The sequence below is a fragment of the Mesorhizobium sp. CA6 genome, from assembly GCF_020165035.1.
Classification (GTDB): domain Bacteria; phylum Pseudomonadota; class Alphaproteobacteria; order Rhizobiales; family Rhizobiaceae; genus Mesorhizobium.
This window is the reverse complement of sequence record NZ_JAIUHI010000013.1, coordinates 1-57671: the sequence shown is the minus strand read 5'-3', so window position 1 is coordinate 57671 and position 57671 is coordinate 1. Positions and strand designations below refer to the sequence as shown.

Below are 57671 nucleotides of genomic sequence, written 5' to 3'. Positions count from 1 at the left end.
TTTCGCGGGATTGAGCGGCAGCGCGCGAGCAAGCTTCATGAACGGCTTCATCCACCACGCCTGTGCGATCGTATAGTCGATGGCGAAGACTGGTTCCTCGTCGGTCAGGGTCAGCGCCAGCGGGCCGTCGAGGAAGCTGACATGGTTGAGCGCCAAGATCGGCGCCTTGCCGGCCGCCTTGAGGTTTTCGATGCCCTCGATCTCCAGGCGCAGGAAGGCGCGGAAGAGGATAGAGACGAAGTCGCGGAAGGGGTTGGTCGGCAGATATTTCAGCATCAGCCAGGCGGCGACGGCGTTGGCCGCGACGAGGCCGAACAGGATGCCGGCGATCGAGACGCCCGCAGCCTGGATGGCCGCGACGAGAATGCCGCCGACGGTCATGAAGCCCGCATTGACGATGCTGACGGCGGCGACGACGCGGGCGCGGCGCGCTTCCGGCGACCAGGCCTGCACGGCGGCGAAGGTCGGCACCACCAGGAAGGCGGCGGCAATGGCCATGCCGGCGAGGTCGATGGCGACGCGGATGGTATTCGGGCCGGCGAAGAAGGCGGCAAGCGTCTCGGCCTTGGGCGAAGGCTGCATGCTGCCGATGGTCCAGGCAAGATGCAGGCCGAACAGCGCCAGCAGCGCGGTGCCGACCGGCGCCGGCAGCAGCACCATTCGTCCTTGCGACATCCAGGCGGCGATGGCCGAGCCGATGGCGATCGAGACGGCGAACACGGCGAGATAGGCGGTGACGGCGATCTCGTCGCCGCCGAGCGAATCCTTGATCAGCGTCGGCAGGATCGAAAGCACGATGGCGCCGACCAGCCAGAACCAGGAGGTCATCAGGCCGGCACGCCAGATGCGCGTGTCGGTGCGCAAGTCGGCGACCTGCCGCCAGGTCGAGCGGAAGATGTTCTTGTCGATGGCAAGGTTGGGCGCGGCCGAACCGGTGGACGGTATATAGTGGCTGACGAACCAGCAGCCGACGGCCAGCGCCATCATGATCGGTCCGAACACCCAAACGCCGATGCCGTCGGCGGAGACGACGCCGCCGGCGATAGTGCCGCCGAGGATCGCTGCGAAGGTGGCCGACTCGATCCAGGCATTGGCCTTGGGCAGTTCCTTGCGCTCGAGATGATCCGGCAGGATGCCGTATTTGATCGGCCCGAACAGCGCCGAGATGGTGCCGAACATCAACAGCGCCGTCATCAGCACCGGGATCGACGACAGCGCGATGCCGGCGACGGCGACGGCGGCCGCGGCGATCTCGGTGAACTTCAGCCGCCGCGCGATCAGCGCCTTGTCGAAGCGGTCGGCGATCTCGCCGCCAAGCGCCGACAGCAGCAGGAAGGGCGCCATGAAGACAGCCCCCGCCAGCGTCACCAGCGACGCGGCCTGGTCCTTGGCAAGCGTGAACAGAATGAGGAACACCAGCGTGTTCTTCAGGAAATTGTCGTTGAAGGCTGAGAGGAATTGTGTCCAGAAGAGAGGCGCGAAGCGCCGCGACATCATCAGATGGGTGTTCATGGCAATTTCCATTGGGCAAGGCCGGCTGGCAATCCGATTGGACTGAGCGGACAGTTGCGCGGTTTGAGCCTTGTTTATCGGGAAGCCGTTAAACTTCGTTACTGCGATTCAATCCAATCCATTTGTTTCTTGTTCTTGGCGCCTGGAATCTGTCGTCCACGATCGGCCTCCAGGCCTTCCAGGCGCTTGACTGTTTGCGGGCTTGGCTGTCGGCGAGCATCGATATGATCCTTTCGTTTCAGCGTTAAGCCGGATGGGCGCCGGTCTGTTTCAGGCCGGATACATTGCCTTGAACGCTGTTCACGGATGCACTATAGCACATCGTGAACGACGTTCAAGAGCAAAATGAACAATGTTCACAAATGACCTGACCGGCACTGTCAGGAGGAACGTTAGAGAGGTTCTCAAATTTTACGGCGGCTGGAGCTACACCGGCGCGCCGCAAACGGCTATCAATCGTTGCGACGTCATTGCTCGGGGTGGTGAGAGGCGCGCGGCTTGCAGCTGGATTTGAAGACAATCGAGGCATTGGCCCCCGATCAGGCTTCGCTTGGCGCCGCGGCCAAGCTGACCAAGCGGTCGAACTGGCCGAGGCTTGAAGCACATGAGCAGCTTCCGCTCATCTGGGGCGAATGCCAGGGCTCGGGATCCAACCCGTACCGGGTCGCATTCGATACCTCCGATCACGGCTATAAATGCACGTGTCCGTCGCGAAAATTTCCGTGCAAGCACATACTGGCGTTGGCGTGGATCGATGCCACGGCACCCGACAGCTTCGCGCGTGTCGACCAGACGCCCGACTGGGTGAACGACTGGCTCGGCCGGCGCCGCAAGCCAGGACAGCCGCCGGCGCAAGCGCCCGCGCGCGCGGAAGGCAAAAGCATTGACGAGGCATCGCGGCCGGAAGAGATCGCTCCTGTTGAGGACGCTGCTGCCGCCGAACGCCGCGAGGCCGCGCAGCGCAAGCGGGCCGAGGACACGCGCAGCGCGGTTTCTGCGGCGCTCGATGAGCTCGACCAATGGATCGCCGACCAGCTTCGGCTCGGTCTCGCCGGTTTTGTCGGTGCCAGCAGCGAACGCTGCCGCCGCATCGCGGCCGTCTTGTCGATCTGAAGGCGACGACGCTCGCCGGGCGCATCGACGAGTTGCCGGCGCGGCTGATGGCGCTGCGCGGCGAGGAGCGCCCGGACGCCGCGATCCGCGAGCTCGGCAAGCTGGTGCTGCTCGGCAAGGCCTGGCGTGCCGCGCCCGACGATGCCGAATTGAAGCGCCTGGTCTCGACGTCGGAGACGCGCGACCAGATCCTCGCCAACCCCGATGCCGTCCGGGTCGAGAGCGACTGGGAGGTGCTTGGCGAAAAGATCGAGACGCGGCGCGACGGCCTTGTGAGCCACGCCACCTGGTTGCTCGATCTCAGGAGTCCAACTCCACGATTTGCACTCCTGCTCGATTTCTTCCCGGCATCAGCGGGGCGGCGCTCCGGCGCTTTTGCCCCCGGGGACCGCTTCAAGGCGAGGCTGGTGTTCTACCCATCCCGCAATCCGCTCAGGGCGCTGGTCGCGGAGCGGCTGGGCGACGCGTCGCCTGGCGCATGGCCGGCGTTCGCCGGCGGCGCCGAGACCGATCCGCTCGCCGCTTATTCCGTATTCCAGGACAAAACGCCTTGGCTGTCCGATTGCCCGCTCATCCTGCCGGCCGGCGCGATCGCGCTGGACGAAAGGGACGGCGCCTGGTGGCAGGCGGCGAACGATCCGCATGGCATCGCCTTGCCTGTCGCGGGTTCGGTTAATCAAACCTTGCTCGGTCTCAACCTCGCGGTGACGGCCGCGCTCTGGAATGGCGCTAGGCTCGAGCTTCTGGCTTCGCAAAGCAGCATGGGGAGGCTCGACCTGTCGTGAACGAGCTCGATCAGGCAGCGCTGGCGAGGCTGCGCGACGGCTGGATTTCCGGCGGCGCTGCTTTCGAATTTGCTCCCGTCGAATGGAAGGAAGTCGCGGCGGCGGCCAATCCGGACGAGCAGGAGCGGCGGCTGCTGGCCATTGCCGCGCAGGCGCTGGATGTCGCGCTTCGCCCGGCGGCGCCGAAAACCTTGAAACGCCGTCCGCCACTGCCATTGCTGGCCTTGCCGATGCTTCCCGAACGGCTGCGGCCATCGCTGCGTGCCGCACTGAAATATGCAGCCGATGCGAGGCTCAAGACCCGCGTGGCCACGCTCGTCGCCAGCCGAGGCTTCGTGCTGCATCCGATGGACTGGATGCCCGCTGCGACGGATCAGGACAGTCCGGAAGTCTATGCGCCTTGGATCGACTGGCAGGCAGGCGCCGAAGGCGAAAAACGGTCCGGCCGCGAGCAACTGACGGCGGAAACCTGGGACGACTTCTATCCAGCCGCGCGCCGTATTGCCTTGATCGATTTACGGCGCACCAGGCCTGCCTTGGCGCGGACTCTCATCGAGACCAAAGGGACAAGCGAACCGGCGGAGGTCAGGCTTCCACTTGTCGAACTCATGCGTTTCGGCCTTGGTACCGATGACGTTCCGTTTCTGAAGAGCTTGTCCGCCGATCGCTCCGGCAAAGTGCGCGAAATGGCCGGCCGGCTCCTGGCAAGGTTGGGCGAACCTGGCAATCCAACTGATGGCGGACCGGAGAATCCGATAGCCGAGCTCGCCGCTTTCATCGAGGAAGGCAAATCCGGCTTCATCCGGCGCCGCACCACCTATGCGCCGATAAAAATCAAGTCGCCCGCGCAACAGGCACGTCGCGCCGACTTGTTCGCGTCCTGTTATTTCGGCGATCTCGTCGCTCACTGCGGCAAGACGGAGTCCGATTTCATCGGGGCATGGCAGTTTGGCGTCGATGATAATGCCGACCTCTTTCTCGTTCGAATGGTCTCGGCGTCCGGCGGCGATGCGGCGGTGGCTTGTTTGGCGGACCTGCTCGTCGCCGCCGGCGGCAGGTTGGCGCTTCTCGTCCTCCAGCTCATGTTGCGTTTGGACGGCGGCAGAAAACGTCTCCTGATCAGGCAGATCCTGAATGACGCTCAAAATCTGGCCGCGCTCACCCTGGTTGAAGGCGCGGAAGCAGGCTGGCTGGAATGGGGCGACCTCACAAGCGGCAAGGCGCTTTCGGCGCTGCGTGCCGCCGTCTCGGGTGACAACGACATCATGAAACGAAGCGCCGAGCAGTATCTCGAAACCATGGGTTTTCTCGCCACGGCGGCGACGGCGGAAAAATTGATCGGCGAGGTCGTTGCCGCAGGCTTGCCGCCCGCATCGCCATCGCTCGGTCTGCTGCGGCTCAACGCGGCGCTTGCCCAGAACCAATCCCACAGATGATCAAACTGGAGACGATCGCATGAACGCAGCCATCCGCCTTCCGGTCGAAGAAATCTATGCGTCGGAACTGCAGGCGCTGGCGCGCGGCGACGACCGTCAGAAGCCTGCCGGCTGGAGCCTGTCGCCCAAAGCAGTGCTCACCTATCTGATGGGCGGCAAGGCCAGCGACGGCACGGTGATTTCGCCGAAATATGTCGGCCGCCGGCAATTGATGGAAACGGCGGTCGCCACTTTGGCTACCGACCGGGCGCTGCTTCTGCTCGGCGTTCCCGGGACAGCGAAATCCTGGGTGTCGGAACATCTCGCCGGCGCCATCATGGGAAACTCGACGCTGGTCGTGCAATGCACCGCCGGCACCGACGAAAACCAGATCCGCTATGGCTGGAACTATGCCCAGCTGTTGGCCAAGGGCCCGAGCCAGGAGGCGCTGGTGCCGACCCCGCTCTACCGCGCCATGCAGGACGGCAAGCTCTGTCGCCTGGAAGAATTGACGCGCATGGGCTCCGACGTCCAGGACACGCTGATCACCGTGCTCTCGGAAAAGATGATGCCGGTGCCGGAATTGAACACTTCGATCTATGCGCAGCGCGGCTTCAACATCATCGCCACGGCCAACAACCGCGACAAGGGCGTCAACGAGCTCTCCTCGGCGCTGAAGCGTCGCCTCAATGTCGTGGTGCTGCCCTTGCCTGAGGACATGAACGAGGAAGTCTCCATCGTCTCCCGGCGCGTCGGCGAGATGGCCGGTGGGCTTGACCTGCCGGTGCCGAAGAATGTCGGCGAGGAGATCGCCCGCGTGCTCACCATCTTCCGTGAGCTGCGCTCGGGCGCCACCGCCGACGGCAAGGTGACGCTGAAGACGCCGTCGGGCTCGCTGTCCACCGCCGAGGCGATCGCCACGATGGTCGGCGGCCTCAGTCAGGCGGCCTGGTTCGACGACGGCAAGCTTCACGCCGCGGGCCTTGCCTCGAGCCTTGTCGGCGCCATCGTCAAGGATCCGGTGCAGGACAAGGTGGTGCTGGAGGAATATCTGGAGACGGTGCTCAAGAAGCGGCCGGACTATGCCGGCTATTACGCGGCGCTCAACGCGGCCATCTGAGCGATGATTGAGGGCGGCATCAGCTATTTCGGCATTCGCCATCACGGGCCGGGCTCCGCCGAGAGCCTGGTCAAGGCGTTGCAGGAATTGCGGCCCGTCGCCGTGCTGATCGAGGGGCCGGTGGATGCCACGCCGCTGCTGCCGCTGCTCGCCAGCCCCGACATGAAGCCGCCGGTGGCGCTGCTCTGCTATCCCGAGGATGATCCCGCGGCAACGAGGTTCTGGCCTTTCGCCGAATTCTCGCCCGAGTACCAGGCGGCGCTGTGGGCCGTAGCCAACAAAGCGGCGCTTCGCTTCATCGACCTGCCGTCGGCGGCGCGGTTGGCCGAGAAGACGACTGAAAGTGCGACGGACGCCGATGGGGCCGAAGCGGAGGCGACGGAAGAGCAGGGCGAGGAGGCCGAACGCATCCGAGATCCGATCGGCACCCTGGCGCGCGCCGCCGGCTACGAGGACGGCGAGAGCTGGTGGTCGGATATCATCGAGCAGAATCCTGCACCCGGCCCGATCTTCGCGGCCATTGCCGACGCGATGACGACGCTGCGCGACGGCGAGGGCGCGATCGGCAACTTCGAGGCGATGCGCGAGGCGCATATGCGTCTCGAGATCGCCGCCGCGCGAAAGGAATTCGACGGACCGTTGGCCGTCGTCTGCGGCGCGTGGCACGTGCCGGCCCTTCGGGCGGCGCACACGCAAAAGAGCGACCAGGCGCTGCTCAAGGGCATCGGCCGACGCAAGACCACGATGACCTTCGCGCCATGGACCGGACCGCGCCTGGCGCTGGGCTATGGCTATGGCGCCGGCGTCGTCGCTCCCGGCTGGTGCAAGCATCTGTGGGCGACGCGCGGGCGCGATGATGCCTCGGTCCTTTGGCTGGCGCGGATCGCCGCGGTGCTCAGGGGTAAGGGGCATATGGTTTCCACGGCCTCTCTGATCGAGGCAGAGCGCTTGGCTCGCGCGCTCGCCGCCATCCGCGACAGGCCGAAGCCCGGCTTCGAGGAACTGCGCGACGCCTCGGTCTCGGCGCTCTTCAACGGCGAGGCTTTGCTGTGGAAGATGGTCGAGGCCGAGCTGCTGCTCGGCGCCGATGTCGGCGAGATTCCGCCAGACACGCCGCTTGCCCCACTGATCGATGATCTGCAGCGCAACCAGAAGGCGGCCCGGCTGAAGCCCGAGGCCCTTGAGCGGGAACTTTCCGTAGACCTGCGCAGCGAGAGCGGGCTCTTCCGCTCGACATTGCTGCACCGGCTGAATGTGCTTGGCGTCAACTGGGGCAGGCTGACGGATGTCGGCCGCAGTCGCGGCACGTTCCGCGAGCGCTGGATGTTAGCCTGGCAACCGGAATATGCGGTTCGCCTGGTCGAGAACCTGGTCTATGGACCGACCATCGAGAAGGCCGCCAATGGCCGCCTGATCCAGATGATCGGCGCGGCCGCGACACTGGATACGCTTGCCACACTGGTGCAAAACGCGATCACGGCGGGGCTGAGCGAGGCGTCCGCCGCCGGGCTGGCGGCGCTGGAGGAAAAGGCGGCGCACAGCAGCGAGTGCCTGGAGCTGCTGGCCTCGGTGCCGCCGCTGGCCGACATCATCCGCTACGGCGAGGCGCGCAAAACCGAGAACGAACGCCTCGCCGGCCTCTTGGAACGGTTGATCATCGAAGGATCGATCGCGCTGCCTTATGCGGCGCGCGACCTCGACGCGCAGGCCGCCGCGGCATTGATGGCCGCGTTGCGCAAGGCCGACGAGGCGATCAGGCTGGTCGAACCGGACGAGCATGTCCTGGAGGCCTGGCGCAACGGTCTGGCTGCCGTGCTCGATTCATCGCGCTCGACGGCGCTCGTCGCCGGCTGCGCCGCGCATCTGCTCTACGAGCACGGCCGGCTCTCCGCCGAGGCGACCGCTAATCTGCTCGCAAAGCGTCTGTCGCCGGGGACGCCCGTTGCCGATGCCGCGGCATTCTTCGAAGGCTTTTTCAGCGGCGCCGGCCAGAGGCTGATCTACGACGAGGGCCTGCGCGGCGCCGTCGATACCTGGTTGGCCTCGCTGGAAGAGGAAGCTTTCGTGGCGCATCTGCCGCTGCTGCGCCGCGTCTTTTCCAACCTCGACAGCATGGAGCGCCGGCGCCTGATCGAGGCCGTGCTTGGCAAGAGAGCGAGCCTGCCCACCGGGCTGACGCCGGCGCCGGACGGCGGCGAGGCCTGGCGCAGGCATTTTGCCCTTCTTGGAAAGCTGCTCGCAGGGGAGCCCCGCCATGGCTGACGAAGCGACTGGGCCGGAGCTCGATCAGACGCTGGACAATCGGGAGCGTCGCTGGCGGCTGGCGATCGGCGCCGACGAGGAGACATCGTCGGCGCTCTCGGCCGAGGATCGGCGGCTGTCTGCGGCGCTCGACGCGCTCTATGGCGACGGCAGCGGCGACACCGCCGGCGATCCGCGTAAGCGGCGTGGCGGGCTTGGCCGCTCGGCGCCGCGCGTCGCTCAATGGATGGGCGACATCCGCTCCTTCTTCCCCGAGCAGGTCGTGCAAGTCGTGCAGAAGGATGCCTTCGAGCGGTTGAACCTGAAGCAGATGCTGATGGAGCCGGAATTCCTCAAGGCGATCGAGGCCGACGTCAATCTCGTCGCCGACCTGATCTCGCTGCGCTCGGCAATGCCGGACAAGACCAAGGACATCGCGCGCTCGATCATTACCGATATTGTCGCGAAGCTGATGCAGCGTCTGGAGCAGAAGACCGCGGAGGCGATCCGTGGCGCGCTCGATAAGTCGCGGCGCACCAACCGCCCGCGCCAGCGCGACATCGACTGGCCGCGCACTATTACGGCGAACCTTCGCCACTACCAGCCGGACCACAAGACCGTCGTGCCGGAAAAGCTGGTCGGCTTCATGCGCCGCCAGCGGCGGCTGGTCGATCTCGACGAGGTAACGCTCTGCGTCGACCAGTCCGGCTCGATGGCAAGCTCGGTCATCTACGCCTCGATTTTTGCCGCCGTGATGGCGTCACTGCCAGTCGTGCGCACCAAACTCGTATGTTTCGACACCGCCATCGTCGATCTGACGGAAGAGCTCAGCGATCCGGTCGAGGTGCTGTTCGGCGTCCAGCTCGGCGGCGGCACCGATATCAACCAGGCCGTCGCCTATTGCGCCGAGCGCATCGAGCGGCCGACCAAGGCGCATTTCATCTTGATCACCGATCTCTACGAGGGCGGCAACGGCAAGGAGCTTCTGCGAAGGCTGGCGACGCTGGTGCGGTCGGGCGTCAACGTGGTCGTGCTGCTCGCGCTTACCGACCAAGGCCGCCCCGGCTACGACCCTTCCATGGCCGGCTCGGTCGCGGCGCTGGGCATTCCGGTCTTTGCCTGCACGCCGGATCACTTCCCCGACATGATGGCGGCGGCGCTGCGCCGCGAGGACATCGGCGCCTGGGCGGCAGGGGCCGACATCAAGCTCGTTCGCGCCGACGCGGAAGAGCCAAAAACGGATGCGTGAGGCACGCGCCTGGCTTTAGACTCTATTTGTTCGTGCGCATTTTTTGCCGCGGATTGATGCCGCCGCTGGCCGTTGTGTCGTTCTCGACGTCGCCTTCGGTCGTGTTCTCGCCGAGCTCGAGATCATCGCCTTCCTTGATGCTGCCCTTTGACGTTCCGATGCCTGGATTGTTTTCCAGATCGGCGTCGCTCGGTTTGCGCGATTTGAGATGCTTGGTGCTCATGGCAGGCTCCTTCCAAGATTTGCTGGATGAGGAACTGATTGGCCGAAGCGAATGTTCCGAGCCCAATTGGCCGCCGCCCCGTTCCGAGACTCCGACTTCGTCAAAGTCCGAACGGATAGGTTTCGGGTACACCGGTCCTGGCATGCTCCGGCCCAAGCGGCGTCACCGCTTTCGTCTTGTCGAACCAGACGAAGGCGTCGAACTGTCTCGGCAGCGAGGCATCGGCATAGTGGCTGCGCAGTTCGGTTTCCGGTCTGTAGATCACGCCGATGAAGCGCTCCAGCCGCCGCTCCAGCAGGCGATGTCTCAGCGCGGCGTCGCGGTCCATATCGAGCAGGAACCGCAACACCCCGCTGTCGTGGCAGAGCCGTTCGTAGCTGTCCGCATGCGAAGGGCGCACCCGCATGACCTGCATCGGATCGTCCCAATCGGAAGCCGCGGCCACCGTTCCGGAATGGGTGCCGAAGCCGATCAGCGCCACTTGGTCGCCGAAGCGCTCGCGGCAGAGCTGGCCGATGTTCAACTCCTGCCTGATCGTTCCCATCTCGGTGAAGCGGGCATCGCCGATATGCGAGTTGTGGGCCCAGACGACGGCCTTTGAGTCCGAGCCGCGCGCCTCGAGTAGATGCTCTAGCGTCTCGAACATGTGCGTGTCGCGGAGATTCCAGGATTCCGCCCCGCCGTAATACATGATGCGATAGTAGCGTTCAGCGGCTGCGATCAGCCTTGCGTTCTGCGTGGCATCGAGAAAGTCGGCGCCGTCTTGTCGAGCGTAGTCGAGCTGTCTTGCAAGCAGCTCCTGACATTGCTCCAGCACGGCTTGTTCGCATTTGCGATAGCCGGCGGTGAGCACGGCGCGCCCGTATGTGGAAGGCTCTTTCTGCCACGGCGTCAGGCAGCCATAGCGTTGCCGCGCAGCGGCGGCGGCATCCGGATCGACCTGATCGAGATAGCGCAGGACGGCCGCAATCGACGCGCTCATATTGTAGATGTCGAGACCGTAAAAGCCGGCCCGGCGGTTTACATCGTCGAGGCCTCCATTGTGATCCCGCATCCAGCCGACGAATGCGTCGACATCGGTGTTGCGCCACATCCATGTGGGAAAGCGCTGGAATGGCGGCTCTGTGGCCGCGCGCGGCGGCCGATGGCGGACATGGCGGTCAATGGCCGCAGCATCCGGCCAGTCCGCCTCAACCGCGACGATGCTGAAGCCATGCTTTTCGATGAGCCGACGCGTGATCGCGCCGCGCGCCTTGTAGAATTCGGAGGTGCCGTGACTGGCCTCGCCGAGAAGGACAACACGCCGGTCCGCGAAGCGGTCGAACAGATCGCCGAAGACCGGGCCTTCGAAATCCGGCAGCGGCTCGGCGGCGGCCGCGATCATCTCCGGCAGGCTTCTTTCGCGCGGCTGCGGCGTGACCACAGCCGGTCGATCGGCTCCATATCGAGGCCGTTCCGCCCAGCCTTGTTCGCCGATGAGCGGAACGAACTGCACGCCACCGAGGTCTTCTTCCTCGTAGGTCGTTGCGCCGGTTCGGGTGACCTTCAGCAGCCGCTGGTCGTCGACCTCCTTGCCGACGGGGATCACCAGACGGCCACCGACATCGAGCTGTTCCTGAAGCGCCAGCGGCGCGCCGGGACCGGCTGCGGCCACCAATATGGCATCGAACGGAGCGGCGTCGCTCCATCCCTTGGTGCCGTCGCCGGCGCGAACCTCGATATTGTCGTAACCGAGGCGTTCGAACCGCTGCCGGGCGATTTCGGCGAGCATCGCATGGCGCTCTATCGTGTAGACGCGGGCTGCAACACGACTCATCACTGCCGCCGCGTAGCCCGAACCTGTGCCGACCTCGAGAACGCGGTCGCCAGGATCGATCTCGGCGGCTTCGATCATGTAGGCGACCATGAAGGGTTGCGAGATCGTCTGACCCTTGCCGATCGGCAGAGGGGTGTCCTCATAGGCGAATTCCTCGAAATCGGGGTCGACAAAGACCTCGCGTGGAACCTCCCGCATGGCCTCCAGAACCCGGCGGTCATGAATTCCACGCTGGGCGATCTGGACATCGACCATCCGGCCGCGCGTCAGAGAAAGTTCGGCCATCAATGCCTACCGATCATGGACAAGTACCATCTTGCCCAGAACCATCTGCGGGCGGGAAAGTTTCATGTCCGGGACGATTTCAAGCATCCTCCGTTACGACACTAGAACGGCTTCTCGCTGATCACCTCGAAGCGCTCGACCGCGCAATGCTCGCCGACAAGCGTCAGCACGTCGGTCGAAGGTGGAATAGCGTCGGGCTGCTTCCACAGAATGTTGAAGGAATAAACAAAGCGCTCACGGTCTGCGTCATGCTCCATGCCGACGAAGCGGGCACTGTAGCCAAGCGGCCGCACCATTTCCTGGAGGTCGGGCGGCGCGTTTTTCGGCCAGGAGACCGAAAGGATTGCCTTGTGATCGCGCCGGATCTTGAGGTCGACCCATTTCAGCGCCTGCAGTGTCACCAGCGTCAGCACGGTTGCGATCGCGCCGAGGCCGTACTGACCGCCGCCGAAGGCAAGGCCGATCATGGTCATGATCCACATCGTGGCGGCGGTGGTGACGCCGGTGACCAGATCGCCGCGTCGCAAGATAGCGCCGCCGCCGATGAAGCCGACACCGGTGAGCACGCCGAGGGCAAGACGCATCACATCCATGCGCACGAAGGAGTCCGGTCCTTTGCCCGAGACACCGAGCAGCATGTTGGCCTGGACCATTGCGACGCAGGCCGCAAGGCCGACCAGGATGGTCGTCCGCAACCCGGCGGAATGACCGCGGGCCTCGCGGTTCAGGCCAATGAGGAAGCCTGCAAGCACCGTGACCAGCAGCCGCGCGACGAGGTCCGGCCATGTCGGATGAAGCGGCATGTCGCAGCAAAGCGGCGTGAGCATGGTCCGTCGGGGCAGCCTAAGCGCGCCCTCCGTTGCGTCTGGAATGCTCAACTAGGCTTGGCCGCCGATGGTTCCCTGGCCGCTACTCTATCATGCGCGAATCGCCTCACCGGACGGCAATGCTCAGCACCAGCGCCAGCACGACGATGCCGACCAGCCCGGCGATGAAGATGATGCGACGGGTGCGCGTGCGCAGGATGATTTCGCCCTGTCGCGCGCCCTGCCCCGAAAACACCGGACCTTCGCTGTCGCGGTCCTTGCTCATGGTTGTCTCCTTCCCTGTGAGCGGGCACGGGAGGCGTCAGAGCAGGAACCGTTTTGGCCGGCATGAAGTTCCGCCACGCGGATGCTGAGGCGAGGCAGGGCCGGCTACCGCGACCGGCCGAAAACCGGCCGCGGGAAAGTTGGCTCAGCCGAATTTCGGGTCGAGGCTGCCCGATTTGTAGCGCTTGGCCATGTCGGCCAGCGGGATCGGCTTGATCTTCGAGGCGTTGCCGGCGGTGCCGAACTGCTCGAAGCGCTCCTTGCAGAGCTTCTTCATCGCGGCCATGGCCGGCGTCAGATATTTGCGCGGATCGAACTCCGATGGGTTCTCGGTCAGCACTTTTCGGATCGCGCCGGTCAGCGCCATGCGGTTGTCGGTGTCGATGTTGATCTTGCGCACGCCATGCTTGATGCCGCGCTGGATCTCCTCCACCGGCACGCCCCAGGTCGGCTTCATCTGGCCGCCATATTTGTTGATGATCTCCTGCAGTTCCTCCGGCACCGACGACGAGCCGTGCATGACCAGATGCATGTTGGGCAGGCGGCGATGGATCTCCTCGATCACGTTCATCGCCAGCACCGCGCCGTCCGGCTTGCGCGAGAATTTATAGGCGCCGTGGCTGGTGCCCATGGCGACGGCCAGCGCGTCGACATGCGTGTCGCGCACGAACTGCTCGGCCTGCACCGGATCGGTCAGCAACTGGTCGTGGCTGATCGCGCCCTCGACGCCGTGGCCGTCTTCCTGCTCGCCGCCGCCGCTCTCCAGCGAACCCAGCACGCCGATCTCGCCTTCCACCGAGACGCCGCCCCAATGCGCCATGTCGACGACGCGCCGCGTGATGCCGGAATTATAGGCGTAGTCGGCCGGCGACTTGCCGTCCTCCTTCAGGGAGCCGTCCATCATCACCGAGGTGAAACCATACTGGATCGCGGTGACGCAGGTCGCTTCGTTGTTGCCGTGGTCGAGATGCATGCAGACCGGGATGTCGGGATGGATCTCGACCAGCGCGTCGATCAGCTTGGCCAGCACCACGTCATTGGCATAGGCGCGCGCGCCGCGGCTGGCCTGCAGGATGACCGGCGACTTGGTCTCCTCCGCCGCCTCCATGATAGCGAGGCCCTGTTCCATATTGTTCATGTTGAAGGCAGGCACGCCATAGCCATGTTCGGCAGCATGGTCGAGCAATTGTCTCAGTGTGATGCGAGCCAACGAATAGTCTCCCGTATCTGGTTCGAGCCCGTGTTTGAAAAGGTCGCCCGGGCGTCGGGCGGCCCCGTTGCTTCTGGCCGGATTTCGGAGCTACCGCAACCTTTCGGAGCCTTTTCGGTCGCAATTCTTGTTGCAGGGCTGAAATCCGGCGCTTCGGACTTAGGCGGCGATCTTTGCGCGGGCGGCGAGGATCTCGACGCAGGCTTTCGCCGCTTCCTTGCCCTTCACGGTGAAATGCTCGTGGAAGAAGCGGTGATGCTCGGCGCTGTCATGGTAGTTGTGAGGCGTCAGCACCGCCGACAATACCGGCACGCCGGTCACGAGCTGCACATTCATCATGCCGTCGATGACGGCGCTCGCCACGAAGTCGTGCCGGTAGATGCCGCCATTGACGACGAAGGCGGTGCCGAGGATCACGGCGTAACGGCCGGTCTCGGCAAGGGTCTTGGCGTGCAGCGGGATCTCATAGGCGCCCGGCACGTCGAAGACCTCGACGGCAAAGCCGCCGAGCGCGGCAAGCTCCGCCTCGAAGGCCTGCACGCATTGGTCGACGATATCGGCATGCCAGCGCGCCCGGACGACGGCGACACGATGGGCAGTATGGTCTTTGGGGAAATGCTGATTCATGGGTCCTTCCTTCCGTTTCGAACCAGAATCAGGACGCACGACGCAAAAACGCGGCCCGCGCGAGCGGAGCCGTCTCCTGCGATCGTTCTCTTCCATCCGGACTGTAACCGTCGGCTCCGGAATCGCACCGGATCTGCTGACCCTTCCGATAGGTTGGAAGGCGCTCGCGGGCTTGAGCGATCGAAAATCGCCCTTACCGCCGGTGGGGACTTTCACCCCGCCCTGAGAACATTAACGCAGGTTTTATGGGAGGGCAGGGCAATAGTGTCAACTGGCGATGACATCGCGGTCGTCATCCTAGGGCGGAGCAAGGAGCGAAGCGACGCGCGCAGACCCTAGGATCCATGCCGTGGCGCTAAGGCATTGCAACGGTTACAGAATTCTGCACCGTTGCGCTCGATGACGGAGGTCACGGCATGGATTCTCGGGTCAAGCCCGAGAATGACGACGTGCTGGGGAGATCAGCTAATTACCCACGCTCCGGAAACATTGCCTTCAGCCCCTCGCGCGAGGCCTTCGCCACGCCGCGCTCTGTAATGAGCCCGGTGACCAGCCGCGCCGGCGTCACGTCGAATGCCGGATTGGCCGCCGGTGTCGCATCCGGTGAGACCCGCACCTGCGCGACCTTTCCGTCGGCCGTCTTGCCCCACACCAGCGAAACCTCGTCGCCGGAGCGCTCCTCGATCGGGATTTCCTTCAGCCCGTCGGCCACGGTCCAGTCGATGGTGGGCGAGGGGAGCGCGACATAGAAGGGCACGTCATTGTCGGCGGCCGCGAGTGCCTTGAGATAGGTGCCGATCTTGTTGCAGACATCGCCATCGGCCGTGGTGCGGTCGGTGCCGACGATCACCATGTCGATGTCGCCGCGCTGCATCAGGTGGCCGCCGGCATTGTCGACGATCAGCGTGTGCGGTACGCCGTGTCCCGCCATTTCCCAGGCGGTGAGCTGGGCGCCCTGGTTGCGCGGCCTCGTCTCGTCGACATAGACATGCACCGGAATGCCGGCCTCGGTCGCCAGGTAGATCGGCGCGGTGGCGGTGCCGTAATCGACCGTCGCCAGCCAGCCCGCATTGCAATGGGTGAGGATGTTGACGCTCTCGCCCGGCTTCTTCTTCGCCGCGATCTGCCTGATAATCGCAAGCCCGTTTTCGCCGATGGCGCGGTTCAGCCCGACATCCTCATCGGCGATCTCGGCGGCCCGTCTGTAGGCCGCTTCGGCACGCTCTGCAGGCGCGAGCGGCTTGAGGTGCTGGCGCATCTCGTCCAACGCCCAGCGCAGATTGATCGCCGTCGGCCGTGTCCTATGCAGCGTCTCCCACACCGCGTCGAGCGCTTCGTCCGATGGGTCGTCCATCATCTGGATGGCAACGCCATAGGCCGCGGTGACGCCGATCAGCGGCGCGCCGCGCACCCACATGTCGCGGATCGCGGTGGCGATGCCGGTGACGCTTCCGATCTTCTCGATGCGGAATTCATGCGGCAGCCAGCGCTGGTCGATGATCTCGACCGAGCGCTTGTCGTCGCTGAGCCAGATGGTGCGATAGTGGCGTTCGCCGACGTTCAAAGGCTCTTCTCCTGTTCGATCAGCGCGGCCAGCTTGTTGACCTCGTCGATGCTGTGGATCTGGCGCCGGTTGACGGCGATATGGCGGCCGAAGCGCAAAGCCTTGGCTTCACATCTGGCGCGCAGGTCTTGATCGGCAATGGTCTCGAAATCGGCATTGTGGGCGAGACCCAGGATGCGCCGGTGCACCTCGATGCCGGCAAAGCCGAGCAGGTCGGTCCAGATGGAGTGCAGCATATGGTCGAGCGCCTGCTCGGAGCCGAGCAGATCGCCCTGATCCTCGAACAGGCTCTTCTGGTAGAGGATACCGCTGCGCTCGGTCCGCCACAGATGCGAGAACTCGGCGCGGAAGGTCGCCCAGGTCTCAGCCGTGACGCCGAGCAGATAGGCGCGCATGGAGTCGCGGCCGCCTTTCTCCTCGTGGCCGCGTTGCGAGAAGAAGGCCATCCAGAAATTGGCGAGCAGCATGCCGACGTCGAAGGCGATCGGGCCGTAGAAGGCGAATTCCGGATCGATCATCCGGGTCTCGCTGTCGGTCACCATGATCGAGCCGGAATGCAGGTCGCCATGCAGCAGCGTCTCGGCATTGGCGGCGAACAGATGCTTCAGCCGCTGCGCCTCGACCTTGAGGTCGCGGTCGGCGCGCAGCTCGGCGACCAGGCCGTCGAGCTGCGGCGAGGTATGCCGGTTCATCTTGGCATCGAAATAGGGGTCGGAGAACACCAGGTTCTCGGTGATGTCGCACAGCTCGACATTGTCGGCGAACAGCGCAAGATCGGCCTTGCGCTCTTTCGTCACCATCGACAGGTCGGAGCCGCGGAACAGTGTGCGCGCCATGAACAGGCCGATGTCGCGTGCGATGTTCGGTAGTTCGCGGCCGTCGATCAGCGCCCGCCTGAGGATGATGTGCGGCGGCGCCAGATACTCCATGACGATCAGCGCCTGGCTCTCGTCGAAATGGTAGATCGCCGGTACCGAGCCGGGCGCACGGCGCTCCTGCCTGGTCAGCGCATGATATTCGAAGAACGAGCGTTTGAGCGGCAGCGGCCAGCTGTCGCCGACCAGCCGCACATAGGGCAGCGCCTGCTTGACCACCGCGGCACCCTTGTCGCCTTCGACGATGAAAACGAGGTTGAGATTGCCGTCGCCGACCTCCTGTACCTTCCAGCGGCTAGTGTCCTTGCCGATGCGCTCCGTGAGGGCCGCAGTCTCGCCAAGGCGCTCCGGCAGCGTTTCCACCGACAATGCTTCGAACTTCCCGGTCATGCTCTCCCTCCTGCGCGTGGTTTCCGACGATAGCGGAGCCACAGCGGCGGGGCCAAGCTAGGAAGCGCTCTGGCAAATGTCAATCGTGTTGACAATTGCCGAATGAGCCCATAGCGTCACGATCCGGGAGGAATGGATGGGCGCAGATGCCGTGTTCCATGTGGAGGGCCTGAGGAAATCCTTCGGCCAGAACGAGGTGCTTGGCGGCATCTCGCTCGACCTCTTTGCGGGCGAGGTGACCGTGCTCATGGGCGCCAACGGCGCCGGCAAATCCACCCTGGTCAAGATCATCAGCGGCGTCTACGAACACGGCGCAGGCTCGATGCGGCTTGCCGGCAAGGCCTTCGACCCGCAGACACCCGCCGAAGCCATTCGCGCCGGTGTCGTCACCGTGCACCAGAACATCAATGACGGCGTCGTCGCCGACCTCGACGTCGCCACCAATCTGACGCTCGACCGGCTAAGCGGCAAAGGCGCGTCGTTGCTTTTCAAGCCTGCCGATGTCCGCGCCGAGGCGAGAGCCGTCGCCGACCGCATGGGACTTGCCATCGACCTCAAGGCGCGCGTCAGCGACTTGTCGTTGGCGGATCGGCAGATGGTGGCCATCGCCCGCGCCATGGCGCATCGGCCTAAGGTCCTGATCCTCGACGAGCCGACCTCTTCGCTATCGAGCGCCGAGGCCGATCGGTTGTTTTCGCTCATTGATCGGCTGCGCGGCCAGGGCGTCGCCATCCTCTATATCTCGCACCGGATGTCCGACATCAGGCGACTGGCCGACCGCATCGTGTCGATGCGCGACGGCGTGGTCTCCGGCATTTTCGACCGGAAGCCGCTCGACTATGAGGGCGCGGTCAACGCCATGCTCGGCCGCAAGATCCATCTCGACAGGGTGGTTGCCAGAAGCTCGGCCCGAGCCGTCTTCTCCGCCGAAGGGTTGCGGCTGGCGCAAGGATCGAGACCGATCTCGATGACGCTCGGCGCCGGCGAGGTGGTGGCGATCACCGGCCTGGTCGGCGTCGGCAAGACGGCGCTGGCGGAAACGCTGTTCGGCGTGCGCCGGCCGCTCGCCGGCACCATGCATATGGACGGCAAGCCCCACGCGCCGGGCTCGGCGCGCGAGGCGATCGCCGCCGGCGTCTTCCTGGTCGCCAAGGACCGCGCCGCGAGCGGCATCGTCGGCGGCTTCAACATCGAACGCAACATCAGCCTGCCGTTCCTCAAGCGCATGTCGGACCTCGGCGTCATGAAGAAGCGCGCCGAGCGCGCCGCCGCTCGCCGCCAGATCGACGAGCTCGGCATCGTCTGCCGCTCGGAGAAGGACGAGCTTTCGGCGCTCTCCGGCGGCAACCAGCAGAAGGTGATGGTGGCGCGCTGGATGTCGCAGGCCTCGCGCCTGTTTATCCTCGACGAGCCTTTCCAAGGTGTCGACATTTCGGCGCGTCGCGACATTGCCGCCAAGCTGAGGGCAAGCGCCGACGGCCGCGCGACGCTGATCTTCGTTACCGAGCTCGACGAGGCGCTGGAGACCGCCGACCGCATCCTGGTGATGTCGGAACACACGATCGTCGGCGAGCACCGCAACGATGACATCGATCTCGACCGGCTGCTGGCGGAAGTGGCCGGCGGACCGCTTCACAGCGCGGCGTGAGATCGCAGGATGACGAGACTCGGGAGTGCAGGCATGAGTTCCAGTTTGGCGGGCAAGGCAACGGCGCGGGAGCGTTCGATGACATTGCGCGATTACGCCATCCGCTACGGCTTCATCGTCCTGCTGGTCGGGCTGATCGCCTATTTCGCGGTCGCCGCCGATGGCTTCGCTTCGCCGCAAAGCGCTGTGTTCATCTTCCAGTCGGTGGCCATCACCGGCGTGCTGGCGCTCGGCGTCACCGCGACGCTCGTCGTCGGCGGCTTCGATCTGTCGATCGGCTCGGTCGCCACCAGCGCCATGATGGCGGCCTCCTACGCCATGGTCGTGCTGGAGCAGAACGCGATCGTCGCCGTCATCGCCTGCCTTGTCATCGGCGTCATCGTTGGCCTGATCAATGGCTGGCTGATCGTCTATATGCGCGTGCCCGATCTTCTGGCCACGCTCGGCATGATGTTCCTGCTGCTCGGCCTGCAGCGCATTCCGACGGAAGGCCGCTCGATCGCCACCGGCATGACCATGCCCGACGGCTCGGTCGCCAACGGCAAGTTCTCGGAGGCTTTCCTGGCGCTCGGCCGTCACCGCATCGACTTCTTCATCCCGAACCTGATCCCGGTCTCGGTGGTGGTCCTGGTCGCGCTCGCGGCGCTGATCTGGTTCTTCCTCGAATACACCCGCTTCGGCCGCATGATGTATGCCGTTGGCAGCAATGAGAGGGCGGCTGAGCTCGCCGGCGCGCCTGTCAAGGCATACAAAATCTGGGCTTATGTGATTTCGGGAGTTTTCGCCTCAATCGGCGGGATTTTGCTTGCCGCCCGGCTTGGACGCGGCGACATCGCCTCGGGTAATAATCTGTTGCTCGACGCAGTCGCGGCGGCGCTCATCGGCTACGCTGTGCTTGGCGCCGCCAAGCCAAACGCCTTCGGCACCGCCGTCGGCGCGGTGTTCGTCGGCGTCCTGCTGCAAGGCCTGACGATGATGAACGCGCCTTACTATACGCAGGATTTCGTCAAGGGCGCGGTACTTGTCGTCGCCCTTGTCTTCACCTTCGCCCTTTCCGGCAGGGGCAAGAGATAGTTTCGACCGGGGCATAACAAATGGAGGAAAACGAAGTGAACATCACAAGAAGACTTTTGGGGAAGGCGGCACTCGGCCTCGCCGGCGCGGCGCTGCTGATGCAGGGCACGGCATTGGCGGCGGACCGCCCGGCGCCGTTCGACAAGCCCGGCGTCAAGATCGCGCTGGTGCGCTATCTGTCGACAGGCGACTTCTTCCAGGCCTATCTCTCCGGCGTCGAGGCGCAGGCCAAGGCGCTCGGCGTCGACCTGCGCGTGCTGGACAGCCGCCAGGACGCAGCGCTCCAGGCCGACATGGTCGACCAGGCGATCGCGCTTGGCGTGCAGGGCATCATCATCCAGCACGGCCTGACGGAATCGATGAAGGACGCCGCCCAGCGCGCGGTCGATGCCGGCATCAAGGTCGTCGCCTTCGACGTCAATGTCGAGAACCCGAAGATCCCGCAGATCGAGCAGTCGGACAAAGACCTCGCAAAGCTGGCGCTCGAGCAGGCGGTCAAGGACAATGGCGAGAGCTGGAAGGCCGGCTATGTCTATGTTGCCGGCATCGCTCCGCTCGACCGCCGCAACGAGACCTGGGTGGAGGTGAAGAAGAAATATTCGGGCATCAGCGAGGTCGCGCAATTCGGCACGCTCGACAATCCGATCGCCAACTCCGTCGCCAATCAGGCGCGCTCGGTGCTGCAGGCGCATCCCGATATCAAGGTGATGTTCGCGCCCTATGACGAGTTCGCCAAGGGCGTGAAGATCGCCGTCGACGAGGCGGGGCTGAACAAGGCCATCAAGATCTATTCGGCCGACATCTCGACCTCGGACATCGCCGCCATGCGCGAGCCGGACAGCGCCTGGGCGGCGACCGCCGCCACCAACCCGGCCGTCGTCGGCCAGGTCTCGGTGCGCGCGCTGGCGCAGCTGCTTGCCGGTGAAGATCCCGGCCACAACGTCATCGTGCCGCCGACGCTGATCACCCAGAAGGAGCTGATCGACAAGGACATCAAGAACATGGAAGACCTGTCGGCCAAGCTGCCGCAATTCGCCCATGCCGACGTCGCTATGCCTGCCTGGATGCCGAACCCGAACGCCAAGTAAGTTTCTGCCGGCCGCAAATGAAGAGAGCGGTCCAACGGACCGCTCTCTGCCCTTCGGCCGGCCCAAGGCGGTTTTATCGCTGCCAGAAGGGCAGCTTGGCGATCTCCGCCTCGACCTCTTTTCTCGTCAGCCCGATGTCGTCGATCAGATGCGGATTGTCCCTCGCTATACGCTTGAGCTCGAAGCGGAAATAGGCCTGCTTGCGCCGCTCGGCGATAAGGCTGCGCAAGGCCGCCAGGCTAAAGCGCCCGCGCCTTGAGTGCATTGCCGGTGCCGCCGCCAGACACATAGAGGGCGTGAAGCTATCGTTCATGGCAACCTCCATCGAATGAGGGTTTTGAACCCTCGACCTGATTGAGATAGCAGTGTGCCGCAGGCGGCTGGCGGCGTAATTAAGCCGTCCCAAATAGTTCTCAAAACTTCCAAATCGGCTAGAGCGGTTCACCGTTTCACGAAAACGGCGAACCGCTCTATCCCTTTGTTTTTACGCAATTCGGACGGATGGTTACGGCGAAGTCGCCGAACTTAACCGCTTCACACTTTTCCTGGAATTGCTCTATAGATCGCCGCATGCAGGGATCGCGCTTCGCTTTCGGACCGTTCGTGCTTGATCCGGGCGCGGGAACGCTGCTCCGGGGCGATGTTCCCGTCGCCGCCAGCCATCGCGGGCTGAAGCTGCTGGAGGCGCTCGTCGCGCGTCCGGGCGAAATCCTGGCCAAAGCCGAGCTGATGGATGCGGCTTGGCCTGACATGGCAGTCGAGGAAGGCAATCTCACCGTCCAGATCGCGCAGCTCAGGAAGCTGCTTGGTCCGGCGACCGGTGGCGGTGAATGGATCGCCACGGTGCCGCGCGTCGGCTACCGCTTCACCGGCACCGTCGAACGGCCCGATGCCCCACGCAAATCCTTGCCGCTGCCCGACAAGCCGTCGATTGCCGTGCTGCCCTTCGTCAATCTGAGCAGCGATCCCGAGCAGGACTCTTTCGCCGACGGCCTGACCGAAGACCTGATCACCGATCTCTCCCGGATACCGGGCCTCTTTGTCATCGCGCGCAACTCGGTCTTTGCCTACAAGGGCAAGGCCATGGACGTGCGCGCCATCGCCGGGGAGCTCGGCGTGCGCTACCTGCTGGAAGGCAGCGCCAGGCGCGCCGCGGGGCGGGTGCGCATCAATGCCCAGCTGATCGACGCGCTGAGCGGCGAGCATCTCTGGGCGGAGCGTTTCGATCGCAGTCTTGAGGACATTTTCGCCGTTCAGGACGAGGCGACGGCCAAGATCGTCGAGGCGCTGCTCGGGCGGCTGCGCGCGCTGCCGGAGCGCAACCGGCCGAAGAGTCTCGAAGCCTATGATCTCGTCGTGCGGGCGCGAAAACTGTTCGACGAGTCGCCGCAAATGGCGCGCGAAGCGCATCTGATGCTGACGCGCGCGGTTTCGCTCGACCCGGACTACGCGGAGGCCTATCGCTGGCTGGCCATGAACCATTGGATGGGCTGGGTGCATTGGGGCGAGCCGTTCGAGCCTGCCCGCAGCACGGCCCTGGAACTGGCGCGCAAGGCTGTGGCGATCGATCCCAACGATGCCGGTTGCCGCTGGGTTCTGGCGAACCTTCTTGCCTATGAACGCGATTTCGAACGGTCCGAGGCGGAATTCGCCAAGGCGATCGAGCTCGACCCGAACGAGGCGGATATCTGGGCGACATTGTCCGACATCGACGTGCTGGGCGGGCGGATAAGCGAGGGCCTGGAGCACATCCGCAAGGCCTTCCGGCTCAACCCCTTTCCGCCGAGCTGGTACTATCTGACGCTCGGCCAGGCACAGTATGCGGCCTGTGACTACGAAGCCGCCGTCGAAACGCTGCGCCGCGACGAGACCTACCGCACAAGCTCGCGCCGCTTTCTGGCGGCAAGCCTGGCGCAGCTCGGCCGTCTCGACGAGGCGCGCACCGAGGTCGCGCTGTTCCTCGTCGGCAATCCGCATTTCTCCACGCAGCGCTGGGTCGAGACGGAGCCGTTCCGCGACGACGCGATGCTTGAGCATTTCGTCGACGGCTTCCGCAAGGCCGGCCTGCCGGAGTGATGCGGCGATGTGGCCCACTGGCCGCTGCCGAGATTTCGAATCCTCAGGTCTTTTTCACCGGCCGGCGCGCGCCAGCCCATGCGCCACCAGACGGTCGATGACCTCCGGATAGCTGACGCCGCTCGCCGCCATGGCCTTGGCGTACATGCTGATGTTGGTGAAGCCGGGAATGGTGTTGAGTTCGTTGATCAGGAAGTTCATGTCCGGCATCAAGAAGAAGTCGACGCGGGCCATGCCGTCGCAGCCGAGCGCCCTGAACGCCCTTGCAGCCGCGTCGCGCATGGCATCCTCGACCTTCTGCGGCAGCTCGGCTGGCACGATGAGTGCCGCGCCGTTCTCGTCGATATATTTGGCGTTGTAGTTGTAGAAACCGTGGCTCTCCGCAGGCACGATCTCGCCCGGCCGTGAGACGAAGAGTTCGCCCGCGGGGCTCTCCAGCACGCTGTATTCGATCTCTCGGCCACGGACGAATTCCTCCGCCAGCAGCTTGCGGTCATGTTGGAATGCTTCCGCCAGCGCGTGGTCGAATTCCTGGCTGGCATTGACCTTCGCGACGCCGACCGACGAGCCCTGCCGCGCCGGCTTGATGAACAGCGGCAGGCCGAGCTGGTCTTCCAGTTCGGCGAGCGGAGGCGCGGCACCTTCATTGATCGTCACCGAGCGCGCCACAGGCAGTCCGGCCGCCTTCAGCAGCCGCTTGGCGATGTCCTTGTCGAGCGCCGTGGCGGAGCCGAGGATGCCGCAGCCGGCGAGCGGCACGCGCGCCACCTCGGCCACGCCCTGCACCGCGCCGTCCTCGCCATGCAGGCCGTGCAGGACCGGAAACAGGATATCGATGGGAGGCAGGTCGTGGGGCACACCGCCGGCAGGGATCGCCAGCACCCGTCCATGGCCGCCCGGCACCAGGCAGAGCTGCGTGCCGGCCGACGGCGTCGCCAGCGCGCCGTCCTCAAAGCGGCTCAGCAGCCATTGCCCTTCGCGGGTGACGAAGATCGGAACGGCATCGTATTTCGCCGGGTCCAAGGCAGCCATGACGTTGGTTGCTGAAAGCAGCGATACTTCATGCTCGGCGGAGCGCCCGCCAAAGAGCACGCCAATACGAAGTCTTTTCGCCGCCATCTGGAGCTCCACCAATGATCAGGGTTGGAGCCCCGCATGCGAACACGAGGCGCCCTTAAACTGGCTGAGCAATACGCGAAGGATTGGTGTGGATTTTGACGGGTTCGAGCAGTTCTTCAGCAGAAGCGCCAAAGGCCTTCGGTTCAAACTGCGTCAAGACAATGGGACATGGAGCGGCTCGTCGTTTCGCGAAAACGATGAACCGCTCCAGTGCCTGCCTTTACATCATCAGCGCAGCGCAGCCGCGATGTTGCCGCCGTCCACCGTTGTCACATTCGCCGTGGTGCGCTCGGCCAGCGCCTGGTGCAGGAAGGCCTGCGCGACGTCGTCGGCCGTCACTTCCTGTCCCAGCAGATTGCCGGACATGTACTCCTTCTCCGAGACGCCGCGCGCGCCGGAACGGCTGGCGATCATCGCGTCGGTCAAGAGACCCGAGCGGATGCGGTCGGCGTTGACCGCGTTGGAGCGGATGCCATAGGCGCCGTAGTCAAGCGCATATTGCCGCGACAGGAACAATGTCGCGGCTTTCGGAATGCCGTAGGCGCCGAATTTCGGGCCGGGATTGATCGCCTGCTTGGAGGTGTTGAAGAGGAGCACGCCGCCCGTACCCTGTTCCAGCATGATGCGCACCGCATTCTGCGCCGCCGACTGGTGGGCGAAGAAATTGAGCTCGAAGCTTTTGCGCAGCGTCGCGTCGTCCAATTCGCCGATGCGGCCTTCCCAGGCTGCACCCGCATTCGAGACCAGGATGTCGACGCCACCATAGATGGCGACCGCCTTGTCGAAAGCGGCGCGCATCTCGGCCGGCTTGGTGATGTCGGCGCCGACGCCGATCGAGTTGTTGCCGGCCGCCTTCGCCGCTTCCGCTGCCTTGGCTGGGTCGAGATCGACGATCACGGCATGCGCGCCATTGGCCGCGAACAGTTTTGCCGTCGCGGCGCCGATGGCGCCGGCGCCGCCGGTGATCAGCACCACCTGGCCGGTCAGCGGCTTCGGCTTGTTCGAAGCGAGCTTGGCCTGCTCGAGCGACCAGTATTCGAGCGGGAAGAGGTCGGCCTTGGAGAGCGGATGGAAATTGCCGATCGCTTCTGCGCCGCGCACCGCCTCGATCCACATCTCGCCGACATCCGACGCGATCTTGGCCTCCTTCAGCGTGCGGCCATGGCCGAACATGCCGAGACCCGGCACCAGCGTCAGGCGCGGCATCGGGTCGAGCATGGTGCGCTTGACGTCGTCCAGCGCGTCATTGGTCTCGAAATAGGCGGTGTAGTCCTTGACGAAGGCATCGACATGGCTGCGGACGACGGCCTTGTAGTCGCCGAGCTTGTCGACGTCGGGCGCCGGTACCGCCATCGGTCCGGTCTTGATGCGGATCGACAGGTCCGGCGTCGAAACGCCGCGCCCGGCCAGCTCGGCGATCTTGGCGGAATTGATGAAGTCGACGATCGCGTCCGAGGTGCGGAAGTCGCTGATCATGCGGTCGAAGCGGCCTTCGCCGCGCGCCACGGCAACGGCGCCGCGCAGCGTCGGCGCGATGTCGCTGGGCTTGGCAAGCTTTGCCGGCAATGCTGCCTTGGCCGGCTGCGGCTTGCCGTTTTTGGCGACATAGTCCTCGGCCATGGTCACATAGTGGATCATGCGGTCGTAGGCCTGTTTGGCATCGTCGCCGAAGGTGAAGATGCCGTGCTTGTCGAGGATCAGGCCCTCGACTTTTCGGTCGGCGTCGAAGATTTCCGCCGCAGCCTTGGCGAGGTCGAAGCCCGGCTTGATGTAGGGCACGTAACCCATCTTGTCGCCGAACACCTTTTTCACCAATGCCTTGCTGTCTTCCTGGTCTACGACGGCGAGGATCGCTGTCGAATGCGTGTGGTCGACGAACTTGTGCGGCAGGAAGGCATGAAGCAGCGTTTCGACCGACGGGTTGGGCGAGGACGGATCGATGAGGTTGGAGCGCTGCAGCGCCACCATGTCCTCGTCGGAGAGCTTGTCCAGGGAGCGCGCCTTGAGCAGCGCGCCCATTTTCACCGCCGGCAGGCCTTGCGGCTCGATGACCGCCATGTCCCAGCCGCTGCCCTTGACGCAGAGCACGTCCCATTCGTCGCCGACGAGATCGGTGGCCTTGGTCTTGCAGGAAGTGTTGCCGCCGCCATGCAGCACCAGGCGCGGCTCGCCGCCGAGCAGGCGGGTCGTGTAGACGCGCAGCGCAAGGTCGCGGCCGACGCCCTCCCTGGCATAGTCGGCAACCATCTTTTCCGCGTCGGCGTCATTCCAAAGGTTCTGCATGTCGATCCGTCCGATTCCGTCTTTTCTTGCTCATGAACAGAAGGCCGCGACGTCGTGATGACAGAAGCGGCGAGGGTGGTTTTCTACGAGGCCTTTTTCGTTGCCGCGCCGGCGTGCTGAAGCAGGCGCTCGGCCATATGCGCGCCGACCACCAGATGCGTGCACAGCCCGCCGGCGATGGCCGCAAGCAACGGCTCGAACTTGGTGTCTTCCTGCACCACCATCAGTCGCTTCTCGATGGCGCGCAGCGAGGCGAGCTCGGCGGAGATGACGCGCCTATTATAGCTGCAGTCGAGCACCTCGCCGCCGGCGTCGATGATCTGTCCGGCGATGACGCCGGCCGCACCCTGGCGCCGCAACGTTTCCATCTCGGCCGCCGACAGCGCGCCGCATTTCACCAGATGGCTGTCGGCGTCGACCGCGCCGACGGAATAGAGCGCCAGATCGCAATCGGCGATGCCGGCCAGCTGGTCGCGGATCACCGGCTCGGCACGCAAACCTTGCGCCAGGCCTTCCGTCGACAGAACCAGCGGCGCGTAGAAGTTGAGGCCCTTGGCATTCAGCCGTCGCGCGATCTCCATCGTGCACTGGTCGGGCCGGTAGGAATAGGGCGCGCCGAGATTGCCGCAGAGCTGCACCACGGTGACGTCCTGCAGGTCGGCATAGGACATGATGTCGGCGATGGTATAGACCGTGCGGCCCCAGGCGACGCCGATGCGGTCGCCTTTCTTCACCAGCTCGAGAAAGACGCTCGCTGCCAGCACGGCGATATCGGTCGAGGGATCGGCGAGGTAGGCATTTTCCGGCGCGATCCAGACGGCGTCGAGATCGAACGCATCTTCCAGCCGTCGCGCCATGACGTCGTCGGTGAAGAGCTGGGTCGAGGTCGAGATGTTGACGATGCCGGTCTCGCGCGCTTTGCGCAGATACATGGCGACCGAGGCGCGAGAAATGTTGAGCTGGCTCGCCACTTCGTCCTGACGCAGGCCATGCGCATAGTAAAGCCAGGCGGCCTTGTGGATGAGCTGTTCTGCCGGTCTGATAGCCATGCCGCCTCCTCGGCTGACATTAGTCACGGCTCTCGACAAAAGTCAAATTTGCCTGCGCGAGCTGCGATCGTCTCGCGGCGCGGCCCAATCCGGATTGCCGTTCCACCAAGCCGGCGCAGCATAGCATTTTCAGCCGTGGAAGGGGGATGGCGTGACGGCCGGCCTAAGGTTAGAAAGCTCGAAAAGAACATCGGGGAGAACGGGATGGCCAATCCTTACGAACAAGATCTCGACAGGAACGCTGCCAACCACCAGCCGCTGACGCCGCTCACCTATCTTGAGCGCGCGGCCAAGACCTATCCCGACCACATCGCAATCATTCATGGCGACCAGCGCATCACCTACCGCGACTTTTGGCGCCGCTCGCTGAAGCTCGCTTCGGCGCTTGCGAAACGTGGCGTCGGCAAGGGCGATACGGTGACGGTGATGTTGTCCAACACGCCGCCGATGCTGGAAGCCCATTTCGGCGTGCCGATGGTGAAGGCGGTTCTGCATTCGCTGAACACCCGCCTCGACGCCGCCGTCATCGCGTTCCAGCTCGACCATGCCGACAGCAAGGTGCTGATCGTCGACCGCGAGTTCTCGGGCGTCGTCAAGGACGCGCTGGCCTTGGCCAAGGTGAAGCCATTGGTCATCGACTATGACGATCCGGACTATGCCGCCGACGCGCCCTATCCGAAGGGCGAACGGATCGGCTCAGCTGATTACGAGGAGTTCGTCGCCGCCGGCGACGAGACCTTTGTCTGGTCGATGCCCGACGACGAATGGGACGCCATCTCGCTCAACTACACCTCCGGCACCACGGGCAATCCGAAGGGCGTCGTCTATCACCATCGCGGCGCGGCGCTGATGGCCTACACCAACACCATCCATGCCGGCATGGCCAAGCACGCGGTTTATCTCTGGACGCTGCCGATGTTCCATTGCAACGGCTGGTGCTTCCCCTGGACTTTGGCCGTGCAGGCCGGCACCCATGTCTGCCTGCGCTGGGTGCGGGCAAAGCCGATATACGACGCCATTGCCGACCACGGCGTCACCCATCTGTGCGGCGCGCCGATCGTGATGTCGGTGCTGATCAACGCGAAGGATGAGGACAAGCGGCAGTTCGCGCAGACCGTCACCTTCAACACCGCCGCAGCGCCCCCGCCGGAGGCCGTGCTGTCCGGCATGGCCGATGCCGGCTTTGCCGTCACCCATCTCTATGGCCTGACGGAAACCTACGGCCCGGCCGTCGTCAACGAATGGCACAATGAGTGGGACGCGCTGGAGAAGGGACCGAGGACGCAGAAGAAGGCACGCCAGGGTGTGCGCTATGCCGCGCTCGAAGGTCTGACGGTGATGGATCCCGGGATGATGATGGAGACGCCGGCCGACGGCGAGACCATCGGCGAGGTCATGTTCCGCGGCAACATCGTCATGAAGGGCTATCTGAAGAACCGCAAGGCCACCGACGAGGCGTTCGCCGGCGGCTGGTTCCATTCCGGCGATCTCGGCGTCATGCATCCGGACGGCTATATCCAGTTGAAGGACCGCTCGAAGGACATCATCATCTCGGGCGGCGAGAACATCTCGTCCATCGAGGTCGAGGACGCTCTCTACAGGCATCCGTCGGTTGCCTCGTGCGGTGTGGTTGCCCGCGCCGACGACAAATGGGGGGAGGTGCCCATCGCCTATGTCGAGCTGAAGCCCGGCAAGGCCGCGACCGAGGCCGAGATCATCGAGCACTGCCGAGGGCTGCTCGCCCGCTTCAAGGTGCCGAAGGCGGTGGTGTTCGCCGAAATCCCGAAGACCTCGACGGGGAAGATCCAGAAGTTCCGGCTACGGGAGATGGCGAAGAGGGTGTGAGCGCAGCCCCCAGCGTTGGCAACTAGCATTTGGCCCCTGCGCGGTCGTCATCCACGGGCGAAGCAAGGAGCGTAGCGACGCGCGCAGACCCGAGGATCCATTCCGTGACATCAGTCGAAGAACGAAGCCGGATCAAGAAGTTACGCTGATATCCGCCCAACAATCGCTGACGGCTATTCTCGACCCGTTGGAGCACGGCCGCATGGTCACGGAATGGATCCTAGGGTTTCCGCGACGTCGCTTCGCGACTGCTCCACCCTAGGATGACGACCTCACAGGTGCCGGCGAAAATTGTCGGAGTCGCCAGCCACCGATCTCGCAACTGTCACCATCTGTCACCAAATTATACGCGTACGTCGATTTCGCGTTGACTCCTCGCCACTTTCGTTTTACGACTGACGAAAATTGAAATTCGTCACTCATCAAAACGAAAGCGCTATGTCAGAAGCCGCCAACATCGTGGCAGATCCCGCCAGACAGGAGAATGTGACCCGCATTCTCGACTGCGCCGAGCGCCTGTTCCGCCACTATGGCTACGGTAAGACCAATGTTGCCGACATCGCTCGCGAGCTCGGCATGTCGCCCGCCAACATCTACCGCTTCTTTGCCTCCAAGGTCGAAATCCACCAGGCCGTCTGCGGCCGCATGCTCGGCGCCAGCTACAAGATGGCCTACGAGATCATGCATCTCCCGGTCAGCGCCGAGGAGCGGCTGCGCCGCTACATCCATGCCCAGTACAAGATGACGCTCGAGACCATGCTCGACGAGCAGAAGGTGCATGAGATGGTCATCGTCGCGCTGGAGCGCGACTGGTCCGTCATCGACAAGCATGTCAACAGTATCCACGACCTGTTCGCCGAGGTGATCCGCGAGGGCATCGAGGCAGGCGAGTTCAGGCAGCAGGATCCTGAAACCGCCGCGCGCTGCTTCGGCGCCGCCACCGTCATTCTGTGCCACCCGCAGATGGTGGCGCAGTGCCTTGCCAAGACCAACCGGGCAATGCCCGACGAACTTATCGACTACGCCATCAGAGCCTTGAAATAGAAGCCGCCCGCCGCATGCGGCCGACAGATCATCTCCAGTTCGGGAGTGCTAAAGTGTCTTTGTCCAGTTCCATCCTCCGCAGGCTGCCGGCCGCCGGCCTTCCCGCCATCGGCATCGTCGTCGCCGCGCTTGCCCTTGCCGGCTGCAGCCAGGAAAAGGCCGAGGTCGTTCAGGAAGTCGTCCGGCCGGTCAAGGTGGTCGAGATCGGCGAGGCGCGGACCACCCGCCAACTCGACTATTCCGGTTCGGTGCGCGCCCGCATCGAGATGAATCTCGGATTTCGCATCGCCGGCAAGGTCACCGAGCGTCTGGTCGATATCGGCCAGCATGTGAATGAAGGCGACGTGCTCGCCCGCGTCGATCCGTCTGACTACGAGCTGTCGGTGAAGAGCGCGCAGGCCAGCCTCGACGCCGCCGAACGCCAGGTCGAGACCGTCGATCTCGCCAGGAAGCGCGCCGAGCAGCTCTATGCCAAGAACTTCGCGCCGAAGTCGCAGCTCGATCAGGCGCGGCTGACCTACGACCAGGCCGTGGCGACGCGCGATGCCGCCCGCTCGACGCTGGCCCAAGCGCAGAACCAGGTCCATTACACCGATCTCAAGGCCAGCCAGGCCGGCATCGTTACCGCCATCTCCGCCGATGTCGGCCAGGTGGTCGGCGCCGGCACGCCGGTCATGACGGTCGCGGTGGACGGCGAGAAGGAAGTTTCGATCGCGGTGCCGGAGATGGATATTGCAGGCTTCAAGCCCGGCAAGGAAGTCAAGGCGAGCTTCTGGTCGGACGAAGGGCTGACGCTTGACGGCAAGGTCCGCGAGGTCGCCGGCAGCGCCGATCCGCAGTCGCGTACCTTCGCTGTCCGGGTTTCGCTGCCCAACGATCCGCGCGTGCTGCTCGGCATGACGGCCAATGTCGAGGCAACCGTCGGCAGCAAGGCGCAGCTCGTGTCGATCCCGCTGACCGCGATGACCGAGAAGGACGGCAAACAGATCGTCTGGACGGTCGACCGCACCTCCGAAACAGTCCATCCGCGCCCGATCAAGGTCGCCAACTTCACTGCCGACGGTGTCGCTGTGGCGGACGGCCTCAAACAGGGCGACGTCGTGGTGGCCGCCGGCACGCAGTTCATGACCGAGAACCTGAAGGTCAAGCTTGCAAGCGACGCCCAGCAATCCGCCTCGGCGGAGGACGACGTCGCGACCACCAGCAGCCTGCACTGATGCTTGTCGCCCAAAAGTGCGAAGCGGTTTTGGGACAACGACATGCATCGAACTAAAACCTGAAGTCAGGCGTAACGAACGCCTTTCCCGCTCTCGCTGCTTGCGCCGCGGGCCGGGGAAAGCATGGGTTCCGGGCGGCGAACGCCCCGATCGTGAGATGCCGGCATGTTGGCTCCCCCGCAGCAGTGCCGCGTCAAGCGCGATTTGCGAGCTCTCTCCGCTTGAGGGTCTCGCCGCCCGGAAGCCCACCGAACTGGAAGCGGCATGCCAAGCGGGCGTGCCTTGCCGATCAATTGGACTGGACGTGTGCCATGACCACCAGCGACAGCAGCACTGAAAAGCGGCCCTTCAATCTTTCGCGTTGGGCGATCGGACATCCGAGCATCGCGCGCTTCCTGTTCGGGCTGATCATCCTTGCCGGCGCGCTCGGCCTGATGCGCATGGGCCAGAAGGAAGACCCCGACTTCACCTTCCGCGTCATGGTGGTGCAGGCGGTCTGGCCCGGCGCCTCGATCCAGGACATGGAGGATCAGGTCGTCAACAAGATCGAGCGCAAGCTGCAGGAAACGCCGCATCTCGATTTCGTGCGTTCCTACACCCGCGCCGGCAGCGCCATCATCACCTTGCAGGTCAAAGGCGACACCAACACCGAGGAAGTGAAGGACGCATTCTACCAGGTGCGCAAGAAGGTCGGCGACATCTCCAATGAATTGCCGCAGGGCCTGCTCGGCCCCTATTTCAACGACGAGTTCGGCGACACCTTCATCACGCTGCATTCGATCAGCGGCGACGGCTTCACCTATCCGGAGCTGAAGAAGTTCGCCATCCAGGCGCGCGACATGCTGTTGACGACACCGGGCGTCGAGAAGGCCGTCATCATCGGCGACCAGCCTGAGAAGATTTATATCGATGTCTCGTCCAAGGCGTTGGCCGAGCGCGGCCTGACCATCCTTGACCTGCAAAACGCCGTGAAAGGCCAGAACGCCGTGGATCCGGCGGGCTCGGTCGACACCGGCCTGCGCTCGGTGCGCATCTCGGTCGAGGGCGATGTCACCAAGGCCGCGGATATCCGCGAGCTCAGGCTGCGCTCGGGCAACCAGGTGACGCGCCTCGGCGACATCGCCACGGTCTCTTCCGGCCTCCAGGATCCTTACGACAACAAATACCTCTTCAACGGCCATCAGAGCGTCCAGCTCGGCGTCGTCATGGCCAAGGGTTTTAACGTCAGGGATGTCGGCAAGGATGTCGAGGCGACCTATCAGCGCTTCGAGGCAGGGCTGCCCTATGGCGTGTCGGTCGATCAGATCTCCGACCAGCCCCAGGTCGTCAAGGACGCGGTGAGCGAGTTCATGGAGGCGCTCGGCGAGGCGCTGCTGATCGTCCTTGCAGTCTCGCTGCTGTCGATCGGTTGGCGCTCGGGCCTGGTGATCGCCATCGCCATCCCGCTCGTCTTGGCCGCCACCTTCGCCATCATGTACGAGATCGGCATCGACCTGCAGCGCATCTCGCTCGGCGCGCTCATCATTGCGCTCGGCCTTTTGGTCGACGACGCCATGATCGTCGTCGAGATGATGGAGCGAAAGCTGGAGGAGGGGCTGGTCAAGATCGAGGCGGCGAGCTTCGCCTACACCTCGACCGCTTTCCCGATGCTGACCGGCACGCTGATCACCACGGCTGGCTTCATTCCGGTCGGCTTTGCAGCGTCGACCGCCGGCGAATATGTGCGCACGCTGTTCTATGTCGTCGGCATCGCGCTGGTCGTGTCGTGGTTCGTCGCGGTCTATTTCACGCCGTGGCTGGGCTACATGATCCTCAAGCAGCGCAAGCATGCGGGCACTCATCACGATGTCTTCGATACCGGCTTCTATCGCCGGCTGCGCGCAACGGTCACCTGGGCCGTGCGCCACCGCATCATCGTTTTGGTGATGACGCTGGTTACTTTTGCCACCAGCCTGTGGGCCTTCCAGTTCATCCCGCAGAACTTCTTTCCGCAATCCTCGCGCCCGGAAATCCTGGTCGACCTGTGGCTGCCGGAAGGCACCTCGATCAAGGATGTCGAAAACCAGGCCAAGTCGTTTGAAGGCAAGATGGCGGACGATCCGGACAAGCGCTTCATTGCCACCTATATCGGCGAAGGCGCGCCGCGCTTCTTCCTGCCGCTCGACCAGCAGCTCCGCAACCCGAATTTCGCCCAGCTCCTGGTGATGGCCAAGGACGAGCCGGCGCGCGAGCGGCTGATCGTCAAGATGCGCAAGATCCTGGCGCAGGACTTCCCCTCGATCCGCGGCAAGGTCGACCGCCTCTTCCTCGGTCCGCCGACCGGCTGGCCGGTGCAGATGCGCGTCATGGGCCCGGACCGCAAGGAGGTGCGCCGCATCGCCGACGAGGTGAAAGCGAGGTTCCAGGCCAATCCGCTGCTCGGCGCCATCCACGACGACTGGCTGGAACCGGTGCCGGCGATGAAGCTGGTGATCGACCAGGATCGTGCCCGCGCCCTCGGGGTCACCTCGCAGCGCATCCGCCAGATGCTGCAGGCCACCATGTCCGGCGCGCCGCTAGACGACTTCCGTGACGGCGAGGAGACCGTCTCGATCGTCGCCCGCGAGCCGGAGGCGACCCGTCACCTGCTCTCTTCGGTCGACTCGGTCTATATCCCGACCGACTTCGGCGGCTCGGTGCCGCTCTCGCAAGTGGCCAAGGTCGTGCCGGTGATGGAGCAGGGCGTCGAATGGCGGCGCGACCGCCTGCCGACGATCAGCGTGCGCGCCACGCTGCCGGACGGCGTGCAGTCCAACGACGTCGTCACCAAGATGTACAACGACATGAAGGACCTGCGCGCCAGTCTTGCACCCGGCTACAACGTCGAGATCCAGGGCGGCGCTGAGGACTCGGCCGAAAGCCAGGCCTCGATCGCCGCCAAGGCGCCGATCATGCTCGCCGTCATCGTCGTGCTGCTGATGGTCCAGCTGCAGCATTTCGGCAAGTCGATGCTGGTGCTGGCCACCGGACCGCTCGGCATCATCGGCGCCGCAGCGGCGCTGCTGATCAGCGGCGCGCCGTTCGGCTTCGTCGCCATCCTCGGCGTCATCGCGCTGCTCGGCATCATCATGCGCAACTCGATCATCCTGGTCGATCAGATAGACCAGGATATCGCCGCCGGCATGGAGCGATCGGAAGCGATCGTGGGTGCAGCCGTGCGCCGCTTCCGGCCGATCATGCTGACGGCGCTGACCGCGGTCCTGGCTCTGATCCCGATCTCGCGCGGCGTTTTCTGGGGGCCGCTGGCCTACGCCATGATGGGCGGCATCCTCGTCGCCACCGTGCTCACCATCCTGGTGCTGCCGGCCGGCTACGCCCTGTTCTTCGGCCGCGCCCCGAAGAAGGCCAAGACCGACGAGCAGGCGCCCGAGCCGGAGAACGTCGAAGGCATCGAAAGACCGCAGCTGGCCTTGGCTGCGGAATAAAAGGTGGCAACCTTGGGTCATCCGCCATCGGCGAAAGCCGGTGGCGGATGATCCGCGTCAAGGTCCGCGGGGCGGAAAAATGCGCTGTGCAACGCTTCCGCAAAACGGAATTCTTTCTCAGCAACGCCATAAAGGTTCGACGCTGCGCGAGAATCTCGGCCTGAAAGCGTCCAGAAAATCGGCTCTTTGTAAGCGAGGCGGTCCGAAAGGCCGGCTGATGCCGGGACGGGGCGATCGGCAAAAAAGAAGGGCACGCCGAGGCGCGCCCGTCTGTTTTCAAGGCTGCCGCGTCAGATGACGAACACCCAGTTGGCGATCAGCATCACCACCACGCCGGCAATCAGCGTCAGGTAAGGCAGCATGCCCGCCTTCTTGACCGAGAGGTCGGCCCCCGCCATGCCGAGGTCTGCCAGCATGTGTTCAGGGAACTTGCCCTTGTCCTGGACATAGTGGCGGAAGCAGAACACCGGGATGATCAAGGCAGCGGTGATCAGGCCGGCCCACAGCGCCATCGGGTTCCACACCTTGGCGCCGGCGCCCATGAAGATGGCGTTGACATAAGCGAAGATCGCGCCGATGCCGAGCAGCCAGGTCGGCGCCTTCCAGGGGCGGTTGATGTGGCCGTTGTCGATGCGATGGATCCAGCCGGCGTTGAGGTTGAGAAAGTTGAAGATGATGTAGCCGCAATTCGACACCGCGAGGATGAAGAAGAAGCTCGTCGCGTCGGCCGAGGCGATGGCCAGCACGATCAGGTTGAAGCAGAGGTCGGTCCACATCGCCCGCGTCGGCGCGCCATGCTCGTTGACGTGGCTGAGATAGCGCGGCAGCCAGCCGTCGACCGAACCCTGGTAGAGCGTGCGCGAGGAGCCGGCCATCGCCGTCATGATGCAGAGCACCAGGGCCAGGATCATCAGCATGACCAGCAGGCTGTGGATGATCTTGCCGCCGCCGACCATGCCGGCCAGCGCGTCGGCGACGCCCGAACCGTCGACGATCGGCGTCGCCAGCATGCCGTTCAGGCCGAGCACGCCCTGGAAGGTGAAGGGCACCAGGATGAACAGCAGCATACAGAGCAGGCCGGAATAGAAGATCGCCTTGAACGTGTCGGTGCCGGGGTTCTTGAACTCCGACGTGTAGCAGACGGCCGTCTCGAAGCCGTAGGTCGACCATGCCGCGATGAACATGCCGCCCAGCACCAGCGTCCAGCCGGCGATGTTCCACGAACCCGGGTCGGGCGCGTAGGCGGCCGCCAACGGCACCAGCGGCGAGAAGTTCGCCCAGTCGATCTGGCCGGTGAAGATCGGCACGACGCCGACGATCAGCATCGGGATGATCACCAGCAGGCCGATATATTTCTGCACATTGGCCGTGCCGAGGATGCCGCGATGCTGGATCGCGAAGATGATCAGCATCAGCACCGCGCCGATGAAGAAGGTGGCGTTGAAGGTGAAGGACACTGGGCCCAGCGTATGGCTGAACAGCGACCAGGTGCGGATCGCGGGCGTGGCGGCAGCCGCCACCGCGGCGATGGCGTCGGCAGGCGCGGTCCCGGCATGCGCGGCGATGTAGGCGGCGACTTCCGGCGATGTCTCGGTGAAGGCCGGGATCGGCGCCAGCGCGTTGAGGATGTAGGCGGCGGCGATCGAGCAGCCGAGCGACAGCACCGGCGACCAGGCGAACCAGTTGCACCACACCGATAGCGGCGCGATGAACTTGGAATAGCGCAGCCATGCCGTGGCGCCGTAGATCGAGGCACCGCCGGATTTATTCGGGAACAGGCCGGCGATCTCGGCATAGGTGAAGGATTGCAGGAAACCCATGATCATGGACACCGTCCAGATCACGAAGGCCAGTGTTCCGGTCGTGCCGGCAATGCCGCCGATCGAGAACAGGACCAGCGCTGGAACGCCGCTTGCCACCCAGAAGGCGCCACGCCAGTCGATATGCCTGAGCAGCTTGCTTTCAACAGGCTGCTCGAGGGCCGTGCTTATCGTGCTCATATCTTGTGTCTTCCCCTTTTTGTTGTTCCCCGCCAGCGATGCTTCGACTCTTGCGAAGCTTGCTCCCCGGCAAATCGACGTCGGCCTGTCGTGTTTCCACTCAGTCGTATTTTTTTCTTAAGAGTGAAGATTGATCCGACGCGCTTTCGCGTCAAGCGTTTTGTGGATGTCATGCACATCGTGCTTGCGAAACATGCTCTTTCCTTCTCCCCTTTGTGGGAGTGGATCGGCGCGTAGCGCCGAGACGGATGAGGGGTGTTCCAGCGAAGTGAGCGGCTGGTGTCTTCTGGAATACCCCTCATCCGACCGAACTTCGCTCGGCCACCTACTCCCACAACGGCAGAAGGCAAGAGTTGCCGCTATCAGGAACGCGGCTTGGTCTTCTGCGGATCGTAATGGGCGAAGGCGACAACCCGCGCCGGCAGCCGCTTGGCGTGGCCGTCGAGCTTGCCGATCTCGACCTCCGTGCCGATCTCGGCATGAGTGACGTCGAGCCGTGCCAGCGCGATGGTCTTGCCGAGCACCGGCGAGCGCATGCCGGAGGTGACGACGCCGATCTGGGCGCGGCCGACATGGACGCAGTCGCCGTGGCCGACGGCGACATTGGCATCGATATCGAGACCGACGAGCTTGTGCTGCGGATGCTCCTTGCGCCGGATCAGAGCGTCGCGGCCGATGAAGTCGTCGGCCTTGGTCTTGAGCGGCACGGTGAAGCCAATGCCGGCCTCGAACGGATCGGTCTGGTCGGAGAATTCGTAACCGGCGAAGATCAGTCCCGCCTCGATGCGCACCATATCGAGCGCCTGGAGGCCCATCGGCTTCAGCCCATGCGGCTGGCCGGCCTCCCAGACGGCGTCGAACACTTTTTCGGCGTCGCGCGGATGGCACCAGATCTCGTAGCCGAGCTCGCCGGTGTAGCCGGTGCGCGAGATGACGACGGGCACGCCATTGCCGCCGCCGATGCGCGCGACGGCGAAGCGGAACCATTCGAGCTCGCCGATCGATGGCTGCACGGGGGAGGTCCAGACCACTTCCTTCAATATGTCGCGGCTCTTCGGCCCTTGCACCGCGATGTTGTGCATCTGGTCGGTGGAGGAGCGCACCAGCACGTTGAGGCCGAGTTTTTTCGCGGTCTCGCGCAGCCATTCGCCGGAAAGATCGTCGCCGCCGACCCAGCGAAAATTATCCTTGCCGAGCCTGAGCAACGTCCCGTCGTCGATCATGCCGCCATGCTCGTAGCACATCGCGGTATAGACCACCTGGCCGACCCCAAGCTTCTTGACGTCGCGGGTCAGCGTGTATTGCAGCAGCGCTTCGGCATCCGGGCCGGTGACCTCGAACTTGCGCAGCGGCGATAGGTCCATGATCACGGCGGCCTGCCGGCAGGCCCAGTATTCGGCGATGGGGCCTTCCTTGGCGAAGGAATTGGCGAGCCAATAGCCGCGATATTCGACGAAGTCGCGCGTGTGCTTGGCAAAGCTCGAATGAAAGGCTGTCTCGCGGGTCATTTTCGGTTCCGAGTCGGGCTTCATGCGTCTGGCGATCGCTCGCGAGAATTTGTGCTGGCCTGAATAGGCGCGCACATGGATGTCGGTGAGGTCCCAGCCATTGGCGGGCGTGGTGTCGTCCGGGCAGGCCGAGGAGACGCAGACGATGTCGGTCAGGGCGCGCAAGAGCACATAGTCGCCAGGTCGCGACCACGGCTCGTCCGACACCATCACGCCATGCGCGTCGATCGCCGTGTTGAAGAAGAAATTGATCGCCATCCAGCCGGCGCGGGGCGTCACGCCCTTGTCCGACAGCGCCTTGTTGAAATTCTCCGAGCAGTTGGTGTGTCCGGGATAGCCGATGTCGTCGTAATATTTGGCGGCGCAGGCGAGTGCGAAGGCGTCGTGGCGGCCGCAAGTGTCCTGCACCACCTCGACCAGCGGCTCCATGTCCTGGTCGTAGTATTTCGAATGCAAGCCGGGCATCGGATAGGCCGAACCCATCAGCGTGCGGGTCGTCGTCACGTCGAGCGGCAGGTCGCGCCCCTTGTCCAGCTTGCGCGCGGAAAAACACTGGAAGTCGGTGCATTGCCGGCCATCGACATCGATGATCTGCAGATAATCGCCGGCCTTGACGAAATAGGCCTCGGCGGTCGCCGACTTCACCCGAAGATCAAGCACCGGATCGGCAAGCGGATCGGGAAGCTGCGACCTCGTCTTCAGCCGGATCGTGGCGCGGCGCACCAGAACGGTCAGCGGCGTCGCGGTGTTGTGGCCGTCGACCAGCATCGGCCCGCCTGGCGCGGCGATCAGCAGCGCGCCGTCGCGCTGAATGGCAAAGCTCTGTTCGGTGCCGGCGGGCGTGGCGCCGCCGAACACACGCACGGCCTTCGGCTGATCGAGCTGCACGTTGCGACGCGCAAGGCTGAGGCGCAGCGCCGCAAGGCCGTCGTCGCCTTCGACGAGCAGCGCCTTGATGCCGGCGGCATTGCTGTTCGACCGCTCGCCGAAAATGCCGGGATCCGTCGCGCCTGATTTGTCCCAGGCCAGCAGCTCGCAGGGCTGGCCGCCTTCGACATTGCTCACGCTGACGCTGTCGCCCGCCTCGACGTCGATCAGCACCGCGCCATTGCCCTGCACGGTGTAGCGTTCCACGCCTGGCGGCAGGCTGATCTCGCCGGGGCGCAGGATCAGGCTCGGACGCGGCGGTCCGGACAGGACGGCAGGGTAGGGCGATTGGCTCATCTCAAACCCTCCTCCGAGCGAGAAACAAGTTTGCCTGTGTGTAAAATTATTTTCGCCGAGAGAATAGCAGGGGGAATGCGTTTGGCAAGGCGGGACTTCCCTTCTCCCCTTGTGGGAGAAGGTGGATCGGCGCGATAGCGCCGAGACGGATGAGGGGTGTTCCAGCGGAGTGAGACGCTGGCTTTCCCTGGAGCACCCCTCATCCGTCGCCTTCGGCGACACCTTCTCCCACAAGGGGAGAAGGGGTGGTGCTGCGCTACGCCAGTTCCTCGGAATGGCCGATCGTCACGCCATATTCCGCAGCCGAGTCCAAGATCGTGTGCCACAGGCTCTCGGCGAAGGTCGCGAACACCAGCAGGTTGAACACCGCCTGTCCATCCGCCAGATCCTTGCCGCGCCACAGCGTGACACTGGTGTGATCCATCGACGTCGCGGCCGCCGCGCCCACGCCGAAAACATCGGGGTGCAGGTCGATCGAAGACAGCTTGGCGAGCATCGTGCGCGCCTTGTCGCCGGAGACGCTGATCAGCACCCGCGCATGCGATTGGTCGGAAAGCGAGGCCGAACCGACGAAGGCCGGCGCAAGCGCCTCGATCGTATGCTTGCCGCCTCTGGACAGCATCAGGAATTGGTCCGGTCCCGACCAGATCAGCGTCGCGTCGGCAGTATCGACCGCCTTTGGCGTTTCCGGCGCCGCCATGCCGAAGCGCGCCTGCGCGGCCTTCACCATCTCGCCGGCCTTGCCGCGCCGCGCCATCACCTGGACGAGATCGAAATTGCGGATCTCTGTCAGCGCCACGCCCGCGTCGCCTTGCGCGCCATAGGGGCCGGCAATCAGCGCGCGGTCGAGCGGGCTGCGGACGTCCCAGGAAAACTCAGCCACGCTGGCGCCCTCCATCCGGATCGTAGAAGACGGAATTGCAGAGCTCGACATCGTAGTCCTCGCCGCGCAGCGGATCATGCGCCCGCACGATCTCGCCGATGCGTTCGCGGCCGTGCTCGACCAGGCCGAGACCGATCCACTGGTCGAGCACCGGCGAGAAACAGACCGAGGTGACATAGCCCTGGTCGTTGCCGGGGCCGGGGGTCTCGCCCTTTGGAATGATGTGCGCGCCGGAACGCAGGCGGCGCGCCTTGTCGGTCGGCTTGATGCCGACGACCACCTGCCGGTTCGGCGCGACGAGCGCCTCGCGGCCGGCCATGACGCGGCCGATGAAATCCTTCTTGGTCGACATCATCTTGCCGAGGCCGAGATCGCCCGCCGTGGTGGTGCCATTGAGCTCCGGCCCGGCGACATGGCCTTTTTCGATGCGCATCACGCCGAGCGCCTCGGTGCCGTAAGGCGTGACGCCGAACGGCTCGCCGGCAACCATCAGATTGCGCACCAGCGCTTCGCCGTAGCGCGCCGGCACCGAAATCTCGAACGCCATCTCGCCGGAGAAGGAGATGCGGAACAGCCTTGCCTTCAGGCCGCCGCGCAGCCTGACCTCGCGCGCGCCCATGAACGGGAAACCTTCATTCGACAGGTCCTCGGCCGGATCGACGATCTCTTTCAGCAGATCGCGGGTCTTAGGTCCGGCGATCGAGAACTGCGCCCATTGGTCGGAGACCGAGGTCAGCTGCACGTCGAGCTCGGGGAACAGAACCTGGCGGCAGAATTCCAGGTGCTGCATCACCAGTCCAGCTTTGGCCGTCGTGGTGGTGAGGAAGTAATGATCCTCGGCCAGCCGCGAGGTCGTGCCGTCGTCATAGACGATGCCGTCCTCGCGCAGCATCAGCCCGTAGCGCGCCTTGCCGACGGCGAGGCTGGAGAAGGCGTTGATGTAGACGCGGTCGAGGAAGGCGCCCGCGTCGGGCCCGTGCACGTCGATCTTGCCGAGCGTCGAGACGTCGCAGAAGCCGACGCCGCTGCGCACCGCCTTGACCTCGCGGGTGACCGATTCCAGCCAGTCCTTCTCGCCCGCGCGCGGATACCATTGCGCGCGCTTCCACAGCCCGGTGTCGACAAAGACGGCGCCCTGTTCGGCCGCCCAGTGATGCGAGGGCGTCAGCCGCGTCGCATGGAAATTCTCGTCGCGGTGATGGCCGGCGAAGGCGCCGATGGCGACCGGCACGTAAGGCGGCCGGTAGATCGTCGTGCCCGTCTCCGGGATCAACTTGCCGCTGACCGCCGCCATGATGGCGAGGCCGGCGACATTCGAGGTCTTGCCCTGGTCGGTTGCCATGCCGAGCGTCGTGTAGCGCTTCAGATGCTCGACTGATTGAAAACCCTCGCGCTGCGCCAGCTCGACATCGGAAGCGGTGACGTCGTGCTGCTGGTCGACGAAGGCCTTGCCCTTGCCGGCGACATGCCAGAGCGGAGTGATCGAAAAGGCCTCGTCGTCGGCGACCGGCATCGATCCGATATTGCCGCTGCGGCCGGCGTCGCGTGCTGCGGCAGCACCGGCTTCAAACCCTTCGCGCAGACAGGCGCCAAGTCCGAACGCGCCGTTGGCTGCGCCTGCCGCGAGCATGCCGGGCGGTGCGCGATCCGGCACGAAGGCTGCGATGTCGTCGCGCCATTTCGGCCTGCCGCGATGGTAGGAGGTGAGGCCGACCGCGGGGTTCCAGCCGCCAGAGACGGCGAGCCCGTCCGCCTCGACCTCGGCGCGCGCGCCGCCGGCCAGCGAGACGGAAATCTTGCGCACGCCACCCTTGCCGCCGTCGACGCCGGCGACAGCGCCGTGCAGTACCGGAAAGCCGCCTTTGCTGGCCAGCGAGCGGTGGGCCGGCGAAATGTCCGGCCGCGCGTCGATCACGGCGGCCACTTGAAGACCCGACGCGATTGCCGTTTCCGCTGTGCGCCAGCCATCCTCATTGTTGGTGAACAGCGCGATGCGTCTCGCCGGCGTGGCCGCGTAGCGGTTGATGTAGCTGCGCATGGCCGACGCCATCATCACGCCCGGCGTGTCGTTGCCGGCAAAGACGATCGGGCGTTCGATTGCGCCGGCCGCGACGACGCAGCGCTTGGCCACGATCCGCCATAGCCGCTGGCGCACCTGATGCTCGGGCGGCACCGGCAGGTGGTCGTTGACATGCTCGATCGCGCCATAGGTGCCGCCGTCATAGACGCCGAACAAAGTCGTGCGCGTCATGATGCGCACATCCGGCATCGCCGTTAGCTCGGCAACCGCGCGCGCAACCCATTCGGCGGCCGGCAATCCGTCGATCATGCCGCCGTCGGCGAGCAGGCGCCCGCCGAGGACGAAATCCTCCTCGCACAGGATGACGCGCGCGCCGCAGCGCGCGGCGGCAAGAGCCGCCGCCAGACCCGCCGGGCCGGAACCCGCGATCACCACATCGCAATGCGCCCAGGCCTTGTCATAATGGTCGGGATCGGAAACCTGGGCAGCGCGGCCAAGGCCCGCGGCGCGCCGAATTGCCGGCTCGTAGATCGCTTCCCAGAACTTCGCCGGCCACATGAAGGTCTTGTAGTAGAAGCCGGCGACGAAGATCGGCGCGAACAGCTGGTTGACCGACATCACGTCGAAATTGAGCGACGGCCAGCGGTTTTGGCTGGCGGCTTCGAGCCCTTCATAGAGCTCGGCGGTCGTCGCCTTGGTGTTCGGCTCGCGCCTTGCGCCGCTGCGCAATTCGACCAGCGCGTTCGGCTCTTCCGAGCCAGCCGTCAGGATGCCGCGCGGGCGATGATATTTGAACGAGCGGCCGACGAGCTTGACGCCATTGGCGACCAGCGCGGAAGCCAGCGTATCGCCCTTGAAGCCGAAGAGGGTCTTGCCGTCGAAGCGGAAGTTGAGCGCGGTCGAGCGGTCGATGAGACCGCCATTGTTCAGCCGGTTTGCCTGATCGCCGCGCATCACACACCAACCTTGGCGGCGCCTGCGCCCGCCGCCGGCTCGACGGCCGAAATCTCATGCGTCAGCGTGTTGCGGGTGACCTTCAGCCAGGCCCGGCAGCCGCCGCCATGGTACCAGTGCTCGCTCATCGGGCCGGCAATGTTGTCGCGCAGATAGACGTAATCGTAGACCGCGTCCTCGCCGGCATCGGCCGCCGGCCGTTGTGGCTTGGCGTCGCCGAGATAGGTGAACTCGCCGAGTTCGCGTTCGCCGCAGAAGGGACAGACTATGCGCATGGCTGGGTCTTCAATGCATGATGCCAAAAAGTGTGAAGCGGTTTTTGGATAACATCATGCTCTATCCCTAATGCAGGTTCGGTTGGGCGCCCTGGCCCTTCTCGTCGATCATGGCGCCGCGCTGGAAACGGTCGAGGCGGAAAAGCGCGGCTTCCTTGTGCGATTGATCGCGGGCGATGAGATGGGCGAAGACGAAACCGGAGCCGGGCGTCGCCTTGAAGCCGCCATAGCACCAGCCGGCATTGATGTAGAGGCCGTCGACCGGGCTCTTGTCGATGATCGGCGAGCCGTCCATCGACATGTCCATGATGCCCCCCCACTGGCGCAAAAGCCGCACGCGGCCGATCATCGGGATCAGCGCCATACCGCCCTCGCAGACATCCTCCACGACCGGCAGATTGCCGCGCTGGGCATAGGAATTGTAGCCGTCGATATCGCCGCCGAAGACCAGCCCGCCCTTGTCCGACTGGCTGACATAGAAGTGTCCGGCGCCGAAGGTCATGACCCCGGGGATCAGCGGCTTGATCGCTTCGGAGACGAAGGCCTGCAGCACATGGCTTTCGATCGGCAGGCGAAGACCTGCCATAGCCGCGACCCGTGACGAGGAGCCGGCCACTGCCATGCCGACCTTGCCGGCGCCGATCTTGCCGCGCGATGTCTCGACGCCGGTCACCTTGCCGTTGGCGTCGCGCGTGAAGCCGGTAACCTCGCAATTCTGGATGATGTCGACGCCGAGTTCGCTCGCCGCATGCGCGTAGCCCCAGACCACGGCGTCGTGTCGTGCGGTTCCACCGCGGCGTTGCAGCAGTCCGCCTTGCACGGGGAAACGCGCATTGTCGAAATTCAGGAACGGCAGCATTTTGCGCAGCGCCGCCTGGTCGAGCAGTTCCGCATCGATGCCGTTGATGCGCATGGTGTTGCCGCGCCGGGCGAAAGCATCGCGCTGCGCGTCGGAGTGATAGAGGTTGAGCACGCCGCGCTGGCTGACCATCGCGTTATAGTTGAGGTCCTGCTCCATCCGCTCCCACAGCTTCATCGACAATTCGTAGAAGCCGGTGTTGCCGGGAAGGCCGTAATTGGAGCGGATGATGGTGGTGTTGCGGCCGGCATTGCCGGAGCCGATCCACCCTTTTTCCAGCACCGCGACATTGCGGATACCGAACTCGCTGGCGAGAAACCAGGCGGTGGCGAGCCCGTGGCCGCCGCCGCCGATGATGATCACGTCATAGCGGTCCTTGGGCGCAGCATCGCGCCAGGTCGGCTGCCAGTTCTTGTGGCCGGAGAGGGCGGCGCGGGCGAGCGAGAAGATCGAATATTTCATCAGTTCATTCCGAGGTCGCTCGCACCGCTAGAGCATGATGCCGAAAAGTGTGAAGCGGTTTTCGGACGACATCATGCTCCACTACGGGACGGTCAGATATCCAGCGTGTGGTCGCGCTCCCACTGCGTGAAGTGGGAAGCATAGGAATTCCATTCCTGCTGCTTCAGCTTTAGATATGCCGACGAGAATTCCTCACCCAGCGCCGCCTTGAGCGATTTGTCCCTATCGAACTCGCGCAGCGCGTCGAGCAGGTTGAGCGGCAGTTTCGGCGCATCCGTCACCGTGTGGCCGAGCTGGTACATGTCGATGTCGTAGCGCTTGCCGGGATCGGCCTTCGAGCGGATGCCGTCGAGGCCGGCGGCGATGATGACCGCTTGCAGCAGATAGGGATTGGCGGCGCCGTCCGGCAGGCGCAATTCGAAGCGGCCGGGTCCCGGTACGCGCACCATATGCGTGCGGTTGTTGCCGGTCCAGGTCACCGCGTTCGGTGCCCAGGTCGCGCCCGAAATGGTGCGCGGCGCGTTGATGCGCTTGTAGGAATTGACGGTCGGATTGGTGATCGCGGCAAGCGCCGAGGCATGCTTCATGATGCCGCCGAGGAAGTTCCTGCCCTTGGCGGACAGGCCGAGCTCTTGCGAATTGTCGGCAAAGACATTGGTCTTGCCGGTCTCGTCCCACACCGAGATGTGCGCATGGCAGCCATTGCCGGTCAGGCCCTGGAAGGGCTTGGGCATGAACGTCGCGCGCAGGCCATGCTTTTCGGCGATCGACTTGACCATGAACTTGAAGAAGGAGTGCTTGTCGGCGGTCGCCAGCGCGTGATCGAAGGTCCAGTTCATCTCGAACTGGCCGTTGGCGTCCTCATGGTCGTTCTGGTACGGGCCCCAGCCCAACGCCAGCATGTGGTCGCAGATCTCGGCGATGACGTCGTAGCGCCGCATCACGGCCTGCTGGTCGTAGCAGGGCTTCGAGGCTGTATCGTATTCGTCGGAGATCGCCTTGCCATCAGGCGAGATCAGGAAGAACTCGGCCTCGACGCCGGTCTTGACATGCATCCCGTCGCGGGCGGCTTCGTCGATCAGCCGCTTCAGCGTGTTGCGCGGCGCCTGGTTCACCTCCTTGTCGTCCATGATGCAGTTGGCGGCTACCCAGGCGACGTCCTTCTTCCACGGCAGCTGGATGACCGAAGCCGGATCCGGCACGGCCAGCATGTCGGGATGCGCCGGCGTCAGGTCGAGCCATGTGGCGAAGCCGGCAAATCCTGCACCGTCCTTCTGCATGTCGGCGATCGCCTGCGCCGGCACCAGCTTGGCACGCTGCCCGCTGAACAGGTCGGTGTAGGAGATCATGAAATATTTGACGCCGTTCTCCTTGGCGAATGCGGCGAGATCGTTCCCCATTATGTAGTTCCTCGCTTATGTGTCTTGGAAGTTTGTCCTAGAAGCCGTTCTTCCCAGGTATCCAGCTGGTGCCGGCCAAAGGCACGCCGGCCATGGCGGCAGCTTCGATCGAGAGCGCTACGAGATCCTCGGGCTCGAGATTGTGCAGGCTGTTCTTGCCGCAGGCGCGTGCGATGGTCTGCGCTTCGAGCGTCATCACCTTGAGGTAGTTCGCCAGCCGTCGCCCGGCCGCGATCGGGTCGACCCGCTTCATCAATTCGGGATCCTGCGTGGTGATGCCCGCCGGGTCGCGCCCTTCGTGCCAGTCGTCATAGGCGCCGGCCGTGGTGCCGAGCGCGTTGTAGTCCGCCTCCCAGCGTGGATCGTTGTCGCCTAGCGCGACCAGCGCCGCCGTGCCGATCGAGACGGCGTCGACGCCCAGCGCCAGCGCCTTGGCGACATCGGCGCCGTTGCGGATGCCGCCCGAGACGATGAGCTGCACCTTGCGATGCATGCCGAGGTCCTGCAGCGCCTGCACCGCCGGCCGGATGCAGGCAAGCGTCGGCTGGCCGACATTCTCGATGAACACTTCCTGGGTGGCAGCGGTGCCGCCCTGCATGCCGTCGACCACGACGACATCGGCGCCGGCCTTCACCGCGAGCGCGGTGTCGTAATAGGGCCGCGCCCCGCCGACCTTGACGTAGATCGGCTTTTCCCAGTCGGTGATCTCGCGCAGCTCGAGGATCTTGATCTCGAGATCGTCCGGTCCGGTCCAGTCGGGGTGGCGCGAAGCCGAGCGCTGGTCGATGCCCTTGGGCAGCGTGCGCATCTCGGCGACGCGGTCGGAGATCTTCTGTCCGAGCAGCATGCCGCCGCCGCCCGGCTTGGCGCCCTGGCCGACGACCACTTCGATGGCGTCGGCGCGGCGCAGGTCGCGCGGGTTCATGCCGTAGCGCGAGGGCAGGTACTGATAGACCAGCGTCTTGGAATGCCCGCGTTCTTCCTCGGTCATGCCGCCGTCACCGGTGGTGGTCGAGGTGCCGGAAAGCGTGGCGCCGCGCCCCAAGGCTTCCTTAGCCGGCCCGGACAGCGAGCCAAAGCTCATGCCGGCAATGGTGATCGGGATCTTAAGCTCGATCGGCTTCCTGGCGTGGCGCGAGCCGAGCACTACCGAGGTGTCGCAGCGCTCGCGATAGCCTTCGAGCGGATAGCGCGAGATCGAGGCGCCGAGGAACAGCAGGTCGTCGAAATGCGGCAGCTTGCGCTTGGCGCCGGCGCCGCGGATGTCATAGATGCCGGTCGCGGCCGCGCGGCGGATTTCGGAAAGCGTGTAATCGTCGAAGGTCGCGGATTTGCGCGGCGTCGTCGGCGGGTTGCGGTAGGTCATCTTGCCTCAATACGCGTCGGCGTTATCGATGTTGAAATTGTAGAGTTTGCGGGCCGAGCCGTAGCGCTTGAACTCCGAGGCCTTGACGCCGGTCACGCCGGCCTTGTCGAGCAGGGCCTGCAGCAATTCGATATGCTCGGGCCGCATCTCCTTGGCGATGCAGTCGGCGCCGAGGCTCTCCACCTTGCCGCGCACGAAGAGCCGCGCCTCGTAGATGGAATCGCCCAGCGCGTCGCCGGCGTCGCCCAGCACCACGAGGTTGCCGGACTGCGCCATGAAGGCCGACATGTGGCCGATATTGCCGTGCACGACGATGTCGATGCCTTTCATCGAAATGCCGCAGCGCGACGAGGCATTGCCTTCGATGACCAGCAGGCCGCCGCGGCCGGTGGCGCCGGCATACTGGCTGGCATCGCCCTTGATGACGATCGAGCCGGACATCATGTTCTCGCCGACACCGGGGCCGGCCGAGCCATGCACGGTGATCGCCGCGCCATCATTCATGCCGGCGCAGTAATAGCCGACGCTGCCGCGCACATCGATGCTGACGGGCTGATCGACGCCGACCGCCACCGAATGGCTGCCCTTCGGGTTGAGCACTTCCCAGGCGGTCTCGTTCGAGCCGGGCGTGAGCTGGTGCAGCGCCTGGTTCAACTCGCGCAGCGAATGCACGGACAGGTCAAAGACGCGTGATGCCTGACTGTGGGCATGGCCTGGCTCGCGCTCGGCCTTCGACATTGGGGTTGCCGGCATCAGCTCAATGCTCCCAGAAATAAACGGTTGCGGGCTCGGGCTCCCAGACCCGCGCATTGTCGATGCCGGGAAGCTTGGTCAGCGCACGATATTCGGAGCCGAAGGCGACATACTGGTCGGTCTCGGCCATCACGGCCGGCTTGCAGGCGATCGGATCGCGCACCACACCGAAGCCATTCTTGGTGCCGACGACGAAGGTGAAGAAGCCGTCGAGGTCAGAGAGCGTGCCTTCCAGCGCCTCGCCGAGATTCTTGCCATGCGCCATCCGGTTGGACAGATAGGCAGCCGCCACCTCGGTGTCGTTCTCGGTCTCGAAGGTCATGCCGTCGCGAATCAGCTCGCGGCGTACATTGTTGTGGTTGGAGAGCGAGCCATTGTGCACCAGGCACTGGTCGGCGCCGGTCGAGAAAGGATGCGCGCCCATCGTCGTCACCGCCGATTCCGTTGCCATGCGGGTGTGGCCGATACCGTGCGTGCCGGTCATCGCGCGCACGTCGAAACGGTCGACGACCGCTTCGGGCAGGCCGACTTCCTTGTAGATCTCGACTGCTTCGCCGGCGCCCATGATGCGGATGTCGGGCCGGAGCGTCTGCAGCGCCTCGCGCGCGGCGTCGACCTTGTCCGGCGTGGTCCGGATCACCGCATGCGTGGACTTGACCGCGACGCTGACCGGCGCGCTGATCGCCTTGGCGAGCTCGGCGTCGAGGCCGCGGAAATCGCGATCGGGCTTCGGCGACTGCACGGTGATCTTGGCTTCATTGCCGGTGGCTGCGCCATAGATGGCGATGCCGGCACTGTCCGGTCCGCGGTCGCTGAGCGACACCAGCATCTCCGACAGCATGGCGCCGAGCTTCGGCTCCAGCGCCTTGTCCTTCAAGAAAAGTCCGACGATTCCGCACATGCCAGCCTCCAACGTTTTTGGCTCTCAGATGATGTACCCAATGAGTAAGCCGAATTCAATTGGTATGAAAAAAATTTTCCTGTGATTACATATTGGACGGGGCATTGCCCTCGGCACTATCGCCGCCCGGACGCGCATTGTGAACCCAGATCGCATGGCGGATGCGCGCGATCCTATAGGCGTCGAGGATCGAGAGGGCATAGATCAGGAAACCCCCGGCATGGCGGCCGATGAAGCCGGCGTCGACCGGCGCCAGCTTGGTGGTTATCCAGCCAAGGATCACCATGAAGAACAGGAATTGCAGCCCGCGCGCCGGCACGCCGAGTATGACATGGCCGCTTGCCGGCAAGATTATCGCGGCCCCGAGCACGAGATAGGGATTCGCGGAAGCAGGGGTGGCGGTTTCGTCGCTCATGCGGCCCGTCTTTCGCGCCGGTTAATGGCTTGGCGAAGCGTCGAGGCTGCCTCGAGCAGCCGTTCGATCAAGGCCGGATCGATCCCGGCATCGCCGAACGCCGCCTGCCGGAACACACCGTAGCGAGCGCGCTCGGCCTCGGCCAGCAGCCAGACGATGCGCACGCCCTTCGGCGTTATCAGCAATTCCTTGGCGCGGCTTTCGGCAAAGATGTCTGTATGCGCGGCGATCAGATCCTGCGGGAAGGCGACGCCTCTGCGGTCCGTCCTGAGCACCGCGTCGGCGGCAAGGCCGAGCACCTTCGGCAGCGTGTGCGGCAGATGGTCGAAATTGGAGAATGTCGTCGCCGAATTCGGCCGCATCATCATGTCGAACGTGCCCGGCACCGCAACCGGCTCGGTGATCGAAACGCTGAGCCAGCGCGTCGGCAGCTTTCGCGTCGCCAGCGTGTCGACGATGGTCCGCACCTGGACGCGCTGGCCGTTCCAGGAACCGGCCCAGGTGACGACGCCGGCCGTGCCGTCGGAAATGTCGGCGGCATCCGCAACGACGCTGTGGATGCTCGCCATATCGGCGGCAAAGGCCGCCTTCGCCCTGTTGCGGCTGGCGCGCGCCAGCCAGACAATATGAGCGGCGACGCCCAGTGCGATCGCCCCGGTAAGCAATACTGACGTCAGCTCGGACATTTCGATACGCCACGGCCCGCCATCGAACGGCGGGCCCTTACTCCACTCAATAACCCTGCGGCTTCGGCCACGGCATGGAGAACTGGTCGCCGCGCCGCACGAACTTGTAGCGGTAGAAGTGGAACCACAGCGAGATCAGGAAATAGAAGACGGTCATCGCGATCAGCTGCGAGCCGAAGCCGAGGAAGATGGCGAAGAAAGTCACCATGCACAGGCAGAAGAGCACGATCGCCGGCAGCGGGTGGAAGGGGTGCGTGTAGCCGCGGCGGATCGAACCCAGCGGCCACTTCTTGCGGAACATCATGATGTTGATGCTCATGAAGGTGTATTGCAACACGCCCGACAGGATCGAGAAGGTGATCGCCTGGTTGAGATCGGCGATGAAGGCGAAGGCCAGCGCGATCGGCAGCAGGAACAGGATCGAGCGATAGGGCGTGCGATACTTCGGATGCACTGCCGAGAACCAGCTCGGCAGGTAGCGGTCGCGGCCGAGCGAGAACCAGGCGCGCGCCGCGTCGTTGATGCAGCCATTGGCCGACGCGAGCGCGGCCAGCAGCGTCGCGATGAAGAGCAGGTTTTCCAGCAGCGGGCTGCCCGTCAGTTTGCCGGCGTCCCACAGCGGATAGTAGGTGATGCCGAGATATTCCCAGGGCATCAGCGAGGCGCAGACATACCAGGTCATCGCCGCGGCGATCAAAAGCGTGATCATGCCGGCCATGGTGCCGTAAGGCAGCGAGCGCGCCGGCGAACGCACTTCCTCGGCCGCCTGGGTCGTGCCCTCGATGCCGAGATAATACCAGATGCCGAACTGGAAGGCGGCAATGACGCCGATCCAGCCATAGGGCAGTGCATTGGCGGGGGTGACCAGCTCGTTGAGCTTCAGCACCGCGCCTTGCGTCCACGGGCTAACGGAGAAGAACAGGATGACGATCGAGACATAGGCGATCGCGGTGATGACGAAGTTGACGTTCAGTGTCATCAGCACGCCGCGATAGTTGAGCCAGGCGAGCACGACGATGGTGGCGGCGATGAAGGAATTGTGCGTCAGCCCCTCGACGCCGGCCTTGGCGACGATGGTATCGCCGAGCAGGATCGCGTCCGATACTTCCAGCATGGTGTAGGCGAACACCAGGAACAGCGCGACGTTGAAGGCCATCAGCGGCCCGACGATATGCTTGGCTTGCGCATATTGGCCGCCGGCGGCGGCGACGGTGGACGTCACCTCCGAATCGATCATGGCGACCGAAGTGTAGAGCAGTCCAACGACCCAGCAGACAATCAGCGCGGCGAGCGCGCCGCCCTTGTCGGCGGAGAAATTCCAGCCGGTGAACTCGCCGACCAGCACGATGCCGACGCCGAGCGCCCACACATGCGCCGGGCCGAGCACCCGAAGCAGCGAGACCCTGTCGCCGTGGATTGTCGTCGTTTGTGCCGTTTCAACCGCAGCCGTCATGTCAGTCCCCACTCAGATCCGGTGTTTTTCGGAAACGGCTTCAAGCTCGCCTTCACGGGAAGACGTCAAAGTCTCCTCGGAATAGGTCGTATCGACCTTGAACCAGTCGTAGAGCATCCAAGCCGCAAGCACGACCGAGATGCCCCAGCAAACGTAAGACAGTCCCATCCACATGATGTCTTCCCCGGTCTCTTTGTCGTCGAAAGTCTCTTTGTCGTCGAAGTCTATTTGTCGTCGAAGTCTATTTGTCGTCGAACTTCTCGTTGATGACCTCGCGATATTCCTTATCGGAGGCGCGGAACAGGAAGACGAAATACGCGATCAGCACAATCGCCATGATGATCAGCGTCGGCCAGTCGATGATGTAGTGGAAGCGGTTCTGGATGATGTCGTGCGCCGTCTCCGGCGTGTAGCCCAGCTTCTCCCAGATCGAGGCCATGGTCGCGTTCTGGCCGAGCGCGTCCCAGGTCTTGGCATCGAGCGGGTCGATCGACTTCGCCGCCCCGGCAAAGCCGAGTTTCAGCGGCAGCCAGAGCGCCACGAAGATTGCGACCACCACGACCGCGATGTCGAGGATCTGTCCGGCCTTGCTCTGCTCCGGCGGGGTGTAGCGAGCCATGGTTTCTCCCTTCACGATTGGCGGTTGCGGGCGGCGTCGGCGTTCTTGATGTCGAGCCCGTAGATGAAGTCCTTGTCTTCCTTGTAGTGGTTGAGCATGGCGAGGATCGCGGCGGTGTTGAAGATCAGCACCGCGGCGGCTGCAACCGCCACCACGAGCTTGATGCCGCTATGCGGAATGTATGGCCACGTCATCAGGAGGACGAAGAGGATCGTTGCCCACAGGCATACGATCAGGAGCACGGACCCACGCACGTCGGAACGGTACAGCGCTTCGATGCGCTGCTGCATGTCGGACATCGGTTTTCCCCTTCTGGCGACGTCCGGCCACACAACAGACCGGGCGTCCACTCTTTCAACAGAGTGAAATTTTTTTCATAAATTCCGCTCGATTCCCGAAATTGTCAAGCCGGATTTACGCATCGTAAACCGTTTGTCACCGGGCAACAAATTTGCCTGACAATGAAATTATTTGCTTCAAGGGGATTGCAGGGCTTCGCCGTTTGCGGTCAATATTCGGCCAAGCTCCGCCACCAAGCAGGAGCAGGGAACAGCAACGACTTAAATCGCACGGAGGACGATCGGATGACGGCATCCTGGAGATTCTCGACCCTGGCGGATCGCCATCGCGCGCTCGGCTCGAAACTCGAGGACTGGAGCGGCATGGGCACCGCCTGGACCTACGACAAGGACGCCGACGAGGAATATGTCGCGATCCGCACCAAGGCCGGGCTCATGGACGTCTCCGGTCTGAAGAAGGTTCATATCACCGGGCCGCACGCCTCGCATCTTATCGACCTCGCCACGACGCGCGACGTCGAAAAGATCTATCCCGGCAAGTCGGCCTATGCCTGCATGCTGAACGAGGCCGGCAAATTCACCGACGACTGCATCCTCTACCGCATCAGCCCGAACTCGTGGATGGTCGTGCACGGCTCCGGCACCGGCCATGAGGAGCTGCAGCGGGCGGCCATGGGCCGCGATGTCTCGCTGCGCTTCGATGACAATCTGCACGACCTGTCGCTGCAAGGCCCGACCGCGGTTGACTATCTGGCCAAGCATGTGCCCGGCATCCGCGATCTCAATTACTTCCATCACATGCAGACGCAGCTCTTCGGCTTTCCGGTGATGATCTCGCGCACCGGCTACACCGGCGAGCGCGGCTACGAGATCTTCTGCCGCGGCCAGGATGCCGGTACGATCTGGGACAGGATCCTCGAGGAGGGCAAGAGCGCCGGGATCATTCCCTGCCGCTTCACCACGCTCGACATGCTGCGCGTCGAGAGCTATCTGCTCTTCTACCCTTACGACAATTCCCAAAAGTATCCGTTCGAGAACGAAGGCCCCGGCGACACGCTGTGGGAGCTCGGCCTCGACTTCACCGTCAGCCCCGGCAAGACCGGCTTCCGCGGCGCCGAGGAGCATTATCGGCTGAAGGGCAAGGAGCGCTTCAAGATCTACGGCGTGCTGCTCGACGGCAAGGAACCGGCGGACGAGGGCGCGCCCGTCTATCGCGACGGCAGGCAAGTCGGCGTGGTGACCTGCGCCATGTATTCGCCGCTGGTCGAGAAATCGATGGGCATCGCGCGCCTCGACGTCGATTGCGCCGTCAAGGACACCAAGCTCGAGATTCGCAACAGGAGCGGCTCGATCAAAGCAACGGCGCAGCCCTTGCCGTTCGACGATCCCAAAAAGACCAAGCGCACGGCAAAAGGTTGAGGCATCATCAGCGGGAGGGCTTTCGGGGCACGAAGGAAAGAATGGCAGCCAAGACGATCATCAGCCGGCCCGTTTACGGAACGCTGTCGCCGCAGCCCGGCAAGCACCATCTCTTCATCGCTGACGCGGAAGGCGCGCTCGCGATAACCAACATGGCCAACAAGGCGCCGCCCGGCTTTTTCGACGGCGCGGAAATCGTCTTTATTCCGGGGCCTGAGGGCAAGCATGTGGCAGCTCTCGAAGCACTGAAGCCCGCGCAACTCCATATTGCGCCTTCCTTCGCCAGCCTGCTGCCGCGGCTCAAGCAGACGCTGACCAACGCCCATATGGGCCTGCGCCTTTATCTTGCCGGCACCGAAGGCCTGATCGGCCAGGCAATGCAAGTAGCGCTTGAAGTCGGCATCGACCATACCTCCATTGCGACCGAGCATCGCGGCTCGCTGGCGCGGCGCATGCAATGCGTGCACTGCAAGGGCATCACCGAGAATGTAACGACGCAGCCGGCTACCTGCTCGCATTGCGGCCTGCTGCTTCTGGTGCGCGATCACTATTCGCGGCGCCTCGCGGCCTTCCAGGGCGTGTGCATCAATGCCGAGGATCGCTCCGAGATTCCTCCGATCGAGGAGGCCTTTCCATGAGCACCGGCACCACCAAGCTCGACGTCGTTGTCAGCGACGTCGTTCCCGTCAACGATCTCGTGACCCGTTTCCATTTCCGCCGTCGCGACGGCGAGCTGCTGCCGACCTTTTCCGGCGGCGCCCATGTCGTGGTCGAGATGCGCGACGGCGACCGCACCAGGCTCAATCCCTATTCGCTGATGGGCTCGCCGCTCGACACGCGCGAATACACGATCTCGGTGCGCCGAGACGATGCCGGCCGCGGCGGCTCGCTGTTCATGCACCGGCAGGTCAAGCCCGGGCTGGAGATGGTGATCAGCTATCCGGTCAATCTGTTCTCGCTGGATCTCCGGGCGAAGAAGCACCTGATGCTGGCCGGCGGCATCGGCATCACGCCTTTCATGGCGCAGACATCGCAGCTGGCAGGCGCCGGCGGCAATTTCGAATTGCATTACACCTGCCGCACCGCCTCGCTCGGCACCTATGCCGATGTGCTGCAGCAGCGCTATGGCAACCGGGTCAGGCTCTATCACGACGACCGCGAGGAGCGCATCGACCTCGAGCGGCTCTTGTCCTCGCAGCCGCTCGGCACACACCTCTATGTCTGCGGGCCGGCGGGCATGATCAACTGGGTGCGCGATCGCGCGGCTAGCCTCGGATGGCCGCCGGAGACCGTGCATTTCGAGCATTTCGCGGCCCCGCAGCCTGGCGCGCCGTTCGACGTGACCTTGGCAGTCAGCGGCAAGACGATTCGCGTCGGCGAGCAGCAGAGCCTGCTCGAGGCGATCGAAGCCGCCGGCGTCGACCCGCCTTATCTCTGCCGCGGCGGCGTTTGCGGCCAGTGCGAGACCAATGTGATCTCCTACGACGGCAAGTTCATCCACAACGATCACTGGCTGAGCGAGGAAGACCACCGTTCCGGCCGCAAGATCATGCCTTGCGTCTCGCGTTTCGAGGGCAAGTCGCTGGTCCTGGAAAGATAGGAGGCGTCAATGGGCATCACCTTTCGCAAGGAAACGTTTCGCGACGACTACACCTTTAAGAACAGCCCGGAGCACATCAGGCGCTTTCCCTTCCCGTTCAACGAAGATGCCTACATGTATGCGGTCAATATCGAGCCGCATGTCGTCGGGCCCAAGGGCAGCGTGCTCGAGAACCTGATCGACGTCGACGAGCACTATGTCGCCGAGATGCAAGACCGCGCGCTTGTTCTGGCCGAGGATCCGCTGCGCTGCCAGTCGCTGCCGCACATGACTTTGGCCGGCTGGGACCTGCTCGAGCTTCTGATGGAGCAGCAGGCGCTCGGCTATCCCGAGCATTTCACACTGGAGCGAAACGGCGATCGCTGGCGCTGGATCAACCGGCCGCTCGGTATCGGTGACACCTTCACCTTCGGCGACACCTCGACGCTGCCTTACGGGCCGATGGAATACATCACCCGCCAGAGCCAGGGCGATTTCTGTATCCTCGACCAGCGCGACGGCAATCTGTGGATGGATGCCGGCATGGTCACCACTCAGGCCGACTGGTCGCTCGACTTCGACATCGGCATGAACTTCTTCGAATGGCACGCGCCGGTACCGCTGGCGCATGAGAAGGGCATTTTCACGCGCGCGCTGAAGTTCCTCACCAACATCCAGCAGGGCAAGCCGGCAAGGCGTCTCAACTGGACGATGACCATCAACCCGCGCCTCGACACCAGCCCCGAAAACTATCACAAATGGGGCCCGGACCGCGCCACGGTCACGCCCGAAAATGTCGGCCAGAAGGTGCATCTGCGCGTCGAGCTGCAAAGCTTCTGGCGGCTGCCGCGTTCCAACGCCATCGTCTTCCCGATCCGTTGCTATCTGATCAAGATGGACGAGCTGGTCACGCAGCCGAAATGGGCGCGCCGCCTGCACCGCGTCATCCGCGACCTGCCGGAAGAGCTCGCCACCTATAAGGGCTTGACACGATATAGGCCGACGCTGGTGGAATGGCTGTCGAAGCTTGACGACGGCAGCCCGACGTCACCAGGATTCGGGCCGGATTGAAGACTTGGGTTCCTCGCCCCCGCAAAGCGGGGGAGAGGTGTCCGCGAAGCGGACGGAGAGGGGGCCTTCGTAGGGCGCTCCCCTCTCCGTCTCGGCTTCGCC

General features: G+C 64.2%; 47 protein-coding genes and 1 riboswitch (1 of these 48 running past the window's edge). Of the genes, 18 read left to right on the top strand and 29 right to left on the bottom strand.

The window, feature by feature from the left end:
- Nucleotides 1–1512, bottom strand: partial view of an acyl-[ACP]--phospholipid O-acyltransferase gene (locus LB526_RS19990; protein ID WP_224629379.1) — the start only. 1893 nt of this gene lie to the left of the window's left edge; only the first 1512 of its 3405 coding nucleotides appear in the window; the start codon lies at nucleotides 1510–1512; its stop codon lies beyond the left edge, outside the window.
- A 498-nt stretch (nucleotides 1513–2010) separates the two neighbouring features.
- Here LB526_RS19990 and LB526_RS19985 point away from each other — a divergent pair, with 498 nt between their 5' ends.
- From LB526_RS19985 to LB526_RS19960, 6 genes are all read left to right on the top strand, one after another.
- Entirely contained in the window at nucleotides 2011–2625 is a 615-nt protein-coding gene (locus LB526_RS19985) for an SWIM zinc finger family protein (protein ID WP_224629377.1), read from the top strand.
- Nucleotides 2532–3410: a hypothetical protein gene (locus tag LB526_RS19980; protein WP_224629375.1), complete on the top strand. Its 879-nt coding sequence runs from the start codon at nucleotides 2532–2534 to the stop codon at nucleotides 3408–3410. The genes LB526_RS19985 and LB526_RS19980 overlap by 94 nt, the downstream gene beginning before the upstream one ends.
- 230 nt (nucleotides 3411–3640) lie before the next feature.
- Nucleotides 3641–4846 (top strand): DUF5691 domain-containing protein, encoded by a 1206-nt coding sequence (locus tag LB526_RS19975; protein WP_224629562.1) that lies wholly within the window; start codon nucleotides 3641–3643, stop codon nucleotides 4844–4846.
- A 19-nt stretch (nucleotides 4847–4865) separates the two neighbouring features.
- On the top strand, nucleotides 4866–5945 hold the full coding sequence (locus tag LB526_RS19970; RefSeq protein ID WP_224629373.1) for an ATP-binding protein: 1080 nt from the start codon (nucleotides 4866–4868) through the stop codon (nucleotides 5943–5945).
- 3 nt (nucleotides 5946–5948) lie between these two features.
- Nucleotides 5949–8207 carry a DUF5682 family protein gene (locus tag LB526_RS19965; protein WP_224544314.1) on the top strand — a complete coding sequence of 753 codons (2259 nt, stop codon included), beginning with the start codon at nucleotides 5949–5951 and terminating at the stop codon, nucleotides 8205–8207.
- Nucleotides 8200–9435 (top strand): VWA domain-containing protein, encoded by a 1236-nt coding sequence (locus LB526_RS19960; protein WP_140844271.1) that lies wholly within the window; start codon nucleotides 8200–8202, stop codon nucleotides 9433–9435. The genes LB526_RS19965 and LB526_RS19960 overlap by 8 nt, the downstream gene beginning before the upstream one ends.
- A gap of 22 nt (nucleotides 9436–9457) precedes the next feature.
- On the opposite strand, the gene LB526_RS19955 is transcribed toward LB526_RS19960, so the two are convergent.
- From LB526_RS19955 to mtnK, 8 genes are all read right to left on the bottom strand, one after another.
- Entirely contained in the window at nucleotides 9458–9658 is a 201-nt protein-coding gene (locus LB526_RS19955) for a hypothetical protein (RefSeq protein WP_095768799.1), read from the bottom strand.
- A gap of 100 nt (nucleotides 9659–9758) precedes the next feature.
- Nucleotides 9759–11759 (bottom strand): protein-L-isoaspartate(D-aspartate) O-methyltransferase, encoded by a 2001-nt coding sequence (locus LB526_RS19950; RefSeq protein ID WP_224629372.1) that lies wholly within the window; start codon nucleotides 11757–11759, stop codon nucleotides 9759–9761.
- 101 nt (nucleotides 11760–11860) lie between these two features.
- Nucleotides 11861–12586 carry an MgtC/SapB family protein gene (locus LB526_RS19945; RefSeq protein ID WP_095768797.1) on the bottom strand — a complete coding sequence of 242 codons (726 nt, stop codon included), beginning with the start codon at nucleotides 12584–12586 and terminating at the stop codon, nucleotides 11861–11863.
- Between the two features lie 106 nt (nucleotides 12587–12692).
- Entirely contained in the window at nucleotides 12693–12851 is a 159-nt protein-coding gene (locus LB526_RS19940) for a peptide ABC transporter permease (RefSeq protein ID WP_224544316.1), read from the bottom strand.
- 144 nt (nucleotides 12852–12995) lie between these two features.
- Complete coding sequence (fba, locus tag LB526_RS19935) at nucleotides 12996–14060, bottom strand: class II fructose-bisphosphate aldolase (RefSeq protein WP_095768796.1); 1065 nt, start codon at nucleotides 14058–14060, stop codon at nucleotides 12996–12998.
- Between the two features lie 159 nt (nucleotides 14061–14219).
- Complete coding sequence (locus tag LB526_RS19930) at nucleotides 14220–14687, bottom strand: 6,7-dimethyl-8-ribityllumazine synthase (protein WP_224544317.1); 468 nt, start codon at nucleotides 14685–14687, stop codon at nucleotides 14220–14222.
- A gap of 80 nt (nucleotides 14688–14767) precedes the next feature.
- Nucleotides 14768–14921: riboswitch (FMN riboswitch) on the bottom strand.
- A 235-nt stretch (nucleotides 14922–15156) separates the two neighbouring features.
- The gene (gene mtnA, locus LB526_RS19925; RefSeq protein WP_224544318.1) at nucleotides 15157–16251 is read right to left on the bottom strand and encodes an S-methyl-5-thioribose-1-phosphate isomerase; all 1095 of its coding nucleotides are present in this window, start codon (nucleotides 16249–16251) and stop codon (nucleotides 15157–15159) included.
- Complete coding sequence (mtnK, locus tag LB526_RS19920) at nucleotides 16248–17516, bottom strand: S-methyl-5-thioribose kinase (RefSeq protein WP_224544319.1); 1269 nt, start codon at nucleotides 17514–17516, stop codon at nucleotides 16248–16250. The genes mtnA and mtnK overlap by 4 nt, the downstream gene beginning before the upstream one ends.
- A gap of 136 nt (nucleotides 17517–17652) precedes the next feature.
- On the opposite strand from mtnK, the gene LB526_RS19915 reads away from it, so the two are divergent.
- From LB526_RS19915 to LB526_RS19905, 3 genes are all read left to right on the top strand, one after another.
- Entirely contained in the window at nucleotides 17653–19164 is a 1512-nt protein-coding gene (locus tag LB526_RS19915) for a sugar ABC transporter ATP-binding protein (RefSeq protein ID WP_224544320.1), read from the top strand.
- Nucleotides 19165–19242: 78 nt separating this feature from the next.
- Entirely contained in the window at nucleotides 19243–20238 is a 996-nt protein-coding gene (locus tag LB526_RS19910) for an ABC transporter permease (protein WP_224544400.1), read from the top strand.
- Nucleotides 20239–20273: 35 nt separating this feature from the next.
- A complete protein-coding gene (locus LB526_RS19905) occupies nucleotides 20274–21326 on the top strand; it encodes a substrate-binding domain-containing protein (protein ID WP_224544321.1) in 1053 nt (350 codons plus the stop codon).
- Between the two features lie 73 nt (nucleotides 21327–21399).
- Here LB526_RS19905 and LB526_RS19900 read toward each other — a convergent pair whose 3' ends face one another.
- Nucleotides 21400–21639: a DUF1127 domain-containing protein gene (locus LB526_RS19900; RefSeq protein ID WP_411967836.1), complete on the bottom strand. Its 240-nt coding sequence runs from the start codon at nucleotides 21637–21639 to the stop codon at nucleotides 21400–21402.
- 257 nt (nucleotides 21640–21896) lie between these two features.
- Here LB526_RS19900 and LB526_RS19895 point away from each other — a divergent pair, with 257 nt between their 5' ends.
- Nucleotides 21897–23402, top strand: a complete 1506-nt coding sequence (locus LB526_RS19895) for a winged helix-turn-helix domain-containing tetratricopeptide repeat protein (RefSeq protein WP_224544322.1) — start codon at nucleotides 21897–21899, stop codon at nucleotides 23400–23402.
- Between the two features lie 54 nt (nucleotides 23403–23456).
- Here the strand turns inward: LB526_RS19895 and LB526_RS19890 are convergent, their stop codons facing one another.
- The 3 genes from LB526_RS19890 to LB526_RS19880 all read right to left on the bottom strand — a co-directional run bounded on the left by LB526_RS19890 (nucleotide 23457) and on the right by LB526_RS19880 (nucleotide 27853).
- A complete protein-coding gene (locus LB526_RS19890) occupies nucleotides 23457–24521 on the bottom strand; it encodes a D-alanine--D-alanine ligase family protein (protein ID WP_224544323.1) in 1065 nt (354 codons plus the stop codon).
- A 228-nt stretch (nucleotides 24522–24749) separates the two neighbouring features.
- Nucleotides 24750–26804, bottom strand: coding sequence for a bifunctional aldolase/short-chain dehydrogenase (locus LB526_RS19885; RefSeq protein WP_224629370.1), 2055 nt, complete (start codon nucleotides 26802–26804; stop codon nucleotides 24750–24752).
- Nucleotides 26805–26887: 83 nt separating this feature from the next.
- On the bottom strand, nucleotides 26888–27853 hold the full coding sequence (locus tag LB526_RS19880) for a sugar-binding transcriptional regulator (protein WP_224629368.1): 966 nt from the start codon (nucleotides 27851–27853) through the stop codon (nucleotides 26888–26890).
- 204 nt (nucleotides 27854–28057) lie between these two features.
- Between LB526_RS19880 and LB526_RS19875 the strand changes: the two genes are divergently transcribed.
- The 4 genes from LB526_RS19875 to LB526_RS19860 all read left to right on the top strand — a co-directional run bounded on the left by LB526_RS19875 (nucleotide 28058) and on the right by LB526_RS19860 (nucleotide 35423).
- Nucleotides 28058–29698 (top strand): acyl-CoA synthetase, encoded by a 1641-nt coding sequence (locus LB526_RS19875; RefSeq protein ID WP_224629367.1) that lies wholly within the window; start codon nucleotides 28058–28060, stop codon nucleotides 29696–29698.
- A gap of 438 nt (nucleotides 29699–30136) precedes the next feature.
- Nucleotides 30137–30742, top strand: coding sequence for a TetR family transcriptional regulator (locus LB526_RS19870; protein ID WP_140844245.1), 606 nt, complete (start codon nucleotides 30137–30139; stop codon nucleotides 30740–30742).
- 53 nt (nucleotides 30743–30795) lie between these two features.
- Nucleotides 30796–31959, top strand: a complete 1164-nt coding sequence (locus tag LB526_RS19865) for an efflux RND transporter periplasmic adaptor subunit (protein WP_411967833.1) — start codon at nucleotides 30796–30798, stop codon at nucleotides 31957–31959.
- 311 nt (nucleotides 31960–32270) lie between these two features.
- Entirely contained in the window at nucleotides 32271–35423 is a 3153-nt protein-coding gene (locus LB526_RS19860) for an efflux RND transporter permease subunit (RefSeq protein WP_224601186.1), read from the top strand.
- Nucleotides 35424–35713: 290 nt separating this feature from the next.
- On the opposite strand, the gene LB526_RS19855 is transcribed toward LB526_RS19860, so the two are convergent.
- The 16 genes from LB526_RS19855 to LB526_RS19780 form a co-directional block, all read right to left on the bottom strand.
- Nucleotides 35714–37423 (bottom strand): APC family permease, encoded by a 1710-nt coding sequence (locus LB526_RS19855; protein WP_224629365.1) that lies wholly within the window; start codon nucleotides 37421–37423, stop codon nucleotides 35714–35716.
- Between the two features lie 362 nt (nucleotides 37424–37785).
- Complete coding sequence (locus LB526_RS19850) at nucleotides 37786–40155, bottom strand: DUF1989 domain-containing protein (protein ID WP_224629363.1); 2370 nt, start codon at nucleotides 40153–40155, stop codon at nucleotides 37786–37788.
- Between the two features lie 256 nt (nucleotides 40156–40411).
- Nucleotides 40412–41038: a sarcosine oxidase subunit gamma gene (locus LB526_RS19845; RefSeq protein ID WP_224629361.1), complete on the bottom strand. Its 627-nt coding sequence runs from the start codon at nucleotides 41036–41038 to the stop codon at nucleotides 40412–40414.
- Complete coding sequence (locus LB526_RS19840; RefSeq protein WP_224629359.1) at nucleotides 41031–44012, bottom strand: sarcosine oxidase subunit alpha; 2982 nt, start codon at nucleotides 44010–44012, stop codon at nucleotides 41031–41033. Before LB526_RS19840 ends, LB526_RS19845 begins: the two co-directional genes overlap by 8 nt.
- The gene (locus LB526_RS19835) at nucleotides 44012–44287 is read right to left on the bottom strand and encodes a sarcosine oxidase subunit delta (RefSeq protein WP_224515831.1); all 276 of its coding nucleotides are present in this window, start codon (nucleotides 44285–44287) and stop codon (nucleotides 44012–44014) included. The genes LB526_RS19840 and LB526_RS19835 overlap by 1 nt, the downstream gene beginning before the upstream one ends.
- A 67-nt stretch (nucleotides 44288–44354) precedes the next feature.
- Nucleotides 44355–45608: a sarcosine oxidase subunit beta family protein gene (locus LB526_RS19830; RefSeq protein WP_095768777.1), complete on the bottom strand. Its 1254-nt coding sequence runs from the start codon at nucleotides 45606–45608 to the stop codon at nucleotides 44355–44357.
- A gap of 92 nt (nucleotides 45609–45700) precedes the next feature.
- Nucleotides 45701–47008 (bottom strand): type III glutamate--ammonia ligase, encoded by a 1308-nt coding sequence (gene glnT, locus LB526_RS19825; protein WP_224544333.1) that lies wholly within the window; start codon nucleotides 47006–47008, stop codon nucleotides 45701–45703.
- Nucleotides 47009–47045: 37 nt separating this feature from the next.
- Nucleotides 47046–48374 (bottom strand): FMN-binding glutamate synthase family protein, encoded by a 1329-nt coding sequence (locus LB526_RS19820; RefSeq protein WP_224515833.1) that lies wholly within the window; start codon nucleotides 48372–48374, stop codon nucleotides 47046–47048.
- 6 nt (nucleotides 48375–48380) lie between these two features.
- Nucleotides 48381–49127 carry a GXGXG domain-containing protein gene (locus LB526_RS19815; RefSeq protein ID WP_140844227.1) on the bottom strand — a complete coding sequence of 249 codons (747 nt, stop codon included), beginning with the start codon at nucleotides 49125–49127 and terminating at the stop codon, nucleotides 48381–48383.
- Between the two features lie 4 nt (nucleotides 49128–49131).
- Nucleotides 49132–50028 carry a class II glutamine amidotransferase gene (locus LB526_RS19810; RefSeq protein WP_224629357.1) on the bottom strand — a complete coding sequence of 299 codons (897 nt, stop codon included), beginning with the start codon at nucleotides 50026–50028 and terminating at the stop codon, nucleotides 49132–49134.
- A gap of 85 nt (nucleotides 50029–50113) precedes the next feature.
- On the bottom strand, nucleotides 50114–50443 hold the full coding sequence (locus tag LB526_RS19805; protein WP_224629356.1) for a hypothetical protein: 330 nt from the start codon (nucleotides 50441–50443) through the stop codon (nucleotides 50114–50116).
- Nucleotides 50440–51129, bottom strand: coding sequence for a hypothetical protein (locus tag LB526_RS19800; RefSeq protein ID WP_224629354.1), 690 nt, complete (start codon nucleotides 51127–51129; stop codon nucleotides 50440–50442). Before LB526_RS19800 ends, LB526_RS19805 begins: the two co-directional genes overlap by 4 nt.
- Before the next feature lie 46 nt (nucleotides 51130–51175).
- On the bottom strand, nucleotides 51176–52582 hold the full coding sequence (locus LB526_RS19795) for an APC family permease (protein ID WP_140693763.1): 1407 nt from the start codon (nucleotides 52580–52582) through the stop codon (nucleotides 51176–51178).
- A gap of 12 nt (nucleotides 52583–52594) precedes the next feature.
- On the bottom strand, nucleotides 52595–52756 hold the full coding sequence (locus LB526_RS19790) for a hypothetical protein (protein ID WP_095768770.1): 162 nt from the start codon (nucleotides 52754–52756) through the stop codon (nucleotides 52595–52597).
- A gap of 67 nt (nucleotides 52757–52823) precedes the next feature.
- Nucleotides 52824–53201 carry a hypothetical protein gene (locus LB526_RS19785; RefSeq protein WP_095768769.1) on the bottom strand — a complete coding sequence of 126 codons (378 nt, stop codon included), beginning with the start codon at nucleotides 53199–53201 and terminating at the stop codon, nucleotides 52824–52826.
- Nucleotides 53202–53212: 11 nt separating this feature from the next.
- The gene (locus LB526_RS19780; RefSeq protein ID WP_095768768.1) at nucleotides 53213–53500 is read right to left on the bottom strand and encodes a hypothetical protein; all 288 of its coding nucleotides are present in this window, start codon (nucleotides 53498–53500) and stop codon (nucleotides 53213–53215) included.
- 285 nt (nucleotides 53501–53785) lie between these two features.
- Here LB526_RS19780 and LB526_RS19775 point away from each other — a divergent pair, with 285 nt between their 5' ends.
- From LB526_RS19775 to LB526_RS19760, 4 genes are read left to right on the top strand one after another with little or no spacing between them, the layout of a single operon-like run.
- The gene (locus LB526_RS19775) at nucleotides 53786–54919 is read left to right on the top strand and encodes an aminomethyltransferase family protein (protein WP_224526625.1); all 1134 of its coding nucleotides are present in this window, start codon (nucleotides 53786–53788) and stop codon (nucleotides 54917–54919) included.
- Nucleotides 54920–54960: 41 nt separating this feature from the next.
- Nucleotides 54961–55557, top strand: coding sequence for a dimethylamine monooxygenase subunit DmmA family protein (locus LB526_RS19770; protein ID WP_224629352.1), 597 nt, complete (start codon nucleotides 54961–54963; stop codon nucleotides 55555–55557).
- A complete protein-coding gene (locus LB526_RS19765) occupies nucleotides 55554–56519 on the top strand; it encodes a PDR/VanB family oxidoreductase (RefSeq protein WP_224629350.1) in 966 nt (321 codons plus the stop codon). The genes LB526_RS19770 and LB526_RS19765 overlap by 4 nt, the downstream gene beginning before the upstream one ends.
- 9 nt (nucleotides 56520–56528) lie before the next feature.
- Nucleotides 56529–57569: a heme-dependent oxidative N-demethylase family protein gene (locus LB526_RS19760; protein ID WP_224629348.1), complete on the top strand. Its 1041-nt coding sequence runs from the start codon at nucleotides 56529–56531 to the stop codon at nucleotides 57567–57569.
- Nucleotides 57570–57671 lie beyond the last annotated feature (102 nt).

Bases quoted from the DNA above. Each gene is read 5' to 3' on its own strand.
- LB526_RS19980 (WP_224629375.1), top strand. From the start codon at position 2,532: ATGGATCGCCGACCAGCTTCGGCTCGGTCTCGCCGGTTTTGTCGGTGC.
- LB526_RS19975 (WP_224629562.1), top strand. From the start codon at position 3,641: ATGCTTCCCGAACGGCTGCGGCCATCGCTGCGTGCCGCACTGAAATAT.
- LB526_RS19970 (WP_224629373.1), top strand. From the start codon at position 4,866: ATGAACGCAGCCATCCGCCTTCCGGTCGAAGAAATCTATGCGTCGGAA.
- LB526_RS19965 (WP_224544314.1), top strand. From the start codon at position 5,949: ATGATTGAGGGCGGCATCAGCTATTTCGGCATTCGCCATCACGGGCCG.
- LB526_RS19960 (WP_140844271.1), top strand. From the start codon at position 8,200: ATGGCTGACGAAGCGACTGGGCCGGAGCTCGATCAGACGCTGGACAAT.
- LB526_RS19955 (WP_095768799.1), bottom strand. From the start codon at position 9,658: ATGAGCACCAAGCATCTCAAATCGCGCAAACCGAGCGACGCCGATCTG.
- LB526_RS19950 (WP_224629372.1), bottom strand. From the start codon at position 11,759: ATGGCCGAACTTTCTCTGACGCGCGGCCGGATGGTCGATGTCCAGATC.
- LB526_RS19945 (WP_095768797.1), bottom strand. From the start codon at position 12,586: ATGCTCACGCCGCTTTGCTGCGACATGCCGCTTCATCCGACATGGCCG.
- LB526_RS19940 (WP_224544316.1), bottom strand. From the start codon at position 12,851: ATGAGCAAGGACCGCGACAGCGAAGGTCCGGTGTTTTCGGGGCAGGGC.
- LB526_RS19930 (WP_224544317.1), bottom strand. From the start codon at position 14,687: ATGAATCAGCATTTCCCCAAAGACCATACTGCCCATCGTGTCGCCGTC.
- mtnK (WP_224544319.1), bottom strand. From the start codon at position 17,516: ATGACCGGGAAGTTCGAAGCATTGTCGGTGGAAACGCTGCCGGAGCGC.
- LB526_RS19915 (WP_224544320.1), top strand. From the start codon at position 17,653: ATGGGCGCAGATGCCGTGTTCCATGTGGAGGGCCTGAGGAAATCCTTC.
- LB526_RS19910 (WP_224544400.1), top strand. From the start codon at position 19,243: ATGACATTGCGCGATTACGCCATCCGCTACGGCTTCATCGTCCTGCTG.
- LB526_RS19900 (WP_411967836.1), bottom strand. From the start codon at position 21,639: ATGAACGATAGCTTCACGCCCTCTATGTGTCTGGCGGCGGCACCGGCA.
- LB526_RS19895 (WP_224544322.1), top strand. From the start codon at position 21,897: ATGCAGGGATCGCGCTTCGCTTTCGGACCGTTCGTGCTTGATCCGGGC.
- LB526_RS19890 (WP_224544323.1), bottom strand. From the start codon at position 24,521: ATGGCGGCGAAAAGACTTCGTATTGGCGTGCTCTTTGGCGGGCGCTCC.
- LB526_RS19885 (WP_224629370.1), bottom strand. From the start codon at position 26,804: ATGCAGAACCTTTGGAATGACGCCGACGCGGAAAAGATGGTTGCCGAC.
- LB526_RS19880 (WP_224629368.1), bottom strand. From the start codon at position 27,853: ATGGCTATCAGACCGGCAGAACAGCTCATCCACAAGGCCGCCTGGCTT.
- LB526_RS19875 (WP_224629367.1), top strand. From the start codon at position 28,058: ATGGCCAATCCTTACGAACAAGATCTCGACAGGAACGCTGCCAACCAC.
- LB526_RS19870 (WP_140844245.1), top strand. From the start codon at position 30,137: ATGTCAGAAGCCGCCAACATCGTGGCAGATCCCGCCAGACAGGAGAAT.
- LB526_RS19860 (WP_224601186.1), top strand. From the start codon at position 32,271: ATGACCACCAGCGACAGCAGCACTGAAAAGCGGCCCTTCAATCTTTCG.
- LB526_RS19855 (WP_224629365.1), bottom strand. From the start codon at position 37,423: ATGAGCACGATAAGCACGGCCCTCGAGCAGCCTGTTGAAAGCAAGCTG.
- LB526_RS19850 (WP_224629363.1), bottom strand. From the start codon at position 40,155: ATGAGCCAATCGCCCTACCCTGCCGTCCTGTCCGGACCGCCGCGTCCG.
- LB526_RS19840 (WP_224629359.1), bottom strand. From the start codon at position 44,012: ATGCGCGGCGATCAGGCAAACCGGCTGAACAATGGCGGTCTCATCGAC.
- LB526_RS19835 (WP_224515831.1), bottom strand. From the start codon at position 44,287: ATGCGCATAGTCTGTCCCTTCTGCGGCGAACGCGAACTCGGCGAGTTC.
- LB526_RS19830 (WP_095768777.1), bottom strand. From the start codon at position 45,608: ATGAAATATTCGATCTTCTCGCTCGCCCGCGCCGCCCTCTCCGGCCAC.
- glnT (WP_224544333.1), bottom strand. From the start codon at position 47,008: ATGGGGAACGATCTCGCCGCATTCGCCAAGGAGAACGGCGTCAAATAT.
- LB526_RS19820 (WP_224515833.1), bottom strand. From the start codon at position 48,374: ATGACCTACCGCAACCCGCCGACGACGCCGCGCAAATCCGCGACCTTC.
- LB526_RS19815 (WP_140844227.1), bottom strand. From the start codon at position 49,127: ATGCCGGCAACCCCAATGTCGAAGGCCGAGCGCGAGCCAGGCCATGCC.
- LB526_RS19810 (WP_224629357.1), bottom strand. From the start codon at position 50,028: ATGTGCGGAATCGTCGGACTTTTCTTGAAGGACAAGGCGCTGGAGCCG.
- LB526_RS19805 (WP_224629356.1), bottom strand. From the start codon at position 50,443: ATGAGCGACGAAACCGCCACCCCTGCTTCCGCGAATCCCTATCTCGTG.
- LB526_RS19800 (WP_224629354.1), bottom strand. From the start codon at position 51,129: ATGTCCGAGCTGACGTCAGTATTGCTTACCGGGGCGATCGCACTGGGC.
- LB526_RS19795 (WP_140693763.1), bottom strand. From the start codon at position 52,582: ATGACGGCTGCGGTTGAAACGGCACAAACGACGACAATCCACGGCGAC.
- LB526_RS19790 (WP_095768770.1), bottom strand. From the start codon at position 52,756: ATGTGGATGGGACTGTCTTACGTTTGCTGGGGCATCTCGGTCGTGCTT.
- LB526_RS19785 (WP_095768769.1), bottom strand. From the start codon at position 53,201: ATGGCTCGCTACACCCCGCCGGAGCAGAGCAAGGCCGGACAGATCCTC.
- LB526_RS19780 (WP_095768768.1), bottom strand. From the start codon at position 53,500: ATGTCCGACATGCAGCAGCGCATCGAAGCGCTGTACCGTTCCGACGTG.
- LB526_RS19775 (WP_224526625.1), top strand. From the start codon at position 53,786: ATGACGGCATCCTGGAGATTCTCGACCCTGGCGGATCGCCATCGCGCG.
- LB526_RS19770 (WP_224629352.1), top strand. From the start codon at position 54,961: ATGGCAGCCAAGACGATCATCAGCCGGCCCGTTTACGGAACGCTGTCG.
- LB526_RS19765 (WP_224629350.1), top strand. From the start codon at position 55,554: ATGAGCACCGGCACCACCAAGCTCGACGTCGTTGTCAGCGACGTCGTT.
- LB526_RS19760 (WP_224629348.1), top strand. From the start codon at position 56,529: ATGGGCATCACCTTTCGCAAGGAAACGTTTCGCGACGACTACACCTTT.